Source organism: uncultured Albimonas sp. (assembly GCF_963977235.1).
In the GTDB taxonomy this organism is placed as follows: domain Bacteria; phylum Pseudomonadota; class Alphaproteobacteria; order Rhodobacterales; family Rhodobacteraceae; genus Albimonas.
In genome coordinates, this window is the sequence record NZ_CAXBOD010000044.1 from 1 (window position 1) to 41830 (window position 41830).

The 41830-nt window shown below is 70.7% G+C and carries 38 protein-coding genes; 26 read left to right on the forward strand and 12 right to left on the reverse strand.

The window, feature by feature from the left end; translation table 11 throughout:
• Positions 1-211: 211 nt before the first annotated feature.
• The gene (gene alaS / locus AAC134_RS17285) at positions 212-2869 is read right to left on the reverse strand and encodes an alanine--tRNA ligase (protein WP_339950371.1); all 2658 of its coding nucleotides are present in this window, start codon (positions 2867-2869) and stop codon (positions 212-214) included.
• A gap of 375 nt (positions 2870-3244) precedes the next feature.
• Positions 3245-4501 carry a cytochrome P450 gene (locus AAC134_RS17290; RefSeq protein WP_339950372.1) on the reverse strand — a complete coding sequence of 419 codons (1257 nt, stop codon included), beginning with the start codon at positions 4499-4501 and terminating at the stop codon, positions 3245-3247.
• A gap of 547 nt (positions 4502-5048) precedes the next feature.
• Here AAC134_RS17290 and AAC134_RS17295 point away from each other — a divergent pair.
• Positions 5049-5978, forward strand: coding sequence for a hypothetical protein (locus tag AAC134_RS17295; RefSeq protein WP_339950373.1), 930 nt, complete (start codon positions 5049-5051; stop codon positions 5976-5978).
• A 34-nt stretch (positions 5979-6012) separates the two neighbouring features.
• Here AAC134_RS17295 and AAC134_RS17300 read toward each other — a convergent pair whose 3' ends face one another.
• The gene (locus tag AAC134_RS17300) at positions 6013-6456 is read right to left on the reverse strand and encodes a cupin domain-containing protein (RefSeq protein WP_339950374.1); all 444 of its coding nucleotides are present in this window, start codon (positions 6454-6456) and stop codon (positions 6013-6015) included.
• 309 nt (positions 6457-6765) lie between these two features.
• Here AAC134_RS17300 and AAC134_RS17305 point away from each other — a divergent pair, with 309 nt between their 5' ends.
• From AAC134_RS17305 to AAC134_RS17420, 24 genes are all read left to right on the forward strand, one after another.
• Complete coding sequence (locus AAC134_RS17305) at positions 6766-7755, forward strand: BMP family ABC transporter substrate-binding protein (RefSeq protein ID WP_339950375.1); 990 nt, start codon at positions 6766-6768, stop codon at positions 7753-7755.
• Between the two features lie 83 nt (positions 7756-7838).
• Positions 7839-8912 (forward strand): BMP family ABC transporter substrate-binding protein, encoded by a 1074-nt coding sequence (locus tag AAC134_RS17310; RefSeq protein WP_339950376.1) that lies wholly within the window; start codon positions 7839-7841, stop codon positions 8910-8912.
• 70 nt (positions 8913-8982) lie between these two features.
• Positions 8983-10521 carry an ABC transporter ATP-binding protein gene (locus AAC134_RS17315; RefSeq protein ID WP_339950377.1) on the forward strand — a complete coding sequence of 513 codons (1539 nt, stop codon included), beginning with the start codon at positions 8983-8985 and terminating at the stop codon, positions 10519-10521.
• A 101-nt stretch (positions 10522-10622) separates the two neighbouring features.
• Positions 10623-11099: a hypothetical protein gene (locus AAC134_RS17320; RefSeq protein WP_339950378.1), complete on the forward strand. Its 477-nt coding sequence runs from the start codon at positions 10623-10625 to the stop codon at positions 11097-11099.
• Entirely contained in the window at positions 11096-12211 is a 1116-nt protein-coding gene (locus AAC134_RS17325) for an ABC transporter permease (protein WP_339950379.1), read from the forward strand. The genes AAC134_RS17320 and AAC134_RS17325 overlap by 4 nt, the downstream gene beginning before the upstream one ends.
• A complete protein-coding gene (locus AAC134_RS17330; protein ID WP_339950380.1) occupies positions 12211-13176 on the forward strand; it encodes an ABC transporter permease in 966 nt (321 codons plus the stop codon). Before AAC134_RS17325 ends, AAC134_RS17330 begins: the two co-directional genes overlap by 1 nt.
• Positions 13176-13763 carry a histidine phosphatase family protein gene (locus tag AAC134_RS17335; RefSeq protein ID WP_339950381.1) on the forward strand — a complete coding sequence of 196 codons (588 nt, stop codon included), beginning with the start codon at positions 13176-13178 and terminating at the stop codon, positions 13761-13763. Before AAC134_RS17330 ends, AAC134_RS17335 begins: the two co-directional genes overlap by 1 nt.
• Positions 13764-13773: 10 nt before the next feature.
• Complete coding sequence (gene cdd / locus AAC134_RS17340) at positions 13774-14184, forward strand: cytidine deaminase (RefSeq protein ID WP_339950382.1); 411 nt, start codon at positions 13774-13776, stop codon at positions 14182-14184.
• Positions 14185-14483: 299 nt separating this feature from the next.
• Entirely contained in the window at positions 14484-15269 is a 786-nt protein-coding gene (locus AAC134_RS17345; RefSeq protein WP_339950383.1) for a purine-nucleoside phosphorylase, read from the forward strand.
• The gene (gene deoC / locus AAC134_RS17350) at positions 15266-16033 is read left to right on the forward strand and encodes a deoxyribose-phosphate aldolase (RefSeq protein WP_339950384.1); all 768 of its coding nucleotides are present in this window, start codon (positions 15266-15268) and stop codon (positions 16031-16033) included. The genes AAC134_RS17345 and deoC overlap by 4 nt, the downstream gene beginning before the upstream one ends.
• Positions 16033-17364 carry a thymidine phosphorylase gene (deoA, locus tag AAC134_RS17355; RefSeq protein ID WP_339950385.1) on the forward strand — a complete coding sequence of 444 codons (1332 nt, stop codon included), beginning with the start codon at positions 16033-16035 and terminating at the stop codon, positions 17362-17364. The genes deoC and deoA overlap by 1 nt, the downstream gene beginning before the upstream one ends.
• Positions 17364-18575 (forward strand): phosphopentomutase, encoded by a 1212-nt coding sequence (locus AAC134_RS17360; RefSeq protein ID WP_339950386.1) that lies wholly within the window; start codon positions 17364-17366, stop codon positions 18573-18575. Before deoA ends, AAC134_RS17360 begins: the two co-directional genes overlap by 1 nt.
• 24 nt (positions 18576-18599) lie before the next feature.
• Positions 18600-19565 (forward strand): adenosine deaminase, encoded by a 966-nt coding sequence (gene add, locus AAC134_RS17365; RefSeq protein ID WP_339950387.1) that lies wholly within the window; start codon positions 18600-18602, stop codon positions 19563-19565.
• Between the two features lie 204 nt (positions 19566-19769).
• Positions 19770-20426, forward strand: coding sequence for a VPLPA-CTERM sorting domain-containing protein (locus AAC134_RS17370; protein ID WP_339950388.1), 657 nt, complete (start codon positions 19770-19772; stop codon positions 20424-20426).
• A 194-nt stretch (positions 20427-20620) separates the two neighbouring features.
• A complete protein-coding gene (gene upp / locus AAC134_RS17375) occupies positions 20621-21253 on the forward strand; it encodes a uracil phosphoribosyltransferase (protein WP_339950389.1) in 633 nt (210 codons plus the stop codon).
• A 367-nt stretch (positions 21254-21620) separates the two neighbouring features.
• Positions 21621-23597 (forward strand): AMP-binding protein, encoded by a 1977-nt coding sequence (locus AAC134_RS17380; protein ID WP_339950390.1) that lies wholly within the window; start codon positions 21621-21623, stop codon positions 23595-23597.
• A gap of 293 nt (positions 23598-23890) precedes the next feature.
• On the forward strand, positions 23891-24514 hold the full coding sequence (locus tag AAC134_RS17385) for a hypothetical protein (protein WP_339950391.1): 624 nt from the start codon (positions 23891-23893) through the stop codon (positions 24512-24514).
• Positions 24515-24656: 142 nt separating this feature from the next.
• Positions 24657-25415 (forward strand): ABC transporter ATP-binding protein, encoded by a 759-nt coding sequence (locus AAC134_RS17390; protein ID WP_339950406.1) that lies wholly within the window; start codon positions 24657-24659, stop codon positions 25413-25415.
• Positions 25416-25455: 40 nt separating this feature from the next.
• Entirely contained in the window at positions 25456-26457 is a 1002-nt protein-coding gene (locus AAC134_RS17395; RefSeq protein WP_339950392.1) for a branched-chain amino acid ABC transporter permease, read from the forward strand.
• A 4-nt stretch (positions 26458-26461) separates the two neighbouring features.
• Positions 26462-27538: a branched-chain amino acid ABC transporter permease gene (locus tag AAC134_RS17400; RefSeq protein ID WP_339950393.1), complete on the forward strand. Its 1077-nt coding sequence runs from the start codon at positions 26462-26464 to the stop codon at positions 27536-27538.
• A 126-nt stretch (positions 27539-27664) separates the two neighbouring features.
• Entirely contained in the window at positions 27665-28954 is a 1290-nt protein-coding gene (locus tag AAC134_RS17405) for an ABC transporter substrate-binding protein (protein ID WP_339950394.1), read from the forward strand.
• Between the two features lie 103 nt (positions 28955-29057).
• Positions 29058-29945 (forward strand): ABC transporter ATP-binding protein, encoded by an 888-nt coding sequence (locus AAC134_RS17410; protein ID WP_339950395.1) that lies wholly within the window; start codon positions 29058-29060, stop codon positions 29943-29945.
• A gap of 4 nt (positions 29946-29949) precedes the next feature.
• Positions 29950-30489 carry a GNAT family N-acetyltransferase gene (locus AAC134_RS17415; protein ID WP_339950396.1) on the forward strand — a complete coding sequence of 180 codons (540 nt, stop codon included), beginning with the start codon at positions 29950-29952 and terminating at the stop codon, positions 30487-30489.
• A gap of 20 nt (positions 30490-30509) precedes the next feature.
• Complete coding sequence (locus AAC134_RS17420) at positions 30510-31754, forward strand: AMP-binding protein (RefSeq protein WP_339950397.1); 1245 nt, start codon at positions 30510-30512, stop codon at positions 31752-31754.
• 1278 nt (positions 31755-33032) lie between these two features.
• On the opposite strand, the gene ykgO is transcribed toward AAC134_RS17420, so the two are convergent.
• The 9 genes from ykgO to AAC134_RS17465 all read right to left on the reverse strand — a co-directional run bounded on the left by ykgO (position 33033) and on the right by AAC134_RS17465 (position 40375).
• On the reverse strand, positions 33033-33158 hold the full coding sequence (ykgO, locus tag AAC134_RS17425; protein WP_092683889.1) for a type B 50S ribosomal protein L36: 126 nt from the start codon (positions 33156-33158) through the stop codon (positions 33033-33035).
• 144 nt (positions 33159-33302) lie between these two features.
• On the reverse strand, positions 33303-34049 hold the full coding sequence (locus AAC134_RS17430) for an ABC transporter permease (protein WP_339950398.1): 747 nt from the start codon (positions 34047-34049) through the stop codon (positions 33303-33305).
• Positions 34049-34801, reverse strand: a complete 753-nt coding sequence (locus tag AAC134_RS17435; RefSeq protein ID WP_339950399.1) for an ABC transporter permease subunit — start codon at positions 34799-34801, stop codon at positions 34049-34051. Before AAC134_RS17435 ends, AAC134_RS17430 begins: the two co-directional genes overlap by 1 nt.
• A 69-nt stretch (positions 34802-34870) precedes the next feature.
• Positions 34871-35641 carry a transporter substrate-binding domain-containing protein gene (locus AAC134_RS17440; protein WP_339950400.1) on the reverse strand — a complete coding sequence of 257 codons (771 nt, stop codon included), beginning with the start codon at positions 35639-35641 and terminating at the stop codon, positions 34871-34873.
• Positions 35642-35761: 120 nt separating this feature from the next.
• Positions 35762-36433 carry an SH3 domain-containing protein gene (locus AAC134_RS17445; protein WP_339950401.1) on the reverse strand — a complete coding sequence of 224 codons (672 nt, stop codon included), beginning with the start codon at positions 36431-36433 and terminating at the stop codon, positions 35762-35764.
• A 140-nt stretch (positions 36434-36573) separates the two neighbouring features.
• Positions 36574-37173 (reverse strand): hypothetical protein, encoded by a 600-nt coding sequence (locus AAC134_RS17450; protein WP_339950402.1) that lies wholly within the window; start codon positions 37171-37173, stop codon positions 36574-36576.
• A 249-nt stretch (positions 37174-37422) separates the two neighbouring features.
• A complete protein-coding gene (locus AAC134_RS17455; RefSeq protein ID WP_339950403.1) occupies positions 37423-38793 on the reverse strand; it encodes an ammonium transporter in 1371 nt (456 codons plus the stop codon).
• Between the two features lie 36 nt (positions 38794-38829).
• Entirely contained in the window at positions 38830-39168 is a 339-nt protein-coding gene (locus tag AAC134_RS17460) for a P-II family nitrogen regulator (protein ID WP_092861899.1), read from the reverse strand.
• A 478-nt stretch (positions 39169-39646) separates the two neighbouring features.
• Complete coding sequence (locus tag AAC134_RS17465; RefSeq protein WP_339950404.1) at positions 39647-40375, reverse strand: pyridoxamine 5'-phosphate oxidase family protein; 729 nt, start codon at positions 40373-40375, stop codon at positions 39647-39649.
• A gap of 67 nt (positions 40376-40442) precedes the next feature.
• On the opposite strand from AAC134_RS17465, the gene AAC134_RS17470 reads away from it, so the two are divergent.
• A partial coding sequence (locus tag AAC134_RS17470; RefSeq protein WP_339950405.1) for a PLP-dependent aminotransferase family protein occupies positions 40443-41830 on the forward strand: 1388 nt, incomplete at its 3' end.

The following is a 41830-nucleotide window of genomic DNA, read 5'->3' on the forward strand; positions in this document are numbered from 1 at the left end:
CCGGAGAACAGGCGCGGGGCTTGTTCTTGGGTGAGTCAGGAGCCCGCCGGAGGCTGTCGCCCCTCACTCCGGGCGCTCCATCCCATCCGGCGCAACGCAGCCAAGCCCGCCCGCAGGGCGCCTGCAGACCGCTCGTTGCCGATTGCCCGGACTGCGGCGGGCGGCAACCGAACGCCCGCCGCCCGTTCCCTCCGCCGCCCCGGAGCCGGCTTCAGCCCAGCGCGGAGCGCAGGGCCTCTTCGACCGCTTTCAGCGCCGCGGGGACGCCCTCGCCGTCGGGGCCGCCGGTCTGGGCCATCTCGGGACGACCGCCGCCGCCCTTGGCGCCGAGGCTGGGAGCCGCGGCGCGGACCAGAGTCACGGCGTCGACGCGGTCGGTGAAGGCGCGCGACACGCCGATCACGATCGAGCCCTTGCCCTCGGACTTCGCCGCCATCGCCGCCACGCCGGGGGCCTGGGCCAGCAGTTCGTCGACCGCGGACTTCATCTCCTTGGGCGAGAGCCCCTCGACCTCGCGCAGGGTCAGGGCCACGTCGCCGATCATCTCGACCTGCGCCGCGCCGCCGCCGGTGGCGAGCTTCTTCTTGGCCTCGGCCAGGTCGCGCTCGAGCCCGCGGCGCTCGGCCGAGAGCGCCTCGATGCGGCCGACGATCTCGTCGGGGGTGGCGCTGAGGGCCGAGGCGGCCTTCGACACGATCCCGGACTGGCGGGCGACGTAGGCCTCGGCGGCCTCGTGGGCCACGGCCTCGATCCGGCGCACGCCCGCCGCGGCGCCTTCCTCGCGCAGGACCTTGAGGAAGCCGATCTGGCCGGTGTTGCGCACATGGGTGCCGCCGCAGAGCTCGATCGACCAGGGGTGGTTCTCGCCCTGATCGGTGCCGCCCATCGAGACCACGCGGACCTCGTCGCCGTATTTCTCGCCAAACAGCGCGCGCGCGCCGGACTGGCGGGCCTCGTCGATGGGCATGACCCGGGTCTCGACCGGGGTGCAGGCGCGGATGCGGGCGTTCACCTCGCGCTCGACGTCGGCCAGCTCCTCGGCCGAGATCGGGCCGCCGTGGGAGATGTCGAAGCGCAGCCGGTCGGGGGCCACCAGCGAGCCCTTCTGGGAGATGTGGTCGCCGAGCCGCCGGCGCAGGGCCTCGTGCAGCAGGTGGGTCGCCGAGTGGTGCGCGCACAGCGCCTCGCGCCGGTCGCGGGCGACCTGCAGCGTCGCGCTCTCGCCGGCCGAGACCACGTGCGCGTCGTCCGAAACGATCCGGCAGCTGTGCACATAGACCCCGTCGGCGCGCTTCTGGGTGTCGAGCACCTCGAGCTTCACGCCCTTGCCGGTCGTCGCCTCGCCGCGGTCGCCCTGCTGGCCGCCCTGTTCGGCGTAGAACGGAGTCTGGTTGAACACCGCCTCGAACGGCTCGGTCCCGGAGACCGACTCCACTTCCTCTCCCTCGCGGACCAGCGCCACCAGGGTCGCGCCGGCGCGGGTGTCGGCGAAGCCCAGGAACTCGGTCGGGCCGACGCGGTCGCGGATGTCGTACCAGACCTTCAGCGCGCCGACGTCGCCGGTGCCCGACCACGAGGCGCGGGCCTTGGCCTTCTGCTCGGCCATGGCGGCGTCGTAACCCGCCTGGTCCACCTCCCGCTCGCGCCCGCGCAGGATGTCGGCGGTGAGGTCGAGCGGGAAGCCGTAGGTGTCGTAGAGCTTGAAGGCGGTGTCGCCGGGCAGGGGGGCGCCCTCTTCCAGGCCCTCGATCTCGGCGTCGAGCAGCTTCAGGCCGCGGTCGAGCGTGGCCTTGAAGCGCAGCTCCTCGGCGCGGAGCGTCTCCTTGATCAGGCCCTCGGCCTCGCGCAGCTCGGTGTAGTGGCCGCCCATCAGGTCGATCAGGGCGGGCGCCAGCCGGTGCATCAGCGGGTCCCTGGCGCCCAGCAGGTGCGCGTGGCGCATGCCGCGGCGCATGATCCGCCGCAGCACATAGCCGCGACCCTCGTTGGAGGGCAGCACGCCCTCGGCGATCAGGAACGACGCGCAGCGCAGGTGGTCGGCGATCACCCGATGCGAGGTCTGCATCTCGCCGTCCGCGGCCTGGCCGGTCAGGTCGGCCGAGGCCCCGATGATCGGCATGAACAGGTCGGTGTCGTAGTTGTTGTGCTTGCCCTGCAGGATCGTGGTGACCCGCTCGAGCCCCATGCCGGTGTCGATCGAGGGTTTGGGCAAGGGCGTCGAGGACCCGTCGGCGTGGGTGTCGAACTGCATGAAGACGAGGTTCCAGAACTCGATGAACCGGTCGCCGTCCTCCTGCGGGGAGCCCGGAGGGCCGCCCCAGACCTCGGGGCCGTGGTCGTAGAACAGCTCCGAGCACGGGCCGTTGGGGCCGGTGTCGCCCATCCGCCACCAGTTGTCGTCGGAGTTGATGCGGATGATGCGCTCGTCGGGCAGGCCCGCGATCTTCTTCCACAGCTCCGCCGCCTCGTCGTCGGTCGCATGGACGGTGACGAGGATCTTTTCCTTGGGCAGGCCGAAGACCTGGGTGGAGACGGTCCAGGCCTGCTCGATGGCGACGTCCTTGAAATAGTCGCCGAAGGAGAAGTTGCCCAGCATCTCGAAGAAGGTGTGGTGGCGGGCGGTGTAGCCGACGTTGTCGAGGTCGTTGTGCTTGCCCCCCGCGCGGACCGACTTCTGCGAGGTGGTGGCGCGGGAATAGGGGCGCGTCTCGAGCCCGGTGAACACGTCCTTGAACTGGACCATGCCCGAGTTGGTGAACATCAGGGTGGGATCGTTGCGCGGCACGATGGGCGAGGAGGGCACGGCCTTGTGGTCGCGGCTCTCGAAGAAGCCCAGGAAGTCGGACCGGATCTGGTTGCCGGAAATCATGCGTGTCGCGCTCCGTATCGTGTCGCGGCGGTCTCGTCGGTCGGGCGCAGGACTGCGCGCGCGGATGTGTAGGGCGGGGGGGGCTTAGGGGCAAGAGGGGCAGGCGGGGAGGAGGCGCCCTGCGGGCGGGCTTTGACCTGGGAGGGGCGTTGTCACCAGGAGCGTCGGCGGCGCGTCTGTGGCTTATGCCGAGGACGCTCCTGACTCACCAGAGAACAGGGGGGCGCGCCTCTGATCGGCATCAGCGAGAGACGGCTCCGGAGAACAGGCGCTTGGCGCCCGGGGCGGGCGTTGCGCCGTGGCCTGTGGCGGGCGGGGGGCGTGAGAGGGAGGCCGGGCGCGCCGCGGGGCGGGGTCGCGGCGCGCCTGGGAGAGTCAGCGGTGGAGGACGACGGGCAGGTCTTCGTAGCCGAGCACGAAGTTGGAGGTGACGCGCTCGGGCGGGCCCGTGACCTCGACGCGCGAGAAGCGCTTGAGGATCTCCTCCCAGACCAGGCGCAGCTGCATCTCGGCCACCCGGTTGCCCATGCAGCGGTGCACGCCGGCGCCGAAGGCGACGTGGTTGCGCGCGTTCTTGCGGGCGATGTCGAAGTCGTCGGCCTCGGCGAACTTGGCCTCGTCGCGGTTGCCCGAGACGTACCACATGATCACCTTGTCGCCCTCGCGGATCGTGTGGCCGTCGAGCTCCACGTCCTCGAGCGCCGTGCGGCGCATGTAGGCGAGCGGCGTCTGCCAGCGGATGATCTCGGAGACCATGTTGGGGATCAGCGAGGGGTCGGCGGTCAGCCTGTCATACTGCTCGGGGTGGCGGTTCAGCGCCAGCACCCCGCCCGAGATCGAGTTGCGGGTGGTGTCGTTGCCCCCCACGATCAGCAGCATCAGGTTGCCCAGCAGCGTGAACGGATCGTCGGCGAAATCCTTCGTGTCCGGGTGCTGGGCCATCAGCGAGATGAAGTCCATCGCCGGCGGGCCGTCCTTGCGGGCCTCCCACAGGCCCTGGAAGGCCGACAGGCACTCCATCAGGATCTTGCGGCGCTCCATCTCGTCGAGGCTGTTGTTGCCCATGCCGGGGTTCGAGGTCACCACGTCCGACCAGAACGGCAGCTTGTGACGCTCCTCCCACGGGAAGTCGAAGAGGGTGGCGAGCATCTGGGTGGTGATCTCGATCGAGACCCGCTCGACCCAGTTGAACTCCTCGCCCACCGGCAGGTCGTCGAGCACCGAGGCGATGCGGCCCCGCATCAGCGCCTCGAGGTCGCCCAGCCGGTTGGGGGCGACGGCGGGCATCGCGGGCTTGCGCCACTTGGGATGCACCGGCGCGTCCTCGGAGATGAAGCTGCGCGGGTTGAACTGGGGATTGCGCTCGCCCAGCGAGATGCCGCCCAGCGAGGAGAAGCGGCGGTGGTCGGTGTCGACCTTCATGATCTGCTCGTAGGAGGAGATCGACCAGTAGGGGCCGAACTCGCTCTCGCGGCACAGGTGCACCGGGGCCTCGCGGCGCAGGCGCGCGAAGAACGGGCGGTGGACGTCGGCGGCGAACCGCTCGGGCCGCGAGACGTCGAAGTCCTCGAGCGGCGTGGTGCGCGCCTCCTCCTCCGCGGCGGCGAGCGCCTCGTCGGTCATCTTCAGCATGGCATCCTCCCTGGCGCCTGGCGGCCGGCTGCGCGCCGGCTCGTTGTGCTTGGTGGGCGCAGGATACACCGGGAGTGACGTTCGCGGAAACGATTGTGTCCGGCGTTTTCGCGTGACGCAGCGGCAGGCGGGGCGGAGCTTCGCGTCAGGCGCGAGTTGCAGGCCGGGCTCCGCCGCGTCATCCTGGGGCGGGGCCGTCCTCGACCGGGCCCCGGCCTGAGAGGGAGAGGGGCGATGACCGACGCCGCCGAGGATCCGGCCCCGGCCGCAGCGACGCCAGCGCGCGGACCGCGGGGCGACGCGCCTCGCCCCGCGGTCTTCGAGGATTTCGCCCTGCTGGGGGGCGGGCCCTATCACGACCTGCACCGGATGCTCGCGCGGGTGCACGAGCGGGCCGCGACCGCGCCCGCGCGGGCGGCGCTGCTGGCGGCGATCTGCTGGGGGGGGGGCGCTGCTGCTGTCGCTGCTCGCGGGGACCGCCTGGGGGCCGCTCGAGGCGCATCCCTACCTGCTCGACCCCTCGCCCTGGACGCGGTTCCTGCTGCTCGTGGCGATCTTCACCCTGGCCGAGCGGAGCGTGGACCTGCGCCTCGACGACATCGTCGAGCGGTTCACGGACTCGCCGCTGGTGGCGCGGCGGGACATGCCGGAGATGGCCGCGCGCCTCGCCGAGGCGCTGCGTCGCCGCGATTCCCGTGTCGCAGAGCTGGTCACCGCCGCGATCGCCCTGGGGCTGGGGGTGTTCACCCTGGTCAACACGACCTCGCCCGAGGGGGGAGCATGGTATGCGCGGCCCGCGACCGAGGGCGGGGGGGCGACGGTCGCGGGGATCTGGGCGGCGCTGGTCTCGGTGACGGTCTTCGCCTTTCTGGTGCTGCGCTGGCTGCGGGCGCTGGTGATCTGGGGGCTGCTGCTGCGCCGGGTGGCGGGGCTGGAGCTGCGGCTGAGCCTGTTTCATCCCGACGGCTACGGGGGCCTCGGCTTCCTGGGGCGCTATCCGAACGTTTTCGCCCTCCACGTCTTTGCGATCTCCTGCGTGCTGGGGGCGGCGCTGATGCGTCAGGTGCTGGCCGGAACCGCCGAGCCGACGGTGTTCGTGGCGGTGATGGGGAGCTGGCTGGCGGTGGTCATGGCGTTGTTCGGGCTTCCGCTGCTGGCGTTCTTCCCGCCGCTCTCGGCGCTGAAGAAGACGGCGATGGAGGCGGCCTCGGCGCTGGCCACCCATCACGGGCGCGAGGACGAGCGCAAGGTGCTGGGCGACAACTGCGCGGCCCCCGGCGCGGCGGACGAGGTGGACGGGGCGCCGGATCCGGGCAAGCTCTACGCCGCGGCCAGGAAGCTGGGCACGCTGCCTTTCGCGCGCGCCGCCCTGGTTCCGATCGGCGCGGCGGCGCTGCTGCCGCTCGCCGCCGCGGGCGCGGCGGAGCTGCCGCTCGAGGAGGTGTTCAAGGTCGCCAAGAAGCTGCTGCTGCTTTAGGCGGGCGCCCGGGCGACGCCCGGCGCCGCCGGGCTCACTCGGGCAGGGAGACCGTGGCGGCCAGACCCTTTGCGCCGGGGATCACCACCAGCAGGCGCAGCGGGCCCGCGCCGGTGTTGACGCCCGAATGCGCGACCTCCTGCGCCTCGATCAGGGCCTCGCCCTTGCGGTAGGTGCGCACCGTTCCGGCGTCGTCGCGGTAGGTGACGGTGATCTCGCCCTCCAGCACCCAGGCGAACATCGGTCCGGGGTGGCGGTGCAGGCCGGTGTTCTGGCCCGGACGCATCGTCACGATCGCGGCGTTGAGCTGCGCCTCGCCCTCGGGCCAGGCGATCGGCGCGCCGAGCACGTCGGTCGAGGCGCTCAGCAGCGACTGCAGCGGCGGATAGGAGTCCTCCGCGGCGAGCGGCGCCGCGACCAGCGCCAGCAGAACGCCGCCGGCAAGGCGGGAAGCAACGAGAACGGGGCAGGCGCGCATTCGGCATCTCCGGAAGGGGGCGTGACCTCGGACGAGGGCGCGGCCGATCCTAGGCACGCCGGGGACGCCGCGTCACGCGCGGACGCGCCCCATGGCCCTCCCGCGCCTCGGCGCCGCCCCGCTTTCACGCCCCGCGCGACCCTGCGTCCGCTCTTGCAAGCGTTTCGATTCCGCGCGACCGTGTGCGTCGCAGCGAGGTCCCGACCCCGCCCCGGCGGCCAGGGCGCCCGGGGGGAGCCGGACCCGAGGGTCTCGCGCATACCGACAGGAGGGCCGCTCGCGGCCCGCGAGGCAAAGGAAAAACCACGAATGATCCGCACCCTTCTCGCAGCGGCCTCCGCGCTCGCGCTCGGCGCCGTGGCCGCCCAGGCGGAGCTCAAGCCCGCGGTGATCTACGATCACGGCGGCAAGTTCGACAAATCCTTCAACGAGGCCGCCTACACCGGCGCCGAGAAGTTCAAGGCCGACACCGGGGTCGAATACTCCGAGTTCGAGATCCAGAACGACGCCCAGCGCGAGCAGGCCCTGCGCCGCTTCGCCCAGCGCGGCGCGGATCCGATCGTGGCCATCGGCTTCTCCTTCGCCGCGGCGCTCGAGAAGGTGGCGCCCGAGTTCCCCGACAGCCACTTCGCCATCGTCGACATGGTCGTCGACCAGCCCAACGTCCGCTCGATCGTGTTCAAGGAGGAGGAGGGCTCCTACCTCGTGGGCATCATGGCGGCCATGGCCTCCGAGACCGGCAAGGTCGGCTTCATCGGCGGCATGGACATCCCCCTGATCCGCAAGTTCGAATGCGGCTACAAGGGCGGCGTCGCCTCGATCGAGGGCGCTGAGGTCGTGGCCAACATGACCGGCACCACCCCGGCCGCGTGGAACGATCCCGCGCGGGGCACCGAGCTTGCCAAGTCGCAGTTCTCCTCGGGCGCGGACGTGGTCTATCACGCCGCGGGCGGCACGGGCATCGGCGTGATCCAGGCCGCCGCCGACGAGGGCAAGCTGGCCATCGGCGTGGACTCCAACCAGAACGGCCTGGCGCCGGGCTCGGTCCTGACCTCGATGCTCAAGCGCGTCGACGTGGCGGTCTACGAGACCTTCATGGACGTCAAGGACGACAACTGGTCGGCGGGCTTCGAGGTCTTCGGCCTGGCCGAAGACGGCGTCGGCGTGGCCATGGACGAGCACAACGCCGGGCTCGTGTCCGACGAGATGAAGGCCGCGGTCGAAGAGGCCCGGGCCGCGATCATCTCGGGCGAGGTGAGCGTGCACGACTACATGTCCGACAGCGCCTGCCCCTACTGAGCGGCGCGCCCAACACGAGGGCCGGCGGGGCGCGCGCCCGCCGGCCGTCCTCGCGACGATCTGCGCAGTTCCGGAATCTCCCCATGAACGCTGGCCCGAGGCGCCCGCGCGCCCCCCGCGTCTTCGCCCCCGCGAGTCCCCTGGTCGCGCGCGCCCGCCGCCGCCCGTCCCGCGCGCTCTGCGCCGGCGCGCTGGCGCTGGCAGCCCTGACCCTGGGCGGACAGGCCCATGCCGAGCCCGCGGTGATCTATTCCACCGGCGGAAAGTTCGACAAGAGCTTCAACGAAGGCGCCTGGACCGGCGCCAAGGCCTGGGCCGAGGAAACCGGCGAGAGCTTCGCCGAGTTCCAGATCGAGAACGCCTCCCAGTCCGAGCAGGCGCTGCGCACCTTCGCGCGCAACGGCAAGGACCCGATCGTGGCCATCGGCTTCAACCACGCGGCCGCGCTCGCCAAGGTCGCGCCCGAATACCCCGACGCGCATTTCGCCATCGTCGACATGGTGGTCTCGGGCGGCAACATCCGCTCGGTCGTCTACCGCGAGCATGAGGGCGGGTTCCTGGTCGGGATGCTCGGCGCCATGGCCTCGCAGTCGGGCAAGCTGGGCTTCGTGGGCGGCATGGACATCCCCCTGATCCGCAAGTTCGCCTGCGGCTACATCCAGGGCGCCCGCGCGGCCGATCCCACGGTCGAGGTGCTGGTCAACTACACCGGCGACACCCCCGCGGCCTGGTCCGATCCGGTCCGCGGCGCCGAGATCGCCCGCACCCAGATCGAGCAGGGCGCCGACGTGGTCATGCAGGCCGCCGGCGGCACCGGCATCGGCGTCCTCCAGGCCGCCGCCGACGCGGGCGTGCTGGGCATCGGCACCGACTCCAACCAGAACGGCCTGCACCCGGGCCAGGTCCTGACCTCGATGCTCAAGAAGGTCGACGTCGCGGTCCGCGAGACCTTCGGCGCCGGGCCCGAGGGGTTCGAGCCGGGCGTGGTCAGCCTCGGCATCGCCGAGGGCGGCATCGCCTGGGCGCTCGACGACCACAACCGCGACCTGATCACGCCCGAGATGCAGACGGCCGCCGACGAGGCCGCCGCCCTGATCGCGAGCGGCGAGATCAAGGTCCACGACAGCACCGTGGACGGACCTTGCCCGGTCGAGTGACCGGGCCAGGTCCCGACGAACGACGCGACCCCCCGGCCACCCGGCCGGGGCAGGGGAGGGAGGTCCGCGGATGAGCGCCACGACCAGGCCAGGCGCGCCGGCGATCGAGCTGGTCGGCGTGAACAAGAGCTTCGGCCCCGTCCACGCCAACAAGGACATCGCCCTGAGGGTCGAGCCGGGCACCATCCACGGCATCATCGGCGAGAACGGCGCGGGCAAGTCCACGCTGATGTCGATCCTCTACGGCTTCTACCAGGCCGACTCGGGCGACATCTTCGTGGGCGGGCGCAAGGTCTCGATCCCCGACAGCCAGGCCGCCATCAGTCTCGGCATCGGCATGGTCCACCAGCACTTCATGCTGGTCGAGCCGTTCACCGTGCTCGAGAACGTGATGCTGGGGGCCGAGGGGGGCGCGCTGCTGAACCGAGGCCGGGCCGCCGCGCGGCGCGAGCTGGTGGCGCTCGAGAAGGAATACCAGCTCCGCGTCGACCCCGACGCCGTGGTGGGCGACCTTCCCGTCGGCCAGCAGCAGCGGGTCGAGATCCTCAAGGCCCTCTACCGCGGGGCCGAGATCCTGATCCTGGACGAGCCCACCGGCGTGCTGACGCCGGACGAGGCGGACCAGCTGTTCCGCATCCTCGCCCAGCTCAAGGCGCAGGGGAAGACGATCATCCTGATCACCCACAAGCTGCGCGAGATCATGGCCGCGACCGACAGCTGCTCGGTGATGCGCCAGGGGGAGATGGTCGCCACCCGCGCCACCGCCGAGACCTCGGTCGAGGAGCTCGCCGAGCTGATGGTCGGCCGCCGCGTCCTGCTGCGCGTCGAGAAGGGCCCCGCGGCCCCCGGCGAGGTGCGCCTGAAGGTCGACCGCGCGCAGGTGATCGACGGCATGGGGGTCGAGCGTCTGCGCGGCGTCTCCTTCGAGGTGCGCGCGGGCGAGATCGTGGGCGTGGCGGGCGTCGCCGGCAACGGCCAGTCCGAGCTGCTGGAGGCGATCGCGGGGATCCGTCCCGTCACCTCGGGCGGCATCGAGGTCTGCGGCGACGCGCGCACCGTGGCCGATCCCGCCGAGCTGCGCCGCATGGGCCTCGCCCACGTCCCCGAGGACCGCCACCGCATGGGCCTCGTGACCGCCTTCCAGGCCAAGGAGAACGTGATCCTGGGCTATCACATGCAGGACCGCTATTCGCCGGGCCTGTTCCTCGACCGCTCCGCGATCCGCGCGGCCTGCGAGCAGCACATGCGCGATTTCGACGTGCGCCCGCCGAACCCGGACCTGAAGACGGCGAATTTCTCGGGCGGCAACCAGCAGAAGATCGTGCTGGCGCGCGAGATCGAGCAGGACCCCCAGGTCCTGATCGTCGGCCAGCCCACCCGCGGCGTCGACGTCGGCGCCATCGAGGCCATCCACCGCCGCCTGATCGAGCTCCGCGACGCCGGCAAGGCCATCCTCCTGGTCTCGGTCGAGCTCGACGAGATCCGGGCGCTCTCGGACCGCATCCTGGTGATGTTCGACGGCCGGGTGATGGGGGAGCTGTCGGAGGGGGCGGACGAGCGCGAGATCGGGTTGCTGATGAGCGGCGTCGAGCAGGAGGACGCGGCGTGAATAATTCTTGTGCCATTTCACAGCTCGACACTCGCCTACAATTCGGCTCGGCGCAGAGCAATGAACGCTGTGCGAGCAACGCCTGCTAGGGAGACATTATAGTGCTGGACTTCGCGCGGCTGGCAGCAGGTATTGGTGTCGTTGGTGCTTCTGTGTTGTTCGCTGCAACGATACCAGCGCACTCTTGGGTGGGCGTTCTCAAGGATAGTTTCGTTGGTTCGGATCTTGCAGTCATTGTGACCGACGAGGCCACAGGCGGGTGTTGGACGAACATTGCCGAGACAAGGTCGCACTTAATTTCGAAGCTAGAATCTCGCGGCCATAAGATCGTTTATGATAGAAACGAGGCAAAATTTAGATTTGATGTTAATGTATTGAGCGAACGTACTTCCGGAGATTTCTGCTACGGAGTTGTGGAGGTGCAGCTGTATCAGTTTTCATATGATCAGGACGGTTTTTTTTCAAAGACATACGGCTCTTCTGGCTCAATTTTTGTGCGTCCCAACAATGTGAACCTACTTGTGCTTGAGGTCATCGATAAGTTCGTTGCGGAGCTAGATGGGGAGGTTAAAGAATGAACGCCCAACTCCCCCGCTGGGTCGATCTCGGCCTGATCCCGCTCCTGAACCTCATCGTCGCCTTCCTGATCGCGGGCGGCGTCGTGATGCTGATCGGGGAGAACCCGGTGGAGGCGGTGGAGCATATCCTCTACGGGGCCTTCGGCTTCGGCGAGGGGATCGCCTTCACGCTGTTCTATGCGACGAATTTCATCTTCACCGGGCTCTGCGTCGCCGTGGCCTTCCACGCCTCGCTGTTCAACATCGGGGGCGAGGGGCAGGCCTATATCGGGGGGCTCGGCGTCGCGCTGGTGTGTCTGGCCTTCGACGCGATCCTGCCGTGGTGGATCATCGCGCCGCTGGCCATCGTCGCGGGCGCGGCCTTCGGGGCGGGGTGGGCCTTCGTGCCCGCCTACCTCCAGGCCAAGCGCGGCAGCCACATCGTGATCACCACGATCATGTTCAACTTCCTCGCCGCCTCGCTGATGGTCTACCTGCTGGTCAACGTCCTCAAGGTCGACGGCACCATGGCGCCCGAGAGCCGGACCTTCGAGGAGGCCGGGCGTCTGCCCAAGATCGGCTGGTTCATGGAGCTGTTCGGCCAGGACATCGGTGGGGCGCCGCTGAACCTGTCGTTCTTCCTCGCGCTGCTGTCGTGCGTGGGGGTCTGGGCGCTGATCTGGCGCACCCGGCTGGGCTATGAGATCCGCACCTTCGGCGCCAGCGCCACCGCCGCCGTCTATGCCGGCATCAACCCGGTGCGGATCACCGTGATCACGATGATGATCTCGGGCGGGCTGGCGGGCATGATGGCGCTCAACCCGGTGATGGGCGACCAGAACCGGCTGTTCCTCGAGCTTGCGGGCGGGGCCGGCTTCGTGGGCATCGCCGTGGCGCTGATGGGGCGCGCACATCCGGTCGGGGTGGCGCTGGCCGCCCTGCTGTTCGGGGTGCTCTACCAGGGCGGGGCGGAGCTGAGCTTCGAGATGCCCGCCATCACCCGCGACATGATCGTGGTGATCCAGGGGCTGGTGGTGCTGTTCGCCGGCGCGCTGGAGTTCATGTTCCGCCCCGTGGTGGCGCGATTCTTCGCCAGACGGCCCGAGGGCCGGGCGAAAGCGGGGGCGGCCTGATGTTTCTCGACGTCATCCTGATCCTCGACTCGACCGTGCGGCTCGCCACGCCGCTGCTGCTGACCGCTCTGGCGGGGCTCTACGCCGAGCGCTCGGGCGTCTTCGACATCGGGCTCGAGGGCAAGCTGCTGGCGGCGGCCTTTGCGGCGGCGGCGACGGCGGCGGTCACCGGCTCGCCCTGGCTGGGGGCGGTGATGGGGATGGTCGTGGCCATCGTCTTCGCGCTGATCCACGGCGCGGCCTGCATCACCTTTCGCGGCAACCAGATCGTCTCGGGCGTGGCGATCAACTTTCTTGCCGCCGGGCTGACCGTGCTGCTGGGGCAGGCGTGGTTCCAGCAGGGCGGGCGCACCCCTCCGCTGATGGGCGAGGGGCGGTTCGAGACCATCACCTTCCCCTTCGCCGAGACCCTGCGCGACGTCCCCGTGATCGGGCCGATCTATTCCGAGCTGCTCTCGGGCCACTACCTGCTGGTCTACGTGGCGTTCCTGGCCGCGCCGTTCAGCTGGTGGGTCCTCTACCGGACCCGCTTCGGCCTGCGGCTGCGGGCGGTGGGCGAGAACCCGGCGGCGGTGGACACGGCCGGGATCTCGGTCGCGGGGCTGCGCTACATGGCGATGGTCTGCGCGGGGATCCTGTGCGGGCTGGCGGGGAGCTATCTCGCCATCGCGCAGTCGGCGGGGTTCGTGAAGGACATGAGCGCGGGCAAGGGCTTCATTGCGCTCGCCGCGCTGATCTTCTCGAAGTGGCGCCCCGTTCAGGTGATGGCGACCTGCCTGCTGTTCGGGTTCCTCGACGCCGCCGCGATCCGGTTGCAGGGCAAGGAGCTGCCGCTGATCGGCGAGGCGCCGGTTCAGTTGATCCAGGCTTTGCCCTATATTCTGACGGTGGTGCTGCTGGCGGGCTTCATCGGCAAGGCGATCCCGCCCAAGGCCGGCGGCACGCCCTACGTGAAGGAGCGGTGATGGCCTTTCCCCCCGATCCGGGTCTGCGAGAGATGGACCTCGTGATCCTGCGCCACTGCGAGAAATCGGGCGAGGGCCTGTGCGATCCGCTGACCGAGAAGGGCGCGGCCGACGCCGTGACCCTGGCGAAACGGCTCGAAGGCGAGGGCATCGACGCGATCTTCGCCTCCCCCTACCGCCGCAGCCAGGAGACGATCGCCCCCTTCGCGAAGGCCGCGGGCCTGGAGATCGTCGTCGACGGACGGCTGCAGGAGTGGCAGATCTCGCCGACCGCGCTGAAGGACATGAAGGATCATGCGCCCAGGATGGTGGGCGACCGCCACTACCGCGCGCCCTGGTCGGAGACGATGGACGAGGTCTGGGCCCGGCTTGTCCCCGCGCTGGAGGCGATCCGCGCCTCGGGCGCGAAGAAGCCGGCGCTCGCCTGCCATTTCGGCGTGCTCTCGATCGCCATGACCCATCTCTCGGACAGCTTCGGGCCGCAGCACTGGAAACTGATCAACCAGCCCACGGCGGTGCACGCGCATCGGGGCGAGTGGAAGATCCTGGAGCTCGAGGGGGTCGCGCCCGCGCGGCTCCACGTCTGAGGGCGCGCGCATGACCGGACCCGAGGATCTGTTCCGCGCGGCGCTGACCGCCCGCGCCAAGGCCTATGCGCCGTTCTCGAATTTCGCCGTGGGGGTGGCGCTGCGCACCGCCTCCGGGGCGATCCACTCTGGCGCCAACATCGAGAACCAGTCCTTCCCCGAGGGCTGGTGCGCCGAGACCACCGCCATCGGCCACATGATCATGGCCGCCCGCACGCCCCAGGACCGGGTGATCACCGAGGTGGTGGTGGCCGGCGAGCTCTCGACCCCGCTGACCCCCTGCGGCGGCTGCCGCCAGCGGCTGGCCGAGTTCGGGCGCCCCGACACCGTGGTCCACTCGGCCAATGCCGAGGGCATCCGCGCAAGCTGGACGCTGGCCGAGCTGCTGCCGGCAGGCTTTGCGATGGACGGCGAGGACTAGGCCGGCGGCCTTGCGCGGGGGGCGACGGCGCGCCCGCGCCCGGCACGCCTCCCGCCCGCCCACCCCGGCGCGCCGGGCGCGGTCGCGCCTTCCTCCGGCCTGGCGCGGGGTGCAGGCCGCAGGGCCACGCGTTCCGTCAAGCGCGAGCGGAGCTGCGGCGGCGTGAGCGCGGCTCGGCCCCCGGGTTCGCCGCGCGTCTCCATCCGCGATTGCACTGGCGCGCCGGCTGGGCGAAGCCTAGATGCCACGGGACCGGCCCGCCGGGCCCCGCACAGCCGTCGCGCAAGCAAGGAGCGTCCATGACCGCCGCCGCCGACATCATCCGCGACCGGGCCGGGCGCGCCCCGGTTCGCCTCGGCCTCGTGCTCGGCTCCGGCCTCGGCGCGCTGGCAGACGATCTCGAGGACGCCACCGCCTTCCCCTTCGAGGAGCTGCCGGGGTTCCCGGTTTCGGGCGTCTCGGGCCACGCGGGCGCGCTGGTGATCGGGGAGCTGGAAAGCGTGCGCGTGGCGCTCCTGTCGGGCCGCGCCCACTACTACGAGAAGGGCGAGGCCGCGGTGATGCGCCCGGCGCTCGAGACGGTGAAGGCGCTGGGCGCGGACACGCTGCTGCTGACCAACTCGGCGGGCTCGCTGCGCGACGAGATGCCCCCGGGCGCCCTGATGAGCCTGATGGATCACATGTCGATCTCGGGCCTCAACCCGCTGATCGGCGAGGCGACCGACGACCGGTTCGTCAACATGGTCGACGCCTACGCCCCCCACCTGCGCGCCCGCCTGAAAGCCGCCGACGAGCACCTCAACGAGGGCGTCTACGCCTGGTTCTCCGGCCCCAGCTTCGAGACCCCGGCCGAGATCCGCGCCGCCCGCGTGCTGGGCGCCGACGCGGTGGGGATGTCGACCGTGCCCGAGACGATCCTCGCGCGGTTCCTCGGGCTCGAGGTCGCCGCGGTCTCGGTGATCACCAACTACGGGGCGGGGATGACGGGCAAGCCGCTGTCCCACGCCGAAACGAAATCGGAGGCCGCCAAGGCCCAGGTCCGCTTCCGCGCCCTGGTCCGCGCCTTCGTGCGGAGCTTCGCATGACCGACCTTCTCGCCGAACAGGACGCCGCCCGCCTCGCGCTGCGCTGCCTCGACCTGACCAACCTCAACGACGACTGCGACGACGCGGCGATCCGGGCGCTGGCCGAGCGGGCGGTGACCCGGTTCGGCTCGGTCTCGGCGCTGTGCGTGTGGCCGCGCTTTGCCCGACTGGCGCGCGACCTCGCGGCGCCCGACGTGAAGATCGCCACCGTGGTGGTCTTCCCCTCCGGCGAGGCCACCGACGAGGAGGCGATGGAGGAGACGCGCGCCGCCCTCTTTGAAGGCGCCGACGAGATCGACATGGTGATCCCCTACCGCGACCTGATGGAGGGTCGCGACGCTTCGGTCCGCTCGCGCGTCGAGCGCGTCAAGCGGTCCGCCGGCGAGGCGCCGGTCAAGGCGATCCTCGAGACCGGGGTGCTGGCAAGCGCCCGGATGATGCGCCGGGCGGCCGACGCGGCCATCGAGGGGGGCGCGGACTTTCTCAAGACCTCGACGGGCAAGGTGCCGGTGAACGCCACCCTCTCGGCGGCCGAGATCCTGCTGACCGCAATCTCGACGGCCGACCGCCCCGTCGGCTTCAAGGCCGCCGGCGGCATCCGCACCACCGCCGAGGCCTGGGCCTATCTCGAGATGGCCGACAGGATCGTGGGCGAGGGCTGGGCGAGCCCCCAGACCTTCCGCTTCGGCGCCTCGGGCCTGCTCGACAGCCTGATCGCGACGCTCAATGGCGCCGCCCCCGTGACGGCCGCCGAGGGCTACTGATGCTGCCCCAGGAAGTGATCCTCAAGAAGCGCGCCGGCCAGGCGCTGGACCCCGACGAGATCCGCTTCTTCGTCGAGGGGCTGACCTCGGGCGCCGTCTCCGAGGGGCAGGTGGCGGCGCTGGCCATGGCCGTCTATTTCCAGGGCATGACCCTGCCCGAGCGGGTGGTCCTGACCGAAGCGATGCGGGACTCGGGCGAGGTCCTGAAATGGGATCTGCCGGGGCCGGTGGCCGACAAGCACTCGACCGGCGGCGTGGGCGACAACGTCTCGCTGATGCTGGCGCCGGCGCTGGCGGCCTGCGGGGTCTACGTGCCTATGATTTCGGGGCGGGGGCTGGGCCACACCGGCGGCACGCTCGACAAGCTCGCCTCGATCCCCGGTTACGACGTGGCCCCGGGGGCGGACGCGCTCGAGCGGGTGGTGCGCGAAGTCGGCTGCGCCGTGATCGGCCAGACCGCCGAGATCGCGCCCGCCGACAAGCGCTTCTACGGCATCCGCGACGTGACCGGCACGGTCGAGAGCCTGGACCTGATCACCGCCTCGATCCTGTCGAAGAAGCTCGCGGCCGGGCTCGACGCGCTGGTGCTCGACGTCAAGTGCGGCTCGGGCGCCTTCATGGGCACGCGCGCGGAGGCCGAGGCGCTGGCGCGCTCCCTGGTCGGCGTCGCCAACGGGGCGGGATGCAGGACCTCGGCGCTGGTGACCGACATGGATGAGCCGCTGGCCTCGGCCTGCGGCAACGCGCTGGAAGTCGCCAACGCCGTGCGCTTCCTGACCGGGGCCGAGGTCGACCCGCGCCTGTGGGACGTGACCGTGGCGCTCGGCGGGGAACTGCTGGCCCTGACCGGCATCGCCGCCAATGCCGAGGACGGGCAGGCGCGCCTGTCGCGCGTGCTCGAGAACGGCCGCGCGGCCGAGACGTTCGCGCGCATGGTCTCGGCGCTTGGCGGGCCCAACGATTTTGTCGAGAGCTTCTCGCTGCATCTCGACGATGCGCCCGTGGTCCTCGACATCCCCCCGCCCGCCGAGGGGATCGTGCAGGCGGTCAACGGCCGCGCGCTCGGCAACGCGGTGGTCGAGCTGGGCGGCGGCCGGCGCAAGCCGGAAGACGCGATCGACCCCGCGGTGGGACTCTCGGACTGCGCGCCGATCGGAGCGGTGGTCGACGGCGACTTCCCGCTCGCGCGCGTCCACGCCCGCAGCCACGACGACGCCCGCCGCGCGGCTGCGCGCGTCATCGCCGCCTACACCGTGGGCGAAGGCGCGCCCGAGATCCCCGACGCGATCCTCGGCCGCATCGGCCCCCAGGACGTGCAGGGGGACGCGTGATGGCGCGCGCTTTCCTGTTCGTGATGGACTCGGTGGGCGTCGGCGGCGCGCCGGACGCCGCCGACTTCGGGGACGAGGGGTCGAACACGCTCGGCCATATCGCGCGCGAATGCGCCGAGGGGCGGGCCGATCAGGGCCGCGCCGGCCCGCTGTCGCTGCCCAACCTCTGCGCGCTGGGCCTGGGCGAGGCCGCCGCGCTCGCCTCGGGCGCCGTGCCGCCGGGGCTCAGCCTCGCCCCCGAGGCGACCTTCGCCGCGGGGCAGGAGGTCTCGGCCGGCAAGGACACCATCACCGGCCACTGGGAGCTGGCCGGCGCCCCCCTTTCGCAGGACTGGCACTACTTCCCCGACACGCGCCCCGCCTTCCCCGGCGCGCTGGTCGAGCGGCTGATCGAGGCGGGCCGCCTGCCGGGCATCCTGGGCGACGAGCACGCCTCGGGCACCGAGATCATCGCCCGGCTGGGCGAGGAGAGCGTCGCGACCGGGCGCCCCATCGTCTACACCTCCGCCGACAGCGTGCTGCAGATCGCCGCCCACGAGGAGGTCTTCGGGCTGGAGCGCCTGCAGGCGCTGTGCGCCGAGGCCCGCGCGATCCTCGACGACATGGGCCTGCGGGTGGGCCGGGTCATCGCTCGTCCCTTCGTCGGCGAGGGCGCCGACAGCTTCCGACGCACCGCCAACCGCCACGACTACGCCGTGCCCCCGCCCGAGCCGACGCTGTGCGACCGCGTGGTCGAGGCGGGCGGGCGCACGGTGGGGGTCGGCAAGATCCAGGACATCTTCGCGGGGCAGGGGGTGCCGGAAAGCCTCAAGGGCCCCGACGACATGGCCCTGTTCACGCTCGCCTGCGGGGCGATCCGCGACGCCGCCCCCGGCGACTTCGTCTTCGCCAATTTCGTGCAGTTCGACAGCGACTTCGGCCACCGCCGCGATCCCGCCGGCTACGCCCGCCACCTCGAGGCCTTCGACGCCCGCCTGCCGGAGGCGTTGAGGCTTCTTCGACCCGGCGACCTTCTGATGATCGTCGCCGACCATGGCAACGACCCCACCTGGACCGGCACCGACCACACGCGCGAGCGGGTTCCGGTGCTGTGCGCGGGTCCCGACCTCGCGCCCGGCGCCCACGGGATCGTGCGCTTTGCCGATGTGGCCGAGACGCTGGCCGCCCACCTGGGCCTCGCGCCCGGGCGGCACGGCGCATCGTTCCTCTAGCCCCGCACCACGGAAGAGTCCGAGATGACCGCCAAGATCGAACTTCACCTGCATATCGAGGGCGCCGCGCCCCCCGCGCTCGCCCGTGAGCTCGCGGCCCGCAAGGGCGTCGACACCTCCGGCATGTTCGCCGAGGGCGGCGGCTACGCCTGGACCGACTTCACCGACTTCCTGCGCGCCTACGACCGGGTCGCGGCCCTGTTCGCGACGCCCGAAGACCACCGCCAGCTCGCCGAGGCGGTGCTGCGCGAGTGCGCCGCCCACGGGGTGATCTACGCCGAGCTCGCGATCTCGTCCGACCACGTGGCCGAGGGCGATTCGGTCCGCTTCGCCGAATACCTCGCCGCGATCACGGAAGGCGCCGAGGCCGCGAGGGCCGCGACGGGGATCGAGGCGAATTTCATCGCCACCACCATCCGCCACCTCGGCCCCGACCGCGCCGTCCATGCGGCGCGCCTGGCGGTGGCCTGCGATCACCCGCGCGTGGTGGGGCTGGGGCTGGCGGGCGACGAGCGGGTGTTTCACCCCGCCGACTTCGCCCCCGCCTTCGAGATCGCGCGCGAGGGCGGCCTGAAGCTGACCGCCCATGCCGGAGAGGCCTGCGGAGCCGACAGCGTGCGCGCGGCGATGGACGCGCTGAAGCTCGACCGCGTGGACCACGGCGTGCGGGCGATCGAGGACCCGGCCCTGCTGGCCCGGATCCTCGACGAGCGGATCCACCTCGCGACCTGTCCCGGTTCGAACGTGGCGCTGGGGAGCTTTCCGGACTGGCGCTCGCATCCCATCGCGCCGTTCCGGGCGCTGGGGGTTTCGGCTTCGGTGTCGACCGACGACCCGCCGTTCTTCGCCACCGACATGGACCGCGAATACGTCGAGCTGACCGCGGCCTTCGGCTGGGGCGAGGCGGAGTTCGCCGCCATCGCCCGCGACGCGCTGGACGGGGCCTTCTGCGACGCCGGGACGAAAGCGGCGCTGGCGGCGAAGCTTTAGGGCAGGCGCCCATCGCGCGATCCGGGCGGCGCGGTCGCCGCGGCAGCTGGCTCCAGGACGCTCGAGTCTGTTGCCGGTTTGCAACCAGTTCGGCGCCAACGCGGACATAATTTCCGTGGCGTCAAAAATCCGGCCGATCAGAGCTGCCCCTGCGTCAGATTGGTGTCTAGTTCGCCCCACGCTGATGGAACTCGAGGGGCTGCCATGAACACCGTATTCGCACTCGCCGTCGCCGGCGCGCTCGGGGCCGCGACGCCCTTCGCCGCCGCAGCGACGCCCGTCGTCGACTATTCGGGACTGAGCGTCAGCGCCGGCTCGAGCTCCCTGGGCGTCGTCGGCGGCGTGCAGTTCGTGAACGCCACGACCTTCGACGTGGGCCTGGTGGAGATCCTCCTCGGCGGGTCGGATCCCGGCGACACCATGACCCTGTCGATCGTCGCGTTCGACGGCGGCATCGGCGACGTGTCCGGCTCCCTGGTGATGGGGTCGGTGAGCGGGGTGGTCTCCTCCGGCCTCGACTACAACTCCTTCGCGAAGGCGGCGAGCGCCGATTTCTCCTCGCTGTCGCTCACCCTCTCTGCCGGCGCCACCTATGGCATCGTGGCCTCGGACGTCTCGAACGTCGTCAAGAGCGTGCGGGCCGGGAGCCTGGCGGGGAACCCGCACGCGACGGTCGGGGCGATCTACAGCGGAGACGCCTCCCTGCTGAACTACACCTTCAACCAGTACTACGAGACCCCGTTCCGCATCTCGGCCGCCTCGGTCGGCGCCGTGCCGGTCCCCGCGGCGGCGCCGCTGCTCGCGGTCGGTCTGGGCGCGCTGGCGCTGGTCCGTCGGCGGCGCGGAACGCCGGCCGCCTGACGCGCGGGGGCCGGGGCGGGGCGGGGCGGGGACGTCTGGAATGCGGGGCCGGGCGGGGACGCCTGGAATGCAGGGCCGGGCGGGGACGCCTGGAATGCGGGGCGGGGCGGGGACGTCTGGAATGGACGCTCCCCGCCGGTGCTGGCAGAAGGGGGCAAGTCCCTCCGCAAGAGCCCGCGCCCCAGGAGCCCTCCATGTCCGAGCATCTCACCATCGTCGATCACCCGCTGGTGCAGCACAAGCTGACCCTGATGCGGGAGAAGACGACCTCGACCGCCTCGTTCCGCCAGCTGCTGCGCGAGATCAGCCTGCTGCTGGGCTACGAGGCGATGAAGGACCTGCCCGTGACCGAGCGGCTCATCGAGACCCCGATGACCGAGATGCGCGCCCCGGTCCTGGCCGGCAAGAAGCTGGCGCTGGTCTCGATCCTGCGGGCGGGCAACGGGCTGCTCGACGGGATTCTCGAGCTTGCGCCCGCCGCGCGGGTGGGCTTCGTGGGCCTCTACCGCGACGAGGCGACGCTCAAGCCCGTGCAATACTACTGCAAGGTGCCCGCGGATCTGGCCGACCGGCCGGTGCTGGTGGTGGACCCGATGCTGGCGACGGGCAACTCCTCGGCCGCCGCGGTCGATCTGCTCAAGGAGCGCGGGGCCCACGACATCCGCTTCCTGTGCCTGCTCGCCGCCCCCGAGGGCGTGGCCCGGATGAAGGAGGCGCATCCCGACGTGCGCATCGTCACCGCCGCGCTGGACGAGAAGCTCAACGACAAGGGCTATATCGTGCCGGGCCTGGGCGACGCAGGCGACCGGATGTTCGGCACCAAGTGAGGGCCCGCGCCCGTCCCGGGCCCTGACCGGCGATCAGGCTTCCCCGACCTGCGGTTCGGGCGCCCGCCGGCCCCGCCGGCGCGCAACTGTTTCAGGGCGCGAGGATTTCCGGGCCGACGCAATCGCAGAGCAGATGCGTGAAATTTGCAGCGACGCCGGATTCGGCCCGTCCGCGGGTCTGGCGTCCAACGCCCCGGCGCCGTAAGAGAATCGACAGCGTTCGAATGTTTCGCGGCCACAGAGCCGCGCCGCCGACCGCGACCGGATTGGGAGACCCGGCCGCAGCCCCGTCGACGGAGGACCCGAACGCGTTCTGGGAGGTGTGACCCGTCGCGGCCCGCGGCGGTTCCAAGGGAGGACATCGCCGGTGAGCACTTCGCCCGCGCCGAACGGCGCGCTCGACACGTTTCCGAAGCTCCTCGACCACAACGCCCGCAGCCGCGGCGACCGTCCGGCCGCGCGCGAGAAGATGTACGGCATCTGGCAGTCGTGGTCCTGGTCGGAGCTGCGCGAGGAGGCTCGGGCGCTGGCCATGGGCCTGGCGGGCCTTGGCCTGCAGCCGGGCGAGCGGGTGGCCATCGTGGGCAAGAACCGCCCGCAGCTCTACTGGTCGATGGTCTCGTGCCAGATGTGCGGGGCGATCCCGGTCCCGGTCTATTCCGACGCCGCCGCCGACGAGATGGCCTATGTGCTCGACCACTCCGGCGCCGTGTTCGCCATCGTCGAGGATCAGGAGCAGGTCGACAAGCTCCTGCAGGTGATCGAGCTCGAGAAGGCGCCGTCCCTGCGCCAGATGATCTATCTCGACCCCCGCGGCCTGCGCAAATACGACCACCGCGTCCTGCACCCGCTGAGCGAGGTGGTCCAGGCCGGCCGCGACGCCGCGACCGAGGCGGGCCCCAGGATCGACGCGGTCTGCGCCGCCCAGACCGGCGCCGACACCTGCGTGATGCTCTACACCTCGGGCACGACCGGGCGCTCGAAAGGGGTGGTGCTGTCCAACGACAACATCATCCTCACCGCCCGCGCCACGGTCGACTTCGACAAGCTGGTCGAGACGGACAGCGTGCTCGCCTACCTGCCGATGGCCTGGGTGGGGGACTTCATCTTCTCGATGGGCCAGGCCTACGTGGCGGGCTTCTGCGTCTCCTGCCCCGAGAGCCCCGAGACGATGATGTCCGACCTCAAGGAGATCGGGCCGACCTATTTCTTCGCGCCCCCGCGGATCTTCGAGACGCTGCTGACCACCGTCTCGATCCGCATGGAGGACGCCAGCCCCTTCAAGAAGAAGCTCTACGACACCTACATGGCCCATGCCCGCAAGGTCGGCCCGGACATCCTGGACGGCAAGCCGGTGTCCTCGGGCGACAAGGCCAAGTACGCGCTGGGCGAGCTGCTGGTCTATGCGCCGCTGAAGAACGCGCTGGGACTTTCGAACGTGCGCGTGGGCTACACCGCGGGCGAGGCGATCGGGCCGGAGATCTTCCAGTTCTACCGCTCGCTCGGGATCAATCTCAAGCAGCTCTACGGGCAGACCGAGGCTTCGGTGTTCATCACCGTGCATCCCGACGGCGAGGTCCGCGCCGACACCGTCGGCGTGCCCGCTCCCGGCGTCGAGATCCAGGTCCGCGAGAGCGGCGAGATCTTCTACCGCTCCCCCGGCGTGTTCCAGGAATACTACAAGAACCCCGAGGCGACCGCCGACACCAAGGACGCGCAGGGCTGGGTCGCGACCGGCGACGCCGGCTTCTTCGAGGAAGGCACCGGCCACCTGCGCATCATCGACCGCGCCAAGGATGTCGGCAAGCTTGCGAACGGCGCGCTGTTCGCGCCCAAGTATGTGGAGAACAAGCTGAAGTTCTACCCCTCGGTCCTCGAGGCGGTGGTCTTCGGCGCCGACCGCGACCGCTGCGTGGCCTTCATCAACATCGACCTCTCGGCGGTGGGCAACTGGGCCGAGCGCAACAACATCTCCTACGCCTCCTACCAGGAGCTCGCGGGCCATCCCAAGGTCTACGACATGATCCAGGAGCATATGGAGGAGGTGAACGCCTCGCTCGCCCAGGACGACATGCTTTCGGGCTGCCAGGTGCATCGGTTCCTGGTGCTGCACAAGGAGCTCGACGCCGACGACGGCGAGATGACCCGCACCCGCAAGGTCCGCCGCCGCATCGTCGAGGAGCGCTACGCCCCCCTGATCGAGGCCCTCTACGACGGTTCGTCCGAGATCTTCGCCTCGGTCGAAGTGACCTACGAGGACGGGCGCAAGGGCGAGATCACGGCCACGCTGAAGATCCGCGACGCGAAGGTGTTCCCCTCGGCCGCCAAGGTCGCCGCCGAATGAGCCTTCGCCCGCCGTTCGCCCTCGGCGCCCCTGCGGGGCGCGGAGCGTCCGACCTGCGCCCCCACGGGGCGCGGGCGGACGTGGGCGGGCGCGCGGGCGCGCGGGCGGCCGCGGCGTCATGCCGGGCGATGCAAGGGTGTTTCACAACGCGGATCGGTGTAAACTTCTCGTTCACGATGTCCGGCGCACGCCCGGGCCCGCGCGCGGAGGATCGCTCCGCCGCGGCCTGCGCGCCCCGGGCGTCGGGTGTGCGTAAGCGGCGGGGTCTCCGTCGCCAGTATCGGAGTAACGAGATGCGCCCCGACCTTCTGGGATCCGCGCGCGTGGGCCTGCGCAGGCTGGCGCTCGCGCTTCCTCTCGCAGGCCTTGCCGCGCTGGCGCCGGCCGCGCCCGCCCTTGCCGGCGAGACCGAAGACGACTGGTACGAGTTCGCCTTCCATCGCTGCGCCGAGCCGATCATGCGCAACGCGGCCATCGTGACCGGCGACCTCGCCCCGATGGACCCGCTGGAGGCCAACCGCATCGATGTCCGCTCGAACGGCGTCGCCTGGCATGCGCCGGGCACGGTGCCGATCCTCGTGCACATGGAGCATGTGGCCGGCGCCGAGACCTACACGGGCTGCCGCGTGGCGTTTCCGATCAGCACCTCGACCACGGTTCCGATCAACATTCCCGAAGCCATCGCCAAGTTCGAGAGCTGGATCGAGAACAACACCGACAACCGCACGTTCCGCGACGTGGCCTGCTCCTTCGGGGACAACCGCATCTACGCGCGCAAGATCAAGACCCGCGGCGAGACCCGCAGCGGGGTGAACGTGTCCATCGCCATCGAGGCAGGCGCCAGCAACGCCTTCCTCTTCTTCGCCGCCGTCGAGGAACCCGTCGGCGTGGGCGAATGCATCAACAGCAGCGGCTGATCGGACGGGGAGGTCCATCGGCCGCTCGCGAAGGGAGGCGCGAGTGAGCATTCATGCAGCCGAGGCGGCGTCCGACGACGTCGCCTACGCCCGTCAGGAAGAGGCCCACGGCATCGAGCCGCGGCGCTTCGGCGGCACGGTGATGGAGATGAAGAACATCACGCTGCGCTTTGGCGGCGTGACGGCGATCGAGGACATCTCCTTCGACATCAAGGAGCACGAGATCCGCGCCATCATCGGCCCCAACGGGGCCGGCAAGTCCTCGATGCTCAACGTGATCAACGGCTTCTATCACCCCCAGGAGGGGGAGATCTGGTTCCACGGCAAGAAGCGCGGACCGATGAAGCCCCATGAGATCGCCCAGCAGGGGATCGCGCGCACCTTCCAGAACATCGCGCTGTTCAAGGGCATGACGACGCTCGACAACATCATGACGGGCCGCATGACCATGATGAAGGCGGGCTTCTGGCAGCACTGCCTGTGGTGGGGCGCGGCCCAGCGCGAGGAGGTCGCCCACCGTCGCCGGGTCGAGGAGATCATCGACTTCCTCGAGATCCAGGCGATCCGCAAGACCCCCGTCGGCCGCCTCCCCTACGGCTTGCAGAAGCGCGTCGAGCTGGGCCGCGCGCTCGCCGCCGAGCCCAAGCTGCTGCTTCTGGACGAGCCCATGGCCGGCATGAACGTCGAGGAGAAGGAGGACATGTGCCGCTTCATCCTCGACGTGAACGACGAGTTCGGGACCACCATCGCCCTGATCGAGCATGACATGGGCGTCGTGATGGACATCGCCGACCGGGTGGTGGTGCTGGATTACGGACGCAAGATCGGGGACGGAACCCCCGAAGAGGTCCGCGCCAACCAGGACGTGATCGACGCCTACCTGGGCGTCAGCCACGACTGACCCTTTCCATCGACGCGATCCATAGGGAGGGGACCGCGGCATGAGCGCCGAATTTCTTTACACGATCGAGGTGATCCTGAACGGCCTGCTGACGGGAGTGATGTATTCGCTCGTCGCGCTCGGCTTCGTTCTGATCTTCAAGGCCTCGGGCATCTTCAACTATTCGCAGGGCGTCATGGCCCTGTTCGCGGCGCTGACGCTGGTCGGCTTTCAGGACGGGCAGGTGCCCTTCGCGGAGCTGATCAACGCCGTGCTGGGCACCGAGATCCACGGCTTCGGCTGGCAGATGCCCACGATCCTCGCGATCATCTGCGCGTTGGGGGTGATGCTGCTGTTCGCCATCCTGGTCGAGCGGATCATCCTCAAGCATCTGGTCAACCAGGAGCCGATCATCCTGTTCATGGCCACCATCGGCCTCGCCTATTTCCTGGAAGGCTTCGGCGACCTGATGTGGGGCTCGGACATCAAGGCGCTGGATCTGGGCCTGCCCCAGGGCGGCAGCCTGTGGATCGAGGACATGACGGTGGGCTGGGCGCCCGAGGACTCGGGCTTCTACGGGATGTACATCGACAAGCTCGACCTGATCGCGGCGGGCGTGGCGGTGGCGCTGGTGATCGCGCTGACGGCCTTCAGCCAGTACACGCGCATCGGCCGGGCGCTGCGGGCGGTCGCCGACGACCATCAGGCGGCGCTCTCGGTGGGCATCTCGCTGCGCTTCATCTGGGTGGTGACCTGGACCATCGCGGGGTTCGTGGCGCTGGTCGCGGGCTCGATGTGGGGGGCGAAGTCGGGGGTGCAGTTCTCGCTGTCGCTGATCGCGCTCAAGGCGCTGCCGGTGCTGATGCTGGGCGGCTTCACCTCGATCCCCGGCGCCATCGTCGGCGGGCTGATCATCGGGGTGGGCGAGAAGCTGTTCGAATACTGGATCGGCCCGATGGTCGGCGGCGCCACGGAGAACTGGTTCGCCTATGTGCTGGCGCTGATCTTCCTGGTGTTCCGACCCCAGGGCCTGTTCGGCGACAAGATCATCGAGAGGGTCTAGATCGATGCTTTACCGTGAAGCGGGCGACTACAAGACGTCCTACGTCGACGACGCCCAGACCTTCCCGATCGCCTTCGACCGCTGGCGCTACTACGTGGTGCTCGTGGTGGGGTTCGTGATCATTCCGTTCTTCATCTCCGACTACATGGCCAAGTCGGTGATGATCCCGTTCCTGGTCTTCGCCATCGCCGCGATGGGGCTCAACATCCTGACCGGCTACTGCGGGCAGGTGTCGCTCGGCACGGGCGGGTTCATGGCGGTGGGGGCCTACGCCTCCTACAAGCTGATGACCGCGTTCCCCGAGCTCAACATCTTCTTCGTGATCCTGCTCTCGGGCGGGATCACGGCGGCGGTGGGGGCGCTGTTCGGGTTGCCCTCGTTGCGGATCAAGGGGTTCTACCTCGCGGTCGCCACGCTGGCCGCGCAGTTCTTCCTGGTGTGGCTGTTCAACAAGGTGCCGTGGTTCTTCAACTACTCGGCCACCGGCCAGATCACCGCGCCGCCGCGCTCGGTCTTCGGGATCGGCGTGACCGGGCCGGACGTGCAGGCCTGGGGCGCATACCTCTTCTGCGCGGTCTTCGTGTTCGGGCTGGCCTGGCTGATGCGCAACCTCACCCGCGGGCGCGTCGGGCGGCAGTGGATGGCGATCCGCGACATGGACATCGCCGCCGAGATCATCGGCGTGAACCCGCTGCGCACCAAGCTGACGGCCTTCGCGGTCAGCTCGTTCTACGTGGGCATCGCCGGGGCGCTGTTCTTTACCGTCTACCTCGGCGCGGCCGAGCCGACCGAGGCCTTCGGCATCAACCAGTCGTTCCTGGTGCTGTTCATGATCATCATCGGCGGCCTCGGCTCGATCTTCGGGTGCTTTGCGGGCGCGGCCTTCATGATCATGATGCCGGTGCTGCTCAAGAACGTGATGGTCGGCGGCATGGGCTGGCCCACCGCCATCGCCACGCATTTCGAGTTCGTCATCGTCGGCGGGCTGATCGTGACCTTCCTGATCCTGGAGCCGCACGGACTTGCCCAGCTGTGGCGCCTGACCAAGGAAAAGCTGCGCCTGTGGCCCTTCCCGCACTGACGGGGCGCCCTGGGGAAACGCCCCGGTCCGCCGCGCCATGGGAGGGCGCGGCGAACCGGCAAGACCGCCAAGACCCCGGAGCACGGGGCGGGGAAATCGAATTCGACAGTTAGGGAGGCTAACCGCATGAGACTGTCCCATCTGGCCGCCATGGCGGCCGCCGCGATGATCGCCGCGGGCCCCGCGCTCGCGGACCTGAACGTCCCGGCCCTGAACTACCGCACCGGCCCCTACGCGCCCTCGGGCATTCCGTATGCCGACGGGTTCTCGGACTACATGACGCTCCTCAACGAGCGCGACGGCGGCGTCGGCGGCGAGCGCATCAACGTCATGGAGTGCGAGACCGCCTACAACACCCAGAAGGGCGTCGAGTGCTACGAGGCGCTCAAGGGCGAGAACCCGCTGGTTTTCATCCCGCAGTCCACCGGCATCACCTATCAGCTGATCCCCAAGGCCTCGGCCGACGGGATCCCGGTGCACTCGATGGCCTACGGGCGCACCTCGGCCGTCAACGGCAAGGTGTTCGAGTGGGTGTTCATCATGCCCGGCACCTACTGGGACGCCGCGTCCATGATGGTCAAATACGCCATGGAGCAGGAGGGCGGCAGCCTCGAGGGCAAGAAGATCGCCCTCGTCTACCACAACTCCGCCTACGGCAAGGAGCCGATCCGCACGCTCGAGGAGCTGTCCAAGAAGCACGGCTATGAGCTGACCCAGCTCGCGGTCGACCACCCCGGTCAGGAGCAGAAGTCGCAGTGGCTCCAGATCCGGCGCGAGCGTCCGGACTATGTCTTCATGTGGGGCTGGGGCGTGATGAACTCGGTCGCCATCCAGGAGGCCGCCAACATCCGCTTCCCGATGGACAAGTTCATCGGCGTCTGGTGGTCGGGCTCGGAGGCGGACGTGCTGCCCGCGGGCGCCGGCGCGGACGGCTACAAGTCGATCACCTGGCACGCGCCGGGCGCCGATTTCCCCGCCTATGGCGAGATCGAGTCCCTGGTGCATGAGAAGGGCACGGCCGCCGGCGACGGCACCCATGTCGGCGAGGTCGGCTACAACCGCGGCGTCTACGCCGCCGTGCTGGTGACCGAGGCGATCAAGCAGGCGCAGGAAGCGACCGGCAACGCCAACATCACCGCCGCCGACATGCGCGACGCCTACGAGAGCCTCTCGATCTCCGAGGAGCGCTGGAACGAGCTGGGCCTGCCCGGGTTCGCCCAGCCCTTCCAGGTCACCTGCTCGGACCACGGCGCGCCGCACGCGGGCGTCATCCAGCAGTGGAGCGCCTCGGACAAGACCTGGTCGCTGGTCTCCGACTTCATGCAGCCCGACATGGACGTCGTGATGCCGCTGATCGAGGAGGACTCGATGGCCTACGCGAGCGAGAACGGAATCGAGCCGCGCAGCTGCGACTGATCGCGGCCTGACACGACACGGGCGGGGGCCTTCCACGGGCCCCCGCTCCCCCCGAGACATTCCCCGGCCGCCTGCCGCGGCCGCCAGCCGGAGCGCTCCGACGATGACCGACGCCGCCCTCGCGGAAGCCAAGGCCGCCGCCGCCGTGGCCACCACCGACGCCGAGCTCTCGGCCGATCCCGCGCCGGGAGAGCCGGTGCTGCGGGTCTCCAACATCGAGGTCATCTACAACCACGTGATCCTGGTGCTGAAGGGCGTGTCCCTGACCGTGCCCAAGGGCGGCATCACCGCGCTTCTGGGCGGCAACGGCGCCGGCAAGACCACCACGCTCAAGGCCATCTCGGGTCTGCTGAAGTCCGAGCGCGGCGAGGTCACCAAGGGCCGCATTCTCTACCGCGGCCGCGACATCTCCGAGGACGACCCCGCCGCCACGGTGAAGTCGGGCGTCATCCAGGTGATGGAAGGCCGCCACTGCTTCGAGCATCTGACGGTCGAGGAAAACCTGATGACCGGCGCCTACACCCGCACCGGCGGGCGCGCCGACATCGCGCGCGACCTCGAGCGGGTCTACGAGTATTTCCCCCGTCTGAAGGACCGCCGCACGTCGCTCGCGGGCTACACCTCGGGCGGCGAGCAGCAGATGTGCGCCATCGGCCGCGCGCTGATGTCCCGCCCCGAGACGGTCCTGCTGGACGAGCCCTCGATGGGCCTCGCCCCCCAGCTCGTCGAGCAGATCTTCGAGATCGTCAAATCGATCAACGAGAAGGAGGGCGTGTCCTTCCTCCTGGCTGAGCAGAACACCAACGTCGCGCTCCGCTACGCCCACTACGGCTACATCCTCGAGAGCGGCCGCGTGGTGATGGACGGCGAGGCCAAGGCGCTGCGCGAGAACCAGGACGTGAAGGAGTTCTACCTCGGCATGTCCGACCAGGGCCGCAAGTCGTTCCGCGAGGTCCGCTCCTACCGCCGCCGCAAGCGCTGGCTGAGCTGAGCCGATGGCGGCCCCGTCCGCCCTGCATGCCGCGCCCGACCGCGGCGAGGCCGAGGGCCTCGTCTGGCGGCGCAACCGGCCCGTGGCGCTGTCGCCGCTGTCGGACTGGCTGCGCGACCCGCAGGACATGGCCTTCGCCCATCCCTTCGCCCGCTTCCCCTTCGACCCGGAGGAGTGGCGCGAGCTTCTGACCCGCCCCAGCCCGCAGTTCTTCTATGCCGAGACTGGGGCCGGTACGGGGGGCGTCCCCTTCGCCCATTTCGGCCTGCGCGCCGGCGACGACGCGGCCCACCTGTGCTTTCTGGTGATGGACCCCGCGCGCCGGGGGCAGGGCCTCGCCCGCCCGCTGATCCGCCTGACCGCGGACGCGGGGCGCAGGCTCTGGCCCGGGGCGGGGCGCATGACGCTCAACGTCGCCGACGGCAACCTGCGGGCCGAGCGTCTCTATCTCTCCCTCGGCTTCCGCCGTACCGGCGCGACCGAGGAGGACATGTTCGAAATGGCGCGCCCCCTGGGCCCGACCCCGCCCTGGGACCGCCCCTGACCCCTCAAGGGAGTTCCTCGATGCCCGCGTATTACGACGACCTCGAAACCCGCTCCGCCGACCAGCGCGCCGCCGACCTCGCCCGCGACCTGCCGGCGGTGATCGGGCATGCGCTGGAGAAGGCCCCCGCCATGGCCGACCACCTGGCCGGCGTGAACCCCTCGGATGTGCGCGACCTGGCGGCGCTGGCGAAGCTCCCGGTCCTGCGCAAGTCCGAGCTGGCGGCGAAACAGGCCGAGCATCCCCCGTTCGGCGGCTTCGCCGCGGTCACCCCCACCGGCATCCGCCACGTGTTCCAGAGCCCCGGGCCGATCTACGAGCCCGGCGGCGACGCCCGCGACTGGTGGCGCGGGGGCCGCCAGCTCTTCGCCGCGGGCGTCGGCGAGGGCGACCTGGTTCAGAACTGCTTCTCCTATCACCTCACCCCCGCGGGCATGATGTTCGAAAGCGCGGCGCGGGCCGTCGGCGCCTCGGTCCTGCCCGCCGGCACCGGGCAGACCGAGCTCCAGGCCCGCGCCATGGCCGACTGCGGCGTGACCGCCTACACCGGCACGCCGGACTATCTGAAGGTGATCCTCGACAAGGCCGCCGAGATGGGGCTGGACGTGAGCTCGGTGAAGAAGGCCTGCGTGGGAGGCGGGGCGCTGTTCCCCAGCCTGCGCCAGGAATACGCCGACCGCGGCATCGCCTGCCTGCAGGGCTACGGCGCCGCCGACCTCGGCTCGATCGCCTACGAGAGCCCCGGGCCCGACGGCTCGGTCGAGGGCATGATCGTCGACGAGGGCGTGCTGGTCGAGATCGTGCGTCCCGGCACCGGCGACCCGGTCCCCGAGGGCGAGGTCGGCGAGGTGCTGGTGACCACCTTCAACCGCGACTATCCGCTGATCCGCTTCGCCACCGGCGACATGTCGGCGGTGCTGGCCGGGGCCTCGCCCTGCGGGCGCACCAACCTGCGCATCAAGGGCTGGATGGGCCGCGCCGACCAGACCACCAAGATCAAGGGCATGTTCGTGCGCCCCGAGCAGGTGGCCGAGCTCGCCCGGCGCCATCCCGAGATCGCCCGCGTCCGCGTCATCGCCACGCGCCAGGGCGAGGCTGACGCGATGACCGTGAAGGTCGAGACGACGCAGGGCGAGGGCTTCGCAGCCAAGGTTGCCGAGAGCGTGGCCTCGGTCCTGAAGCTGAAGGGCACGGTGGAACTGGTCGCCCCCGGCAGCCTGCCCAACGACGGCAAGGTGATCGAGGACGCCCGCAGCTACGACTGATCCGGCGGCCGGAACCTGCGGTCCCGCTCGACCCCGGCGCGGCGAGGCGCCCGCCGCGCCGCCTTTCGCGTCTTCTCCGCCGACGCCGCATCTGGCGGGGGCCGCCCTCGACGCATGTCGATGAAACGATTTGCGGCCGCCGCGCTTCCCACGCGGCGGCCGTCTTGGTTTCGGCGGGGCTCAGCCCCGGGCTCTCGGTTCGGTTGTCTCGCCAGCGAGGGCGGCGACCAGTCGCTCGAGCCAGGCCTCCAGATCGAAGGCCGATGCCGGGAAATTCATCTTCCCGCTCCTTCTGACACGCGCCCACCCCGGGCAGTCCGCTACGCTGCGGGCGAGGACGTCTCGCCCTGTCTCCGGCGTCGCGCCAGGGGCCTGACGCCAGGCCCTCGGTACGCGGCACGCCTTGCCGGAAGATCGCCCACTCACGCCGGGCCTACGCCTACGCTTCACGCTTCGATGCCGGGGCCTGCGGAACACGCACGCGGCAGTCCCCCGATCGTTACCCACTCCGGCCCGCAATACGCCGCGGCGCCGTCTCGCTCCCGATCCACCCGATCGACCGCCGATACGCCGGGGTCTCCGTCCTACGCGCGTTGTCCCACCTCCGGGTCGCGATGGTCTGCGATCCCGCTCGCTCCTGTCGGCCGCCGATACGCCGGGGCCTTGGTCGACGCTGCTCCACCCACCTCGGCCGCGATACGCCGCGACCCTCGCTCCTGCGCTTGGGGATCCGACGGTGCGCCCACCCCTGGCCGCCGCGTCCTCTCCGCTTTGGCGTCGCGTCCACCCCTGGCCGCTCCGCCTGCCGAAGGGTCTCGCCTTCGACATGGCCAATATCGCCCGGCACGGTTGTCGAGTGGTCAAAGAAACGATTTTCCCAAGCGCAATTCGAGACGAATTCCCAAGGGACCGCGCCGTCAGGATTTCTTTTCGGGGCGTCTGGCCGGGGCGGGCAGGGCGAGGGAGTCAGCGCCGGGAATCCTCACCAACCGTTAGGCAAGCCTACGGAATCGCTCACCGAATCCGGGGCGATCTTCACACAGCGTTGAGCATGAGGGGGCCGTTTGCGCCCGAGTCGCGCGAGAGGCGACTCGCGGTTGGGCAGAAGGGAATCGCGATTCGCCCGAAGACGGAGGTCCGGTCGCGCCGAAGGCCGCCGCCCCCGGCGCCGCGTGCACCAGAACCCGCACCCCGCACACGACGAAGGGGGCCGCGCCCAACGGGCGCGGCCCCCTTCAGATCGTCACAGGACCCCGCGCCTGGGCGCGGGCGCCGTCCTCAGCCCTGACGGGCCTTGAACCGGCGCTGGGTCTTGTTGATCACGTAGACGCGGCCCTTGCGGCGCACGACACGGCAATCGGCGTGGCGCTGCTTCAGGGACCGCAGCGAGTTCTTGATCTTCATCGTCTCTTCTCCCGCGGCGCCGCGGGGGCGGCCGTCTTGATCATTCAATTCCGGCGCTGCGTATAGCCTTGGCCGGGCGGAGTCGCAAGGGGGGCCGGCGCGGAAGACGCGGCGTCCGCGCGGCGGGACGCAACGTCAGCCCCTTCAGACCCGCGCCGCGCCGAAGGCGGCCCCGCCCGCGGCCCCTTTCTGCAGCTTCCTGAGCTCCTCGGGCGACAGGAGATGGCGCAGGTAGCGCCGTTCGAGCAGGCGGAAGATCCCCACCAGCAGGAAGGTCAGCGCCATGTAGAGGATCGCGGCCGTCACGAACCCCTCGTAGGCCACATAGTAGCGCGCGTTCAGCGTGCGCCCCGCGCCCAGGATGTCCTGGATGGTGATCACCGAGGCGACCACCGAGGAATGCAGCTGGAACACCACCTCGTTGCCGTACTGGGGCATGGCGCGGCGCAGGGCCGAGGGGATCAGCACCAGCCAGGTCGACTGCCGCTCGGACATGCCGAGGGCCTTGGCGCCCTCGAGCTCGCCCTTGGGGGTCATCGCGAAGGCGCCGCGCAGGATCTCGGTCTGGTAGGCGCCCGAGTTCAGCGAGAAGGCGATCAGCGCGCACCACCACGCCTCCTTCAGGAACACCCAGGCCCAGGAGTCGCGCACGAACTCGAACTGGCCGAGGCCGTAGTAGATCAGGAAGGTCTGCACCAGCAGCGGCGTGCCGCGGAAGAAATAGGCGTAGCCCCGCGGGATGAAGGCGAGGCGCGAGCGGCGCTGCTGGGAGAGCGCGCCGGGCAGGGCCAGCAGGAAGCCCGCGGCGACCGAGAGCACCGTCAGCGCCATCGAGACCCAGACCCCGTGGAGGAACATCTCCCAGTGCTGGAGGGCGAGCGTCAGGTCCATCAGGCGGCCTCCTCCTGCGCGGGGGCGGCGGGCTTGCCGCGGCGCCCGCCGGGCCCGTCGCCGCCGCGGCCGACATCCTGGCCGGTGTTGGCCCAGCGCTCGGCCCAGGCCAGCAGCCGGTCGGAGACGGCGGTGATCGCCAGATACACCAGCAGCACCGCCACGAAGAACAGGAACGGCTCGCGCGTGGACTTGCCGGCCTTGTCGGCGAGCCCCACCAGGTCGTCGAGCCCGATGACCGAGACGACCGCCGTCGACTTCACCAGCACCAGCCAGACGTTGCCGTAGCCGGGCAGGGCGTGGCGCAGGGCCTGGGGGCCGGTCACGCGCAGGAACTCGCCGCGCATCGGCATGCCGAGCGCGCGGGCGGCCTCGGCCTGGCCGCGGGGCACCGCGATCCAGGCGCCGCGGAAGGTCTCGGTGAGGTAGGCGCCATAGAGAACGCCGATGGCCGCGACCCCGGCCCAGAACTTGGAAACCTCGATGAAGGGCAGGCCCAGGCCCTCGCCGACGTCGTTGATCAGGCGCTGGCCGCCGAAATAGACCAGCAGGATCAGCACGAGGTCGGGGATGCCCCGGCCGAGCGTGGTGTAGACGAAGACCGCGCCCCGCGCGATCCGCCCGCCCGCCACGCGGCCCCAGGCGCCCAGCAGCCCCAGCGTGGTCGCGAGCAGGGCCGAGCACACCGCCAGCGCAACCGTGGTCAGCGCGCCGCCCAGCAACAGGGGCATGTAGTCGAGAAGCTCGCTCATGCGGCCGCCGGGATCGCGGCGCCGCGGGCTGCGGCCGCCCCCGGGGGGACGGCCGCGCGGCGAGGAAGATCAGCCGCCATAGATGTCGAAGTCGAAGTACTTCTTCTGGATCTCGTCGTACTCGCCCGACTCGCGGATCTTGGCGATCGCGTCGGTGAAGCGCCCGGCCAGGTCCGAGCCCTTGCGCACGCCCACGCCCGCGCCCTCGCCGTGATACTGGGGGATCGAGAACGTGTCGCCGAAGAAGGCGTAGCCCTCGCCCGCGTCGGTCTTGACGAAGCCCTCGTCCATGGCGATCTGGTCGGCGACCAGCGCGTCGATGCGGCCCGACTGCAGGTCGAGATAGGCCTCGTCCTGGGTGCCGTAGAGCTTCAGCTCCACCTCGGGGAACTCGCCCTCCATGAACTGCTGGTGGATGGTGCCGCGCTGCACGCCCACGGTCTTGCCCGCCAGCCCCTCGGGGGTGGTGGTCATCTCGGTCCCCTCGGGGCCGATGAAGGCGGCGGGCGTGTTGTAGTACTTGGCCGAGAAGTCGATGACCTTGGCGCGGTCCGGCGTGATCGACATCGAGGCGACGATGGCGTCGCACTTGCGCTCGATCAGGGCGGGGATGATGCCGTCCCAGTCGGTCTTGACCATCTCGCACTCGGCGCCCATGGCCGCGCACATCGCGTTGGCCATGTCGATGTCGAAGCCCACGACCTCGCCCGAGGAGGTGGTCTCGGAGAACGGCGGATAGGCGCCTTCGACGCAGATCTTGAGGTCCTCGGCCGCGGCGGCCTGGGCCGAGAGAGCGAGCGCCGCGGCGGCGAGCGCCCCGGCGAGGGTCTTGCGGGACATGTGGGTCTCCCTGTCGTATTTGTTCCCGCATCGAGCCTGCGTCGCCGCGACGGAAGCGTCAACGGGCGATCGGCGGGCGCGCCCGCGCGACGCTGCGGCGCCCGCCGGCCGCGCCTCGTCTCAGGGCTGCGCGACCGCCTCGGGCGCGGGGCGGCAGCAGCCGGTCAGCCAGCGGGTTACGCCGCCTTCGGTGAGGATCAGCGTGCCGCGGCCCCAGACCGGCGCGTCGAGCGGCAGCTCGAAGCACTGCGCGTCCTCGTAGCGGAACAGCCAGCGCTCGGCGGGGTCCGCGCCGGCCTCGAGCAGCGCCGAGATCCGGCCCTGCGCGGGGATGGCGCGGGTGACGGGTCGGGTCGCGGCGGGGGCGTCCATGCGCTCGAAGGTGATCTCGAGCGCGGTCCAGCGCAGCGACCACATCGGCTCGAACCCGCCGCAGGATCCCGCGACAGGGAAGGCCGCGTCGTCGAGCGTGCGGATCGGAGCGGGGCGCAGGAAGCGCTCGGCCGCCCAGCCCTGCAGCTCGCCCTGCGCAATGCGCAGCCAGCCGACCGAGGAGGTCGCCCGCTCGCCCACCGAGACCGCCAGCGCGCCCTGCGGCAGCGTCCCCACCACCGGCGCCTCGCCCGAGGGCGCGGCCCGCAGGTTCAGCGTCTCGCCCTCGGGCAGCGGGCCGACCTGCATCCAGCCCTGCGGCGGGGGAGCCTCCTGCGCGGCGGCTGCCAGCGGCAGGAGCGCGGCGAAGGCAAGCGCCAGGCGAGGCAGCAGGCGCGTGAGGGGGCGAGCATGGATCATGGCCCCGAGCATGCGCCGAGGCCGCGCGCCCGGTCAACGCGGATGCCGCCGAGGCGACGGCGCGCGGGCAATCCGTGGGGGGAGAGCGGCGCTGGACGGCGAGCCTGGGGGCCGGGAGGCGACGGTGGGGTCCGGCGGGATCAGAGGCCGCGGCCCAGCCCGCCCCACAGGCTCTCGATATGGCCATAGAGGGCCTGGGTCGCCTTTGCGGTGATCCGGCAGCTCTGGCGGGCGTCTTCCGGGGACTGGTCGACGGCGGTGAAGGTCTCGCAGGCGGCGGGGTCGAAGGCGCCCGACAGCATCCGGGTCATCGGCTGGTCGCCGAAACGGCGGGCGAGCTCGGTCCACTCGCCCTCCGCCTGGCGGCGGCAGTCGCGCCAGGCGTCGGGGTCGGGACCCTCGGGGCAGGCCTCCAGCAGGGGGCGGTAGCACAGGATCGCCTGGGACATGTCGGGCCTGGCCGCCTGCACGCAGGGCGTGACCCGGTCGAGGTCCAGAAGCCGACCGCTTCCCGGCGCGCTGAAGCCGGCCCCCGGTCCCGCACCGGCGCCGGGACGCGCCGCCTCGGGCCGGGTCTCGCCCCCGCGCCGCACGATCACCCCGCCCGAGCCGCCGGGCAGTCCGCGGCTGGTCGCCGCCTGCGCCTGTGCGGGATCGGGCGACAGCAGCGCCCCGCCCGCCGGCGCGGCCAGCACGGCGGCCAGCAGCAGCGCGCTCGGCCGGAGGGGAACGAGGGCCAAGAACGCGGAAGAACGGGGGCGCGAGATACTCATCCCCGATCCCTCGCCCGCCGCGCCTTCGCGGTCAACGCTCCTGCGCCCGACCCGCCGCGCCAGGGCGAAAAAAAGCCCGACGCGATGCGCCGGGCCTGAAGTTCGGGCGACAAGGCGCCGCCCCGGGGAGGATCCGGAGCGGGAGGCGTCTGGCGCGCCTCCCGCAATCTCTGGGCGTCCGGGACGGCGAACCGTCCCGGACGGGCAGGGCGAAGATCAGGAGATCTGCGAGCCCTTGCCGAACTCGGGGTAGGCTTCCATGCCCAGCTCGGAGCTGTCGAGACCGGCGATCTCGTCCTCGGCCGAGACGCGGATGCCCATCACCATGTTCAGGATGAACCACAGCGCCAGGCTGACGACGAACACGAACACGCCCACGATGATGATCGACATGATCTGACCCATGAAGGTCGCATCGGAGTTGGTGATCAGGACCGCCAGCGTGCCCCAGATGCCGCAGAACAGGTGCACCGGGATCGCGCCGACCACGTCGTCGATCTTCATGCGGTCCAGCATCGGGACCGCGAAGACCACGATCACGCCGCCGATGGCGCCGATGATGGTCGCCATGCCCAGCGTGGGGGTCAGCGGCTCGGCGGTGATCGAGACCAGGCCCGCCAGGGCGCCGTTGAGCACCATGGTCAGGTCGATCTTGCCGTAGACCACTTGCGTCAGGATCAGGGCGGCCAGCGCGCCGCCGGCCGCGGCGGTGTTGGTGTTCACGAAGATCCGCGACACGTCGGCGCCGTCGCCGATCGAGCCCAGCGCGAGCTGCGAGCCGCCGTTGAACCCGAACCAGCCGAGCCACAGGATGAACGTGCCCAGCGTGGCCAGCGGCAGGTTCGAGCCCGGGAACGGGGTGACCCGGCCGTCCTTGTACTTGCCAAGGCGCGGACCCAGCACGATGGCGCCGGCCAGGGCCGCCCAGCCGCCCACCGAGTGCACGACCGTCGAGCCGGCGAAGTCGAGGAAGCCGTACTGGCTGTCGAGGAAGCCGCCGCCCCACTTCCAGGAGGCCTGGATCGGGTAGATGAAGGCGGTCAGGAACACCACGAAGATCAGGAACGGCCACAGCTTGATGCGCTCGGCCAGCGTGCCCGAGACGATCGAGGCGGTGGTCGCGCAGAACATCAGCTGGAAGTAGAAGTCCGAGCCGGTCGAGGCGTAGGACAGGTCGTCGGCCGCGTCGGCGCCGACGCCCACCGCCTCCATGATCGCCACGCCGAAGGCGCCGAGATAGCCGCCGGTCTCGTCCGAGCCGATCGACCAGGAGCCCAGCGGGTACATCAGGTTGTAGCCGATCAGGTAGTACATGATCGCCGCGATCGCGAAGAGCGCGACGTTCTTGGTCAGCTGCATCGTCACGTTCTTGGTGCGGACCAGCCCGGCCTCGAGCATGGCGAAGCCCGCGGCCATGAACATCACCAGGAAGCCGGCGACCAGGAACAGCAGGGTGTTGAACACCCACACGGACTGCTCGGGCACGGCCCCCGCCACGGGCTCCGCGTCCTGGGCCAGCGCGGGCAGCGCGGCCAGCGCGGTCGCGCCCAGCGCGAGGCCCGCGGATTTAAGGAAAACTCGGTTCATGTCTCTCGATCCCTCTTCGTCTGCTTGCCGTCGAACTCAGAGCGCGTCTTCGCCGGTCTCGCCGGTGCGGACCCGCAGGGCCTGCTCGACGTCCAGCACGAAGATCTTGCCGTCGCCGATCTTCCCGGTCTTTGCCGTGGAGGCGATGGTTTCGACCGTCTTGTCGACGGCGGCGTCGGGCACGACGATCTCCAGTTTGATCTTCGGCACGAAGTTCACGACGTATTCGGCGCCGCGGTAGATCTCGGTGTGGCCGGACTGGCGCCCGTACCCCTTGACCTCCGAGACCATGAGGCCCTGCACGCCCGACGAGGTCAGCGCTTCGCGCACCTCCTCGAGCTTGAAGGGTTTGATGACGGCGATGATCAGCTTCATCCTGCGTCCCCGGTAGTGATTGCGACAGGTTGCATCGACCCATCCTCATTCAAGCCGCGTGCCAACTTCGCGGGAGGCGGTGGCGGAAAGCGCCCGGGGACCCGAAACGGGGTCGGGCGAGGCGCCCCGAACCGACGCCGGGCCGCGCAGTCCGCGGCCCCTCCGCCCCGCCTGCGGCCCTGACCGGCCGATGAACGCGGGGCCGGCCGCGGGAACGATCGCGGCCGAGGCGCCGGCGGCGAGGCACGGGCCCTGGAGCGGCGCGGCGCGGCGCCTGAATGCGGGTCCCGGCGCCCGGATCGCAGGCGGGGGCGGGGAGGCAATGACCCGCCGCTCCACCTGGCGCCTAAAAATTGTGCTGAAGTGTTGAGCGTTTGCGCGTCACGGTTCGGATACGATCCCGTCCGATATCGTCGCGGGCGCCCTCACGCGAAACGGCCGCCTGCGCGGGGCAGGCGGCAGTCGTCGGGTCCTGCGCTCAGGCGGGCTCGGCGGCGTAGAGGCGGGCGAGTTCCCCCATCGCCTCGTCCAGCCGCCGGCCCGGCGCATAGGCCTCTAGGCCCGAGGGGATCGCCCGGGCGGTGTTGTGGGGGCAGGGCGTGCGTTCCCCGATCACCTGGCGCACCTCGATCACGCCGGCCCAGGTGGGGTTTTCGAGGTCCTCGGGCTCGTCGTGGTTGATGTCGGCGCGCGCCTTGGCCACGGCGGTCTCGATCTCCATGCCCACCACCTTGGTGGCCTTGATGTCCTGGGCCGAGAAGCCCCGCAGCGTCTCGTTGCGCCCGGGGAAATAGCGCTCGAGCATCGCCAGCAGGGCGTGGGTCTTCTCGTCGACCCCCTCGACCAGCGCCGCGGTCCCGAAGCACATCGCCGAGCGGTAGTTGGCCGAATGGTTCATCCCCGTGCGCGCCATCACCAGCCCGTCGAGCATCGCCACGCTCACGCAGACCGGCACGCCCTTGGCCTGCGCGCGCAGCATCCGGCTGGCGGACGAGCCGTGCCAGTAAAGACGCGTGCCCTCGCGCCAGTGGATCGTGGGGGTGCAGTAGGGCTGGCCGTCGATCACGTAGGAGACATGGGCCAGCATCCCCGCATCGAGCACCGCGTGGACCGAGGCGTGGTCGTAGGCCGCGCGGTCGTGGCGGCGCCGGATGCGGTTGCGGTCCTCGACGGGATAGGCGGCTTGGGGAGAGGTCGGCTTGTTCATGGCGGGAACTCCTGCGTTGCTTCCCTCCCAATGACCGGGCAGACTGGTTCGCGAAAGGACCACTCCCATGCCGAAATCGCGGACCAATTGGCCCGACTGGTCCGCCCTCGCCCCCGTCGCGCCGGGCGAGGGGCCGCGGACCCGCGCCGTCTATGCCGAGCTGCGCCGCCTGATCGAGACGCGCCGCGTGCCGCCGGGCGGCAAGCTGCCCCCCACGCGGGAGCTCGCCGCCCGCCTGAAGGTCGCCCGCGGCGCGGTGGTGGCCGCCTATGAGCAGCTCGCGGCCGAGGGCTTTGTCGAGGCGCGCCAGGGGGCCGGCACCTTCGTGGCCGAGGCCGTGCCGGCCGCGCCCCCCGGCGTTCCGCTCGCCCGGCCCGTCCCGCAGCGCTCGCCGGCGCCGCCGCGCCCGCAGCCCGGCAAGCTCGGCAGCGGCACGGCGGACGCGCGCACCCTGCAGGTGCTGCGCTCGCTCTACCGTCGGGCGCTGGACCGGCCGCCGGACAGTTTTCTTCACTACGGCGACCCGCGCGGCGACCTCGCCCTGCGCGTCGAGATCGCGGCCTACCTGCGCGCCGCCCGCGGCATGGCGGTCGAGCCCGATCAGGTGCTGGTCACCGCCGGAACCCAGGCCGCCCTCGACCTTGCGGTGCGCGCCACGCTGCGCCCGGGCGAGGCGGTCTGGATCGAGGATCCCTGCTATCCGATGGCGCGCGCCTGCCTCTCGGGCGCGGGGCTCGACCTGATCCCGGTTCCCGTCGACGCCCAGGGGCTCGACGTCGCGCAGGGCGCGCGCGCGGGGCCGCAGGCGCGGGCGGCCTACGTGACGCCCTCCCACCAGTTTCCTCTGGGGGTGACGCTGTCGATGCCGCGGCGCCTCGCGCTGCTCGACTGGGCCTCGCAGGCGGGCGCCTGGATCTTCGAGGACGATTACGACAGCGAATTCCGCTACACCGGCGCGCCGCTCGCCGCCCTGCAGGGCATGGACCGGGGCGGGCGGGTGATCTATCTCGCGAGCTTCTCGAAGGCGATCGCGCCGGGGCTGCGGCTGGGCTTTGCGGTGCTGCCGCCCGAGCTCGCCCCCCGCGCGCTCGAGATCCGCGACGCGACCGACCGTTACCCCGCCGCGCTCTCCCAGTCGGTGATGACCGCCTTCCTCGCCGAGGGTCACTACGCCGCCCACCTGCGCCGCGCCCGCAAGCGCCTGCGCGCCGCCCGCGACGCGCTGGTCGAGGGCTTTGCCGAGGGCCCGCTGACCGCCCGCGCCCCAGACCAGGGCCTGCACCTGATCGCCTGGGCGCCCGAGGGCGCGGACGAGGCGCGGGTCCACGCCGCGGCCGAGGCCGCCGGCCTCTCCTCCCGCCCGTTGTCGAGCGCGGCCTTCGCGCCGCCCGCGCGCCCCGGGCTGGTGGTCGGCTTCGCGGGCTTCGATGCCGAGACCCTGCGCGAGGCCGCCCG

Coding starts and splice junctions, on each gene's coding strand:
- AAC134_RS17385 (WP_339950391.1), top strand. CDS start 23,891: ATGCGCCCCGACCTTCTGGGATCCGCGCGCGTGGGCCTGCGCAGGCTG.
- add (WP_339950387.1), top strand. CDS start 18,600: ATGACCGCCAAGATCGAACTTCACCTGCATATCGAGGGCGCCGCGCCC.
- AAC134_RS17395 (WP_339950392.1), top strand. CDS start 25,456: ATGAGCGCCGAATTTCTTTACACGATCGAGGTGATCCTGAACGGCCTG.
- AAC134_RS17330 (WP_339950380.1), top strand. CDS start 12,211: ATGTTTCTCGACGTCATCCTGATCCTCGACTCGACCGTGCGGCTCGCC.
- AAC134_RS17440 (WP_339950400.1), bottom strand. CDS start 35,641: ATGTCCCGCAAGACCCTCGCCGGGGCGCTCGCCGCCGCGGCGCTCGCT.
- deoC (WP_339950384.1), top strand. CDS start 15,266: ATGACCGACCTTCTCGCCGAACAGGACGCCGCCCGCCTCGCGCTGCGC.
- AAC134_RS17310 (WP_339950376.1), top strand. CDS start 7,839: ATGAACGCTGGCCCGAGGCGCCCGCGCGCCCCCCGCGTCTTCGCCCCC.
- AAC134_RS17415 (WP_339950396.1), top strand. CDS start 29,950: ATGGCGGCCCCGTCCGCCCTGCATGCCGCGCCCGACCGCGGCGAGGCC.
- AAC134_RS17290 (WP_339950372.1), bottom strand. CDS start 4,501: ATGCTGAAGATGACCGACGAGGCGCTCGCCGCCGCGGAGGAGGAGGCG.
- upp (WP_339950389.1), top strand. CDS start 20,621: ATGTCCGAGCATCTCACCATCGTCGATCACCCGCTGGTGCAGCACAAG.
- AAC134_RS17315 (WP_339950377.1), top strand. CDS start 8,983: ATGAGCGCCACGACCAGGCCAGGCGCGCCGGCGATCGAGCTGGTCGGC.
- alaS (WP_339950371.1), bottom strand. CDS start 2,869: ATGATTTCCGGCAACCAGATCCGGTCCGACTTCCTGGGCTTCTTCGAG.
- ykgO (WP_092683889.1), bottom strand. CDS start 33,158: ATGAAGATCAAGAACTCGCTGCGGTCCCTGAAGCAGCGCCACGCCGAT.
- AAC134_RS17465 (WP_339950404.1), bottom strand. CDS start 40,375: ATGAACAAGCCGACCTCTCCCCAAGCCGCCTATCCCGTCGAGGACCGC.
- AAC134_RS17460 (WP_092861899.1), bottom strand. CDS start 39,168: ATGAAGCTGATCATCGCCGTCATCAAACCCTTCAAGCTCGAGGAGGTG.
- AAC134_RS17345 (WP_339950383.1), top strand. CDS start 14,484: ATGACCGCCGCCGCCGACATCATCCGCGACCGGGCCGGGCGCGCCCCG.
- cdd (WP_339950382.1), top strand. CDS start 13,774: ATGACCGGACCCGAGGATCTGTTCCGCGCGGCGCTGACCGCCCGCGCC.
- AAC134_RS17455 (WP_339950403.1), bottom strand. CDS start 38,793: ATGAACCGAGTTTTCCTTAAATCCGCGGGCCTCGCGCTGGGCGCGACC.
- AAC134_RS17420 (WP_339950397.1), top strand. CDS start 30,510: ATGCCCGCGTATTACGACGACCTCGAAACCCGCTCCGCCGACCAGCGC.
- AAC134_RS17335 (WP_339950381.1), top strand. CDS start 13,176: ATGGCCTTTCCCCCCGATCCGGGTCTGCGAGAGATGGACCTCGTGATC.
- AAC134_RS17435 (WP_339950399.1), bottom strand. CDS start 34,801: ATGAGCGAGCTTCTCGACTACATGCCCCTGTTGCTGGGCGGCGCGCTG.
- AAC134_RS17360 (WP_339950386.1), top strand. CDS start 17,364: ATGGCGCGCGCTTTCCTGTTCGTGATGGACTCGGTGGGCGTCGGCGGC.
- deoA (WP_339950385.1), top strand. CDS start 16,033: ATGCTGCCCCAGGAAGTGATCCTCAAGAAGCGCGCCGGCCAGGCGCTG.
- AAC134_RS17400 (WP_339950393.1), top strand. CDS start 26,462: ATGCTTTACCGTGAAGCGGGCGACTACAAGACGTCCTACGTCGACGAC.
- AAC134_RS17300 (WP_339950374.1), bottom strand. CDS start 6,456: ATGCGCGCCTGCCCCGTTCTCGTTGCTTCCCGCCTTGCCGGCGGCGTT.
- AAC134_RS17305 (WP_339950375.1), top strand. CDS start 6,766: ATGATCCGCACCCTTCTCGCAGCGGCCTCCGCGCTCGCGCTCGGCGCC.
- AAC134_RS17405 (WP_339950394.1), top strand. CDS start 27,665: ATGAGACTGTCCCATCTGGCCGCCATGGCGGCCGCCGCGATGATCGCC.
- AAC134_RS17410 (WP_339950395.1), top strand. CDS start 29,058: ATGACCGACGCCGCCCTCGCGGAAGCCAAGGCCGCCGCCGCCGTGGCC.
- AAC134_RS17390 (WP_339950406.1), top strand. CDS start 24,657: ATGGAGATGAAGAACATCACGCTGCGCTTTGGCGGCGTGACGGCGATC.
- AAC134_RS17445 (WP_339950401.1), bottom strand. CDS start 36,433: ATGATCCATGCTCGCCCCCTCACGCGCCTGCTGCCTCGCCTGGCGCTT.
- AAC134_RS17430 (WP_339950398.1), bottom strand. CDS start 34,049: ATGGACCTGACGCTCGCCCTCCAGCACTGGGAGATGTTCCTCCACGGG.
- AAC134_RS17370 (WP_339950388.1), top strand. CDS start 19,770: ATGAACACCGTATTCGCACTCGCCGTCGCCGGCGCGCTCGGGGCCGCG.
- AAC134_RS17325 (WP_339950379.1), top strand. CDS start 11,096: ATGAACGCCCAACTCCCCCGCTGGGTCGATCTCGGCCTGATCCCGCTC.